Source organism: Pedobacter sp. GW456-11-11-14-TSB4 (assembly GCF_059424425.1).
Genome location: NZ_JBWKZK010000001.1, coordinates 796490 through 854160, shown reverse-complemented (window position 1 = coordinate 854160; position 57671 = coordinate 796490). Strand labels below are relative to the sequence as shown.

Annotated in this window: 46 protein-coding genes and 1 pseudogene (2 of these 47 running past the window's edge); 20 read left to right on the top strand and 27 right to left on the bottom strand. The window is 35.4% G+C overall.

All coding sequences use genetic code 11. The features are described from left to right. On the bottom strand, positions 1-1839 hold the 5' portion of the coding sequence (locus AC07XU_RS03820; RefSeq protein ID WP_494942295.1) for a TonB family protein. The gene continues 147 nt to the left of window position 1, outside the view; the window shows 1839 of its 1986 coding nt (coding positions 1-1839); the start codon lies at positions 1837-1839; its stop codon lies beyond the left edge, outside the window. Further along, positions 1836-2213, bottom strand: a complete 378-nt coding sequence (locus AC07XU_RS03815) for a BlaI/MecI/CopY family transcriptional regulator (protein ID WP_136873837.1) — start codon at positions 2211-2213, stop codon at positions 1836-1838. Before AC07XU_RS03815 ends, AC07XU_RS03820 begins: the two co-directional genes overlap by 4 nt. Positions 2214-2371: 158 nt before the next feature. Between AC07XU_RS03815 and AC07XU_RS03810 the strand changes: the two genes are divergently transcribed. Both AC07XU_RS03810 and AC07XU_RS03805 read left to right on the top strand, forming a co-directional pair. After that, entirely contained in the window at positions 2372-3547 is a 1176-nt protein-coding gene (locus AC07XU_RS03810) for an MBL fold metallo-hydrolase (protein ID WP_494942294.1), read from the top strand. Between the two features lie 15 nt (positions 3548-3562). After that, positions 3563-3772, top strand: a pseudogene (locus AC07XU_RS03805) (MBL fold metallo-hydrolase RNA specificity domain-containing protein); the annotation flags it as partial. 115 nt (positions 3773-3887) lie between these two features. On the opposite strand, the gene AC07XU_RS03800 reads toward AC07XU_RS03805, so the two are convergent. Then, on the bottom strand, positions 3888-5462 hold the full coding sequence (locus AC07XU_RS03800; protein WP_494942293.1) for a M28 family metallopeptidase: 1575 nt from the start codon (positions 5460-5462) through the stop codon (positions 3888-3890). Between the two features lie 196 nt (positions 5463-5658). On the opposite strand from AC07XU_RS03800, the gene AC07XU_RS03795 reads away from it, so the two are divergent. Next, on the top strand, positions 5659-7011 hold the full coding sequence (locus tag AC07XU_RS03795; protein WP_494942292.1) for a M20/M25/M40 family metallo-hydrolase: 1353 nt from the start codon (positions 5659-5661) through the stop codon (positions 7009-7011). Between the two features lie 220 nt (positions 7012-7231). On the opposite strand, the gene AC07XU_RS03790 is transcribed toward AC07XU_RS03795, so the two are convergent. Genes AC07XU_RS03790 through AC07XU_RS03780 form a run of 3 tightly spaced genes read right to left on the bottom strand, consistent with a single transcriptional unit; the run spans position 7232 to position 9119 of the window. After that, positions 7232-8029 carry an ABC transporter permease gene (locus AC07XU_RS03790; RefSeq protein ID WP_494942291.1) on the bottom strand — a complete coding sequence of 266 codons (798 nt, stop codon included), beginning with the start codon at positions 8027-8029 and terminating at the stop codon, positions 7232-7234. Positions 8030-8034: 5 nt separating this feature from the next. Further along, the gene (locus AC07XU_RS03785) at positions 8035-8943 is read right to left on the bottom strand and encodes an ABC transporter ATP-binding protein (protein WP_494942290.1); all 909 of its coding nucleotides are present in this window, start codon (positions 8941-8943) and stop codon (positions 8035-8037) included. Between the two features lie 2 nt (positions 8944-8945). Beyond that, a complete protein-coding gene (locus AC07XU_RS03780; RefSeq protein WP_494942289.1) occupies positions 8946-9119 on the bottom strand; it encodes a hypothetical protein in 174 nt (57 codons plus the stop codon). Between the two features lie 257 nt (positions 9120-9376). Between AC07XU_RS03780 and AC07XU_RS03775 the strand changes: the two genes are divergently transcribed. Together AC07XU_RS03775 and AC07XU_RS03770 are read left to right on the top strand one after the other, a co-directional pair. Beyond that, positions 9377-10405, top strand: coding sequence for a sensor histidine kinase (locus tag AC07XU_RS03775; protein WP_494942288.1), 1029 nt, complete (start codon positions 9377-9379; stop codon positions 10403-10405). Beyond that, complete coding sequence (locus AC07XU_RS03770; RefSeq protein ID WP_494942287.1) at positions 10402-11151, top strand: LytR/AlgR family response regulator transcription factor; 750 nt, start codon at positions 10402-10404, stop codon at positions 11149-11151. Before AC07XU_RS03775 ends, AC07XU_RS03770 begins: the two co-directional genes overlap by 4 nt. 89 nt (positions 11152-11240) lie before the next feature. On the opposite strand, the gene AC07XU_RS03765 is transcribed toward AC07XU_RS03770, so the two are convergent. From AC07XU_RS03765 to AC07XU_RS03745, 5 genes are all read right to left on the bottom strand, one after another. Next, entirely contained in the window at positions 11241-12119 is an 879-nt protein-coding gene (locus AC07XU_RS03765) for a TraB/GumN family protein (RefSeq protein WP_494942286.1), read from the bottom strand. A 220-nt stretch (positions 12120-12339) separates the two neighbouring features. Next, the gene (locus AC07XU_RS03760; protein ID WP_494942285.1) at positions 12340-13089 is read right to left on the bottom strand and encodes a lysophospholipid acyltransferase family protein; all 750 of its coding nucleotides are present in this window, start codon (positions 13087-13089) and stop codon (positions 12340-12342) included. Between the two features lie 5 nt (positions 13090-13094). Beyond that, complete coding sequence (locus AC07XU_RS03755; RefSeq protein WP_494942284.1) at positions 13095-13649, bottom strand: NUDIX domain-containing protein; 555 nt, start codon at positions 13647-13649, stop codon at positions 13095-13097. A gap of 369 nt (positions 13650-14018) precedes the next feature. Beyond that, positions 14019-16397: a TonB-dependent receptor gene (locus tag AC07XU_RS03750; protein ID WP_494942283.1), complete on the bottom strand. Its 2379-nt coding sequence runs from the start codon at positions 16395-16397 to the stop codon at positions 14019-14021. Positions 16398-16447: 50 nt separating this feature from the next. Continuing rightward, positions 16448-18937 (bottom strand): TonB-dependent receptor, encoded by a 2490-nt coding sequence (locus AC07XU_RS03745; protein ID WP_494942282.1) that lies wholly within the window; start codon positions 18935-18937, stop codon positions 16448-16450. A gap of 97 nt (positions 18938-19034) precedes the next feature. Here AC07XU_RS03745 and AC07XU_RS03740 point away from each other — a divergent pair, with 97 nt between their 5' ends. Continuing rightward, positions 19035-19634 carry a thioredoxin family protein gene (locus AC07XU_RS03740; RefSeq protein ID WP_494942281.1) on the top strand — a complete coding sequence of 200 codons (600 nt, stop codon included), beginning with the start codon at positions 19035-19037 and terminating at the stop codon, positions 19632-19634. On the opposite strand, the gene AC07XU_RS03735 is transcribed toward AC07XU_RS03740, so the two are convergent. Then, positions 19631-20668, bottom strand: coding sequence for a serine hydrolase domain-containing protein (locus AC07XU_RS03735; RefSeq protein ID WP_494942280.1), 1038 nt, complete (start codon positions 20666-20668; stop codon positions 19631-19633). The two genes, AC07XU_RS03740 and AC07XU_RS03735, sit on opposite strands and share 4 nt — an antisense overlap. Position 20669: 1 nt before the next feature. After that, complete coding sequence (locus AC07XU_RS03730; RefSeq protein ID WP_136874403.1) at positions 20670-20954, bottom strand: ATP-dependent Clp protease adaptor ClpS; 285 nt, start codon at positions 20952-20954, stop codon at positions 20670-20672. 122 nt (positions 20955-21076) lie between these two features. On the opposite strand from AC07XU_RS03730, the gene AC07XU_RS03725 reads away from it, so the two are divergent. Further along, positions 21077-22123: a 3-oxoacyl-ACP synthase III family protein gene (locus tag AC07XU_RS03725; protein WP_494942279.1), complete on the top strand. Its 1047-nt coding sequence runs from the start codon at positions 21077-21079 to the stop codon at positions 22121-22123. A gap of 153 nt (positions 22124-22276) precedes the next feature. Next, a complete protein-coding gene (locus AC07XU_RS03720) occupies positions 22277-23221 on the top strand; it encodes a Smr/MutS family protein (protein ID WP_494942278.1) in 945 nt (314 codons plus the stop codon). A gap of 443 nt (positions 23222-23664) precedes the next feature. Here AC07XU_RS03720 and AC07XU_RS03715 read toward each other — a convergent pair whose 3' ends face one another. From AC07XU_RS03715 to dcd, 8 genes are all read right to left on the bottom strand, one after another. Continuing rightward, complete coding sequence (locus AC07XU_RS03715; RefSeq protein ID WP_494942277.1) at positions 23665-23916, bottom strand: hypothetical protein; 252 nt, start codon at positions 23914-23916, stop codon at positions 23665-23667. Between the two features lie 96 nt (positions 23917-24012). Further along, on the bottom strand, positions 24013-24552 hold the full coding sequence (locus tag AC07XU_RS03710) for a hypothetical protein (RefSeq protein WP_494942276.1): 540 nt from the start codon (positions 24550-24552) through the stop codon (positions 24013-24015). Between the two features lie 16 nt (positions 24553-24568). Beyond that, positions 24569-25966 (bottom strand): hypothetical protein, encoded by a 1398-nt coding sequence (locus tag AC07XU_RS03705; protein ID WP_494942275.1) that lies wholly within the window; start codon positions 25964-25966, stop codon positions 24569-24571. 306 nt (positions 25967-26272) lie between these two features. After that, positions 26273-27148, bottom strand: a complete 876-nt coding sequence (locus AC07XU_RS03700) for an SDR family oxidoreductase (protein ID WP_494942274.1) — start codon at positions 27146-27148, stop codon at positions 26273-26275. A gap of 64 nt (positions 27149-27212) precedes the next feature. Beyond that, on the bottom strand, positions 27213-27986 hold the full coding sequence (locus AC07XU_RS03695) for an enoyl-CoA hydratase/isomerase family protein (RefSeq protein ID WP_494942273.1): 774 nt from the start codon (positions 27984-27986) through the stop codon (positions 27213-27215). Between the two features lie 5 nt (positions 27987-27991). After that, on the bottom strand, positions 27992-30712 hold the full coding sequence (locus tag AC07XU_RS03690) for a TonB-dependent receptor (protein WP_494942272.1): 2721 nt from the start codon (positions 30710-30712) through the stop codon (positions 27992-27994). Position 30713: 1 nt separating this feature from the next. Continuing rightward, complete coding sequence (locus tag AC07XU_RS03685; RefSeq protein ID WP_494942271.1) at positions 30714-33419, bottom strand: TonB-dependent receptor plug domain-containing protein; 2706 nt, start codon at positions 33417-33419, stop codon at positions 30714-30716. 79 nt (positions 33420-33498) lie between these two features. After that, positions 33499-34035: a dCTP deaminase gene (gene dcd / locus AC07XU_RS03680; protein WP_494942270.1), complete on the bottom strand. Its 537-nt coding sequence runs from the start codon at positions 34033-34035 to the stop codon at positions 33499-33501. 67 nt (positions 34036-34102) lie between these two features. Between dcd and AC07XU_RS03675 the strand changes: the two genes are divergently transcribed. The 3 genes from AC07XU_RS03675 (at position 34103) to AC07XU_RS03665 (ending at position 36245) form a co-directional block, all read left to right on the top strand. Beyond that, entirely contained in the window at positions 34103-34744 is a 642-nt protein-coding gene (locus tag AC07XU_RS03675) for a 4'-phosphopantetheinyl transferase family protein (protein ID WP_494942269.1), read from the top strand. 73 nt (positions 34745-34817) lie between these two features. Then, positions 34818-35513 carry a lipoyl(octanoyl) transferase LipB gene (lipB, locus tag AC07XU_RS03670; RefSeq protein WP_494942268.1) on the top strand — a complete coding sequence of 232 codons (696 nt, stop codon included), beginning with the start codon at positions 34818-34820 and terminating at the stop codon, positions 35511-35513. Between the two features lie 33 nt (positions 35514-35546). Then, positions 35547-36245 carry an SGNH/GDSL hydrolase family protein gene (locus tag AC07XU_RS03665; protein ID WP_494942267.1) on the top strand — a complete coding sequence of 233 codons (699 nt, stop codon included), beginning with the start codon at positions 35547-35549 and terminating at the stop codon, positions 36243-36245. Here AC07XU_RS03665 and AC07XU_RS03660 read toward each other — a convergent pair. Beyond that, positions 36242-36976 carry an RDD family protein gene (locus AC07XU_RS03660; protein WP_494942266.1) on the bottom strand — a complete coding sequence of 245 codons (735 nt, stop codon included), beginning with the start codon at positions 36974-36976 and terminating at the stop codon, positions 36242-36244. The genes AC07XU_RS03665 and AC07XU_RS03660 overlap by 4 nt on opposite strands. An 85-nt stretch (positions 36977-37061) precedes the next feature. Between AC07XU_RS03660 and AC07XU_RS03655 the strand changes: the two genes are divergently transcribed. From AC07XU_RS03655 to AC07XU_RS03625, 7 genes are all read left to right on the top strand, one after another. After that, positions 37062-38012 (top strand): stage II sporulation protein M, encoded by a 951-nt coding sequence (locus AC07XU_RS03655; protein ID WP_494942265.1) that lies wholly within the window; start codon positions 37062-37064, stop codon positions 38010-38012. Position 38013: 1 nt separating this feature from the next. Next, a complete protein-coding gene (locus AC07XU_RS03650) occupies positions 38014-38898 on the top strand; it encodes a hypothetical protein (RefSeq protein WP_494942264.1) in 885 nt (294 codons plus the stop codon). A 1-nt stretch (position 38899) separates the two neighbouring features. Then, on the top strand, positions 38900-39646 hold the full coding sequence (locus tag AC07XU_RS03645; RefSeq protein ID WP_494942263.1) for a hypothetical protein: 747 nt from the start codon (positions 38900-38902) through the stop codon (positions 39644-39646). Next, entirely contained in the window at positions 39643-40824 is a 1182-nt protein-coding gene (locus tag AC07XU_RS03640) for a DUF4350 domain-containing protein (RefSeq protein WP_494942262.1), read from the top strand. The genes AC07XU_RS03645 and AC07XU_RS03640 overlap by 4 nt, the downstream gene beginning before the upstream one ends. Positions 40825-40852: 28 nt before the next feature. After that, positions 40853-41830 carry an AAA family ATPase gene (locus AC07XU_RS03635; RefSeq protein WP_494942261.1) on the top strand — a complete coding sequence of 326 codons (978 nt, stop codon included), beginning with the start codon at positions 40853-40855 and terminating at the stop codon, positions 41828-41830. Positions 41831-41970: 140 nt separating this feature from the next. Beyond that, positions 41971-43317, top strand: a complete 1347-nt coding sequence (locus AC07XU_RS03630) for a DUF58 domain-containing protein (protein ID WP_494942260.1) — start codon at positions 41971-41973, stop codon at positions 43315-43317. A gap of 137 nt (positions 43318-43454) precedes the next feature. After that, positions 43455-44369 (top strand): AEC family transporter, encoded by a 915-nt coding sequence (locus AC07XU_RS03625; protein ID WP_494942259.1) that lies wholly within the window; start codon positions 43455-43457, stop codon positions 44367-44369. A 1298-nt stretch (positions 44370-45667) separates the two neighbouring features. On the opposite strand, the gene AC07XU_RS03620 is transcribed toward AC07XU_RS03625, so the two are convergent. Beyond that, positions 45668-47095 carry an L-serine ammonia-lyase gene (locus tag AC07XU_RS03620; RefSeq protein WP_494942258.1) on the bottom strand — a complete coding sequence of 476 codons (1428 nt, stop codon included), beginning with the start codon at positions 47093-47095 and terminating at the stop codon, positions 45668-45670. A 68-nt stretch (positions 47096-47163) separates the two neighbouring features. Between AC07XU_RS03620 and AC07XU_RS03615 the strand changes: the two genes are divergently transcribed. Together AC07XU_RS03615 and AC07XU_RS03610 are read left to right on the top strand one after the other, a co-directional pair. After that, complete coding sequence (locus AC07XU_RS03615; RefSeq protein ID WP_494942257.1) at positions 47164-48147, top strand: TonB family protein; 984 nt, start codon at positions 47164-47166, stop codon at positions 48145-48147. Between the two features lie 26 nt (positions 48148-48173). Next, positions 48174-48668: an RDD family protein gene (locus AC07XU_RS03610; RefSeq protein ID WP_494942256.1), complete on the top strand. Its 495-nt coding sequence runs from the start codon at positions 48174-48176 to the stop codon at positions 48666-48668. On the opposite strand, the gene AC07XU_RS03605 is transcribed toward AC07XU_RS03610, so the two are convergent. The 4 genes from AC07XU_RS03605 to groL all read right to left on the bottom strand — a co-directional run. After that, positions 48649-49305, bottom strand: a complete 657-nt coding sequence (locus AC07XU_RS03605) for an MgtC/SapB family protein (protein WP_494942255.1) — start codon at positions 49303-49305, stop codon at positions 48649-48651. The two genes, AC07XU_RS03610 and AC07XU_RS03605, sit on opposite strands and share 20 nt — an antisense overlap. A 391-nt stretch (positions 49306-49696) precedes the next feature. Next, positions 49697-50722, bottom strand: a complete 1026-nt coding sequence (locus AC07XU_RS03600) for a PorP/SprF family type IX secretion system membrane protein (protein ID WP_494942254.1) — start codon at positions 50720-50722, stop codon at positions 49697-49699. Next, positions 50719-56574 (bottom strand): PKD domain-containing protein, encoded by a 5856-nt coding sequence (locus AC07XU_RS03595; protein ID WP_494942253.1) that lies wholly within the window; start codon positions 56572-56574, stop codon positions 50719-50721. Before AC07XU_RS03595 ends, AC07XU_RS03600 begins: the two co-directional genes overlap by 4 nt. A 217-nt stretch (positions 56575-56791) precedes the next feature. After that, positions 56792-57671, bottom strand: the 3' portion of a protein-coding gene (gene groL, locus AC07XU_RS03590; RefSeq protein ID WP_494942252.1) for a chaperonin GroEL. 761 nt of this gene lie beyond the right edge of the window; only the last 880 of its 1641 coding nucleotides appear in the window; the start codon falls outside the window, past its right edge; the stop codon is at positions 56792-56794.

Genomic DNA, 57671 nt, shown 5'->3' with positions numbered 1-57671 from the left:
ATCTTTCATGATGCTATAATCTTTAACTTCTCCATCTAAAATAACTAATGGAGCATCTTTAGAATCGTTGAAACCTTTAATTTTAATGTTTGAAACAACACTAGTTTTACTTTCTGTTTTTTCTCCATTTAAAGAAAATTTGATAGGAATGTTGTATTTAACTCTAACAGGTCGGCCATTTTGCATGCCTGGGTTCCAGCGTTTGCTTAGTTTAAGTACGCGTAAGGCTTCTTCATCTGTGCCATAGCCTAATTTTCTATCAACTTTAATGTCTGTTAATGAGCCATCTTTTTCAACTACAAATGATACAAAAACATTTCCCTCAACTTCATTATCAGCAGCCATTGTAGGGTATTTAATGTTTTTGCCTAAATATTCATAAAATTTATATACGCCACCGGGGTAGTTTGGTGGTGATGACATAGAAACAAAGTTGTAAATGGTTTGGTCTGAAACCTCTTCTTTTTTAGGTACAAAACTCGTGATTACTATATTGCTTAAATCTGTGTAATTATCGGTCGTATTTACCTGTTGGTTTTTAACACTGGTTTCTGCTCCCTCTAGTTTAAATGTTACTTTAATACTGTAATTTCCGTCCATGCCAAAAAAATCATCATAGTTTGATATGGCATTAATCACTTCATCATCGCAACCTTCGCCTAATTCATTTTGTGCATAAGCATTCATGATTTTGCCAGATTTTAAAGTGAAATTAATTACAGTGTTACCTTGCAAACTGCTTTTAACCGCATTTGATGGGTATTTAATATTTTGACCTAAGTGTTTGTAGAAATTGTTCCATAAAGCAGCTTTATCTGCATATTCCGTATCTGAAGTTTGATTAGTGGCAGCAGAACTTTCTGTTGTAGCGTTAGTGATTACCTCTACTTTTTGCATCGGAGCCGGAGGTGGTGCAAGATTTACAACACTTAGTGGCGATTCAATAGCTTCGTTAACAAATTCATTTGCATTGTTAAGTGGAATGCTTTCTGCAACTTCTAAAATTCGCTGGTTTTTGCGAATTGTAGCAGATGATAAAATTAGCGTTAATGCAAATAATGGTACAAACAACCCATATTTTAATACAGCCACTTTGGTAGAACGTTGTTTATGCAGCATATAAATACGCTTTTTAATCATTGATTTGGTTAAAAAGCCGTTTGTTAAGTTGTTAGGTTTAACACCAAAAGCATGGCTTAACAATAGAAGTGAATATTGCTCTTTATCGCCCTGAAAATTTGCTGCAGCCTCATCAGCTAAATACTCATGAATATTTTTAACAGCTTTTTTATAAAAATAAATGATAGGGTTAAACCAGGTTATGATTGCTAAAACCTCAAAAAAGATTACATCTAATGTGTGTAGCTGCTTAATATGTATATCCTCATGTAAATCTACCGTGGCTCTTTCGGGTAAATGGCTTGCTACGGTTTTTCTGTTTAAAAATGAAAAGGCATCATTCTCATCAGCCTTGCTAAATAATTGGTTAATTTTAAATAATTGAAATAAGAAATGTAATAAAAATACAAATGCACCAACTAAATAAATAATCACAATAAGGCGTCCCCAGTCGTACTGCTCTTGGGTTTGCGGCATAATTGCATAATTACTTACCACATTGTTTAACTCACTTACACTGATATATAATTCATCGCTTACTACTTTTTTACTAAATAACTCGAAGCGCATAAATGGAATGGCTAAAGAGAAAAATCCAGAAGCAACAAGATAAATCCTATTTAAAACAAAATAAGTTTCCTTGTCTAAAAGTAGCTTGTAAAAGCAATAAAATATAACCAAGTAAATATTTACTTGTAAGAGGTAGTGCGCCCAACTCATTTCGGTTTATTTTTAAATTTGTTGATCATTTTTAAAATTTCATCTACATCGCTTACGTCTAATTTCTCTTCCTTAACAAAGAATGAAAACATGCTTTCTACCGAATTTTCGAAATAATTGCCTAATAATTTTTCGGTTGCATGGCGTTTGTATTCTTCTTTGCTAATTAATGGGTAGTATTTGTGTGCCTTTCCAAACGCTTTATGGCCAATAAAGCCCTTCACTTCTAAAATTCTAATAATAGTAGATACGGTATTGTACGCTGGTTTTGGCTCAGGTAAATAATCCATAACTTCTTTTACGAAAGAATTTTCAAGTTGCCACACAATTTGCATGATTTGTTCCTCTGCCTTAGTTAAATCTTTAATATCCATGGTTATTGCTGTTTTGTACAAAATGAGCATTTTTTTAAAATTAAGGTATTGCTCCTCACCTTCAGTGATATATCTACCATAAACTTAAAACTAATATTTTAGTTTACAAAATTTTTTCGCATTTATTTTCTATCATTATAAAAAATACTTAGATACTTATGAAAATTGCCTTTCACGGCGCTGCAAGAAATGTAACCGGCAGCAAGCATTTGCTTACCTTAAATAACGGAACCAAAATATTATTAGATTGTGGCATGTTTCAAGGCATGGGTCAAGAAACAGATGACTTGAATGAAGAATTTGGATTTGATGCCTCAGCAGTTGATATTTTAGTGCTTTCTCATGCCCATATAGATCACAGCGGTTTAGTTCCGCTGTTAATTGCAAAAGGTTTTAAGGGTGTAATTTTTGGCACCCAAGCCACAAAAGAACTTTGCAAAATTTTACTGCTAGATTCTGCAAAAATACAAGCAGGAGATTTAAAATACGAGAACAAAAAAAGACAACAACGTGGCCAGCATTTGTTAAAGGCAATATATGATGAAGATGATGTGATACAGGCAATGGAATATTTTATTGCTGTAGATTACCATAATCCGACACGTTTAACTGATGACGTAACTGTAGAATTCATCGATGCTGGTCATATTATTGGCAGTGCATCAGTTCATTTAACTATCAAAGAAGATGGTAAAATAACTCGATTAAGTTTTAGTGGCGATGTTGGTCAGTATGGAGATTTATTGCTTAGATCGCCTCAAGAGTTTCCTCAGGCAGATTATGTTTTGTTAGAATCTACCTATGGAGATAAATTGCATAATGATGCTCAACCCACAGAGGAAGCTTTTTTACAGGTTATTTTAAAAACTTGTGTAGAAAAGAAAGGGAAAGTAATTATACCGGCATTTAGTGTGGGCAGAACTCAAGAGTTATTGTACATTTTAAATAACCTAGATCTTGATGGCAAACTTCCAGATATAAAAGTTTATGTTGATAGTCCTTTATCGGCCAAAGCCACAAAAATTATTGAAGAGCATGCAGAAGGTTATAATGATGAGGTTTTAGATATCATGAAAATTGATGACAATCCATTTAACTTTAAAGGATTACATTACGTAGCAGATGGAGAAGAATCTAAAGCTTTAAATAATAAACCAGAGCCTTGTATCATCATATCAGCATCTGGCATGGCCGAAGCTGGCAGGGTAAAACATCACATTAAAAACAATATAGGCGACAAGAAAAATACCATTTTAATGGTTGGCTATTGTGAACCACGCTCATTGGGTGGCCAGTTAAAAAACGGAGCACAAGTAGTTCATATTTACGGGTAGCAATACCAGGTTGTTGCAGAAGTGCAATGCATACAATCTATGAGTGCACATGGTGATTATGAAGATTTGCTGCGGTTCATGTCATGCCAAGATCCTGCTAAGGTTAAAAAAGTATTTTTAGTACATGGTGAGCATGATGTACAGCAAATTTTTGCAGCAAAGCTGAAGGAAAAAGGATTTAATCAGGTAGAAATTCCTGACAGGCATCAAGAATTTGAGTTATAAAAATAAAGCCCTGACAATCCTTAATATGATTAAAGAATTTCGTCAGGGCTTTATTTGTTTTATTAGTCATCCGATGAATATCGATTTATTCAAATATTCATCGGATGATTTTTTATTATTGCCTTGGAGCAGCCGGTTTAGGCATTTCTTTACGCGGTAGTTTCTCTGCTCTTTCAGAAGTATGATAAACGAAAGAAGCTACAATAGTTGCAGATTTTTTCAAATCATCCATATCTAAACGATCAAAAGTATCTTGGTTAGAGTGGTGGGTACGTGTATTGTAATCCATTGGGTCTTGTATAAATTGGAAACCCGGCAAACCAACACCATCATAAGCTTGATGATCTGTTCCACCTGTATTGCTAATGGTAATTGTTTTTGCACCTAAATCTTCAAAAGGAGTTAACCAGCTTTGGAAAATATCTTTCACAGCGGCATTGCCTTGCAAATAAACACCACGAATGGTTCCTGTTCCATTATCTAAATTATAATAAGCTGATAATTTTTCGTGTTCTGCTTTTGGTTTCATATCAGCTGGATCAGCAAAATGTTCTTTCACATAACCTCTTGAGCCGAACAAACCTTGCTCTTCTGAGCTCCATAATGCAATGCGGATGGTACGTTTTGGTTTAAAATCAATTGCTTTTAAAATACGCATGGCTTCAATCATTACTGCAGAACCGGCAGCGTTATCTGTAGCTCCTGTACCTGCATGCCATGAGTCGTAATGGCCGCCTAACATTACAATCTCGTCTTTTAGTTTAGGGTCTGTTCCTGGTATTTCGGCAATTACATTGTAACCTTTAGGATCTTTGTCATAAAATGAAGTTTTCACCTCAGCTTCTAGTTCTACTTTTTCTCCACCACGTAATAAACGTAAAATGTGTAAGTAATCTTCGCTGCTTACTTCTAGTTCTGGATTAACAGGTTTGGCATCTAATTTATATGAGGCGCCATTACTTGTAAAGAATGTACCATGGTTACCACGAGCGTAAGTTAATTTTAATCTAATTCCCTCAGCCATTAAAACACTGTCAATTGCAGCTCTCATGCCCATCATACGCATCATCATTGCTCTTTGGTTATTTGCAGGTCCACCACCACCTTGACGGTTACCACCAACAGTTGGAGGAGTAGCAGCTGCCATTTTCGCTAAATCTTCATCTGTATAACGAACTGCATCAGCTTTGTAAGAATTCTTTAATGGTTGTACCAAAGGAGATTCAATCATTACAATTTTACCTTTTAACTTTCCTTTGTATTTAGCTAAATCGGTAATGGTATCGGCAACAATTAAAATCACATCAGATTTAATTGCACCTTTTGTGCCTGGAGTCCAAGCTTTTGGTGAGGCAATTATTGGGCGATAAAAAGGAGCAGTTGTAGCTGCATAATATTTATCAACCTGCCAACCTTTACCAAATTCACCCCAAGCTTCTAGGTGAACATTTTTTAAACCCATTTCGTTAAAATACTTAACTGCCCAATCTTGAGCTCGTTTTAAACCAGGCGAGTTAGATAAACGCGGGCCAGCCACATCGGTAATTTGGTAAGCAATGTCATAAGCCTTTGATTTATCTAAACCTTCTGCTCTAATTTTTGCTACAGCAGCAGAGTTTACAGGCTCTTGGGCAAAGCCAGATAAGCATAAGCCTAAAGCGAATGCACTAAAAGTAAATTTTTTCATCATAGTTTTAATCCGTTTTTTGAACTTAAACTGTATTACGCAGCTAATTTTTTGGTTTTGCGAAAACAATTTTTAGTTGAGGGGTGAGTTTGGTTTAATTAATTACACAATTGTATCATTATTGTTGGTGAATTTACAGTTAATGATAAATAATTGTACCTTTCTATTCATATTTTTACAGTTATAAAAATCTCCAATAATGAAATATATTAGTTTTTCTTGCTTGTTTATAGCATTATTTTTTAGTCGGGCAAATGCTCAACAAACCATATTTCGAGATATCAATATATCTAATCAAGTTAGTGAGGTTTCTGAAGTAAATTTAAAAAACATTGTAAATAAATTGGTTTCCTTTCAAACTCGCCATACGTTAAGCGATACATTGAGTAAAACCACGGGTATAGGTGCTGCCAGAAACTGGATTAAAAGTGAGTTTGAAAAATACAGCAAAGAAAGTGGGAGCCGTTTGCAGGTTTCGTTTGATACTTTTACGCAAGCCGCCGATGGTAGAAGAATTACCGCTCCGGTTGTGCTTAAAAATGTGATGGCAATTTTGCCAGGCACAGATCCTAATGATAAAAGGATGTTAATGCTTTCTGGTCATTATGATTCGAGAGTAACCGATGTGATGAATGCAAAAGATTTCGCCCCTGGAGCAAATGATGATGCATCTGGTGTGGCAGCAGTTATGGAAATGGCTCGTATCATGAGTAAGCAAAAATATAATTGCACAATTGTTTTTGTTGCCATGGTTGGCGAAGAACAAGGTTTATATGGTGCAACCAATTTGGCAAAAAGAGCTAAAGAAGAAGGTTGGAATGTTCACTTGTTGATGAATAACGATATTGTTGGTAACTCTTATGGTATGGAAACTGACATTAAGGACAATAAAAGTGTTCGTGTTTTTAGTGAAGGTGTATCTCCTTTAGAAACGCTAGCCCAAGTAGCAGCTAGGCAATCTGCGGGTACAGACAATGATGGTAAAGCTCGTCAAGCAGCAAGGTATATTAAAGAAGTTGCAGAGCGATATGTAGATCAGCTGGATGTGAAACTGATTTACAGGAGAGATCGTTTTCTACGTGGTGGAGATCATACTCCATTCTCTCAACAAGGTTTTGCCGCAGTGCGGATTACCGAAATGAATGAAGATTTTAACAGACAACATCAGGATATCAGAACAGAGAACGGATTTAAGTTTGGCGATTTACCAGAATATGTTGATTATAATTATTTGCAAAAAGTAACACGTATGAATTTAGCGGTGATGGCAAATTTAGCTTGGTCTGCTCAGGAGCCAGAAAATGTAGTGGTTTTAACTTCTGGTTTAACCAATAAAACGGCATTAAAATGGGATGCTCCAAAGGGAAAATCTCCGGCAGGTTATTATGTTTTAATGAGAGAAACAACTAGTCCGTTTTGGGAGAAGAAAATTTTTGTTAAAGAGACCTCAGCTTCAATAGCTTACTCAAAAGATAATTATTATTTCGGTGTACAATCTGTAGATGAAAACGGGCATGAGAGTTTAGTTGTTACACCAAGACCGGGTAGGTAAGATACTTTGACAAACTTGTAAGCTTAGTGCATGTAGTTTGTCAAGGTTTTTAAGACTTACCGCTAAGAAACCGAAGAGCGCAAAGAAATTACTCTAAATTTTTTTATGCATTATTAACTTTGACAAACACGGGCAAAATGTATAAAATTTTGTCAAAGTAAATTTCACAAAAAAGGGCAGCATCCACCACCCTTATTAACTAAAAACTAAACTAAAATCTTTATTTGATATTTCTTTTCAATAAAATGAAGTAACCGATTATAAACATTGCTGCTGCAATTGCTAAGCTTACCCAAATTTCTTGTGTAAAAATTGGGAAGTCTTCTGGGCTTTTGCTTGTGGCAACATTGGTAACTCTAAGCGCCAAAGTTGGGTCGCTATATGGAATAAGGTATGCATACTCCCACCCAACATTTGCTGTTATAATGCCTGCAATGGTTCCAATAAAACCAATTCCCATTGGTTTTAAAAAATCAGACCATATTAAACTCAAAACAAATTGAATGGCCAATATGCCTAAAGAAGCCAAAAATAGTTTTGTGTAAAACTTGGTTAAAATTACCATCGGATTATAGTCTGTAAAAGCGTATTTTGGCACTAACACTTGCAGCAAATATCCGCTAGCATAAGTTAAAACAGCAAATAATACTAAGCAGATTAACAATAGCATTACTGCATATAGAAATTTAGCTGCATATATAGAAAACTTATTTAGTGGTTGGGCAAAAAGTGTTTTCCAAGTATCGTTTTTATGTTCTATGTTGTTAACCGAAAAGGCCATAAACATTACATAAAATGGAAGAATAAGCATACCCATAACATTTAAAGCCGCACCACTAAAACGACCCCACAATATCATGCCTTGATAACCTTGTTTTAATACTTTATCTGAACCAGAGTAAAAACCGAATGCTACCAAACCACATATTATTAATGGTAAAATAATAGCTGCCCAAAAAGCAAGTGTTTTACGAGATTTGTAAAATTCTGAAATATATGAGATGTATAATGAACGCATGAGCCTTAATTTTTAGATGTGATATCTAAGAATAGATTTTCTAAGTCTTTTCTTTCTTTTGAAATGCTATAAACCGAAACACCATTATTTACCAATAAACTATTAATTTTTCCCATGGCTACTTTATCACTATAGGCAACTGACAATGTTGATTCATCATGATGAATGGTTTCAATACCTTCAGCTTTTAATAGGCTAATTGCTTTTTCTTGATTATCTGCTTCTATTTTAATAGCTGGTTTGCTTAAATCTTGTAAAGCACCAATTGTGCCTTGAAACAACAACTCGCCTTTATTAATTATGCCAACGTGTGTGGCGGTTCTTTCTATTTCTGCTAGTAAATGACTAGATACCAATATGGTTTTACCATGCTTAGCAGTTAAGTCAATCATTAGGTTTCTAATTTCTATAATCCCGTTAGGATCTAAACCATTAGTTGGTTCATCTAGCAATAACAATTCTGGATCTGATATTAAGGCTAAAGCAATTCCTAAACGCTGTTTCATCCCTAAAGAATATTTGCCAGCTTTTTTATTGGCTGCATCTGTTAAGCCAACTAAACTTAGCATTTCGGCACATTTGCTTTTTTTTATTCCTAAAAGGATGCAACGGTTTAATAAATTCTCTTTTCCCGTTAAGTGGCCATAAATAGCAGGTTGCTCTACTAATGAGCCCATTCTTTTTAGGCTTGCAATACGATTACTGTTAATCTCTTTGCCAAAAATAAATACCTGATCGGTTGGAGATTGAAGTAGATTTAATAGAATTTTAATGGTAGTGGTTTTACCAGCTCCATTTGGGCCTAAAAAACCATAAATGCTACCTTTTGGTACTTGTAGCGAAAGGTTTTTAACAACAGCTTGTGCACCGAAGTTATAGTTTAAGCCTACCGTTTCTATTGCGTAGTTGCTCATGCTTATTTTAAAATAGCAGTTGTAGCTTTAACAATTGTGTTTGTAGGAGTTGAGGTTTTAGCCATAACTTCTTCATCTTGAATGTTAGCAGTGCTAGTAGCAAAAGCTAATACCATCATAATAAATACAGGAAACAATAAAAGTAAGAAAGGCGATACGTTTGATAACTTTTTCATGATCTTTTTATTTAGGTTTATTATAGTTGTTTTGTTTTGTTGAACAAATAGAATAATTAATTAAAACCTGCTAAAATCTTTTAGACCAAGTGCATTTTATTATAGATAAACAGCCAAAAAAGGTAGTTTTGTAGATGGTTGTATTTATTGGTCGGTTGGTAGAAAAAAAATGCCCGTTCGTCGAAAGTAAGCCCTAAAAATAAATGAAATATTTACTTTGTGTACCAATTAGACGGTTATCGTAAAAATTTAAATTGATGAAAAGTAAAGGTGAAATTATCTTAAACGTGATTTTTTGGCTGTTAATTCTTGCAGTTATCGTAACTGGAGTATCCATGGCACCGAATAAACTCAATTGGTTTGAGCTTTGCGTAGAATTTGGTTTCTATGGCTTAATTAACGTATCGTTATTTTATATCAATTATTTTATTTTGATACCAAATCTTATTAAGATTAAGCAAAAGGCATGGCTATTTCTAGTTGCCATTATCAGCTTACTCTGCGTTAGCGTATTTATAAAGTTAGGCATAGCAGTGCTATATCCAGAAGTCATTTTAGAGTATAAGTCTGGAAATAGTTTGCAAGTAAAAAGCTATAACGTGTATATGTTGCAAGCGCTTTTTATGAGCGGATTTTTTATCGTAATTAGTTCTTTATTAAAGTTTGCAGCAGATTGGTTTTCGAATGAGCGGATACAACGTAAGTTAGAAAGTGAGAAAAAAGACATGGAATTACAGTTTTTAAAATCGCAATTGAACCCACATTTTTTATTCAACTCTTTAAATAATATTTATTCTTTAGCTTACCAAAAATCAGAAAAAACCGCCGATGCCATTTTAAAGCTCTCAGAAATTATGCGATATATGATTTATGAGAGTAATGACAGTTGGGTAGATTTAAGTAAAGAAGTTGAATATGTAACCAGTTTTGTAGAGTTACAAAAATTGAGGTTTAAAGATGGTGCTGCAGTTAATATTACCATAAATGGTGAGATTGATGGACAAAAAATTGTTCCACTGATTTTAATTTCTTTTGTAGAAAATGCATTTAAACACGGTGTGGCAAATGATGCAAATGATCCGATAAAAATTAACATAATAGCCAACCAAAAAATACTACACTTTAGTGTAAGCAATAAAAAAAGCAAAACCAATAAAGATGCCATGGGCGGGGTTGGCCTAAATAACGTAGAACGAAGATTACAATTATTATATCCCGAAAGGTATAAATTAAATATTGTAAATTCGGCTACCCATTACACTACAGAATTGATGCTAGACTTATGATTTTAAAATGTATTGCCGTTGACGATGAGCCTTTAGCGCTTGATATAATTGAAGATTATGTTTCGAAAGTTCCATTTTTAGAACTGGTAAAACGTACCGAAAATGCTATTGAAGCTTTACAGTTAGTGCAAGCTGGTGGCATAGATTTGGTATTTTTAGATATCCAAATGCCAGATTTAACTGGTATCCAGTTCTTAAAAATTGCTAGTGGTAAAGCCAATTACATTTTAACAACGGCTTATTCTCAGTATGCTTTAGAGAGTTATGATTTAAATGTTTCTGATTATTTATTAAAGCCAATTGCATTTGATCGTTTTTACAAAGCGGTAGAAAAAGTACATAACCAAATGCAAAAGGCCGAGCCTGCAGCAGCTCCAGAACCACCACAAATACAAAGTTTTGTATCTGCACCTGCGCCACAACAGGTACAAGATTTTATTTTTGTTAAAACAGAGCATAAAATTCAGAAAATACAGCTTGATGATATTTTATACATCGAAGGGCTTAAAGACTATATTTCTATATTTACCAAAACAGAGCGAGTGATTACCTTACAAAACATGAAAAAAATGGAAGAAACTTTACCAAAAGGTGATTTCATTCGTGTGCATAAATCTTATATCATTGCCTTAGATAAAATTGAAAGCATTGAACGTAGTAGAATTGCAATTGCAGGTAAGATCATCCCGGTAGGGGATACTTATAGAGATGTGTTTTTTAGATTGATAGACGGAAAGAATATATAATCCCCCTCTAAATCTTGCCGAAGGGGCAGACTGTTGCAAACTTTTTCATTCCTTTCTGCCGCTGTAGAGAGGAATGATAAAGAACTTTATTAATTTGTAGCAATGGGTTTAACGATATAACCTTTTGCTCTAAAACCATTAATTAAACCATCTTTACCCACCAAATGTCCGGCACCAACGGCAATAAATAAACTCTTGTTTTGCATAATTGATGGTAGTTTCTCTAGCCATTTTACATTTCGATTTTTTAATAAACGGTCAGCTTCTTCAGGCGTAAAATCATCTAATTTGGTAAAGGTTTTTTCGGTTGCTGTTAAGTTTTGTTTGATGTAATCTTTATACAACTTTTCAGCTACTTTTTTATTCTTCTTCTCCTGCTTTACATATTTAACCAGCATTTCTTTTTGCCTTTGTAAACTACTGCCAAACAAAACTGCTCCTTGCTCTTCTACAGTTTCTAAACCAATTAATTCTTTTTTATTTTCTTTTCCATAATCTTGAAAGTATTGATCTATAGCAGGGTTTGTGGCAGTAAATGTTTTAGGAGATGTAAGTTGCAAGATTAATGTTTGCAAAGCCATCGGACTAAAATTATTGAACATTTTAATATTGTACTTACCAAGTTTTTTCAAATAATTATCAACCAATTGATATTCTTTTTCATTCAGTAATTTATCTAATGTATTGTTATTCATCAACATAAAAGGCATTAATTTCATACCTAATGTTTGGTCTATAATAAGTTCGCCAACAATTGTTTCGGCAGCCGTTAATTTCTGCTTTACCACTTTCATTGTGTCTACAAAGCCTTTATCAGCAAAATGGTAAGTGCCAAAAAGGTATGATGGTTTAGTTAATTCTTTGCCAGAAATTTCCCAAAGTAAAGTGTTGTTTGGGTTTTTCTTTTGGGCATTGGCCGATAAGGAAAAACTTAAAAAGAAGATGAAAATGTGTGGAAATAATTTCATGGTGTTTCGTTTGCTACTGTTGTATGCCAACAAGGGATGCGTTATTGGTGGTTAGGTTCTCACGTTAGCGTCCTCGCCAACGTTTGTCTAAAGATTTAATGTTAATCTTTCAAAATTTAGTCAGTCTGAGCGTAGTTGAAGACCTATAGTTGCGCTTCGACTACGCTCAGCGTGACATATCTATATATTTTCTTCTGAAGCCGTCTCTCCCAACAGTTTGTTAATCAATAATTTTTGGTTGATTTAATTTTTCTCTTATTGCATTCTCTGCTGCTAAAACAATTTCTTCGGCATTTTTATCTGTTTTATCTATTGGGTTTAAAACTGTCCATTTAATAGGGTTGCCAACTGTTAACGGGAACATTCCAAAACGTACAATCTTCCATGAATTTTCAATAGCTATAGGAACCAATAGCGCATCTGGTACAACTTTTAAAAGCGTGGCAATACCACCAACCTGAAATGGTTTTAGTTTACCATCTTTGGCCCTAGTTCCTTCTGCAAAAATAACGGTGCTCCAGTTATTTTCTTTCATCCTTCTGCCGAGTTTAATCAGTTCCGCAACAGCTTGTTTACTGTCTTTTCTATCGATGTTTGCTCCACCGCCTACACGTAAATTATAAGAAATGGATGGAATGTTTTTAGTTAACTCAATTTTTGAAATGAATTTAGGGTGATGCTTGCGTAAAAACCAAATCATGCCAGGTATATCGTACATACTTTGGTGATTGGCCACAAAAATAATTGGCTGGTTAGCAGGTAGATTTTGCTGATTGACAAACGTAACCGAATTAAATAACGACCAATTGGTATACGTTAAAAAAAAGTTCAGCACATCTACTGATGATTTGTGTGCTTTGTAGCCAAAAAATTTAAAACATATCCATTGTATAGGATGGAAGATGCATAAAAAACCAAAAAATAAGAGGTAAAATAAAGGTGTAAATATGTACCCAAAAAATTTGCTCATCGTGTTTAAATTTTTCCTTCTTGTATTAATATTTTTGTTTTTAAAATGGCAGCTACACTTATGCTGTCGGTAATTAAACCATCTATAACCATTTGGTAGGCTTCGGTAAATGGTAGCTTTTTAACTATCAATTGTTCAGTTTCTTCTGGTGTTGCTTCGCCAAACTGCAAATGTTTTGCAATGTAAATAATTGCCAGTTCATCACTTACTGAGTTAGAAAGATGCATGCGTTGTATTTCTATAAAATGGTTAGCAGTTAAGCCAGTTTCTTCAGCAAGTTCTCTTTTTGCACTTTCTAAAGGATTGCTGCCAACCGGCCCACCTCCTTCAACAATTTCCCAGCTGTAATTTTTGGTAGGAAAACGGTATTGCCCGACTAGCCAAGTGTTATAAGCTTCGTCTAATGGTAAAATGCCAATGGCGATGTTTTTAAAGTGAACTTCGCCATAAATGCCTTTGCCACCAGATGGATTTATCACCTGATGCTCGGTGAGTTTAATCCAATTGTTGTCGTAAATTTCTTTACTGTTTAAAACTTGCCAAGGGTTGCTTTCGCTCATGTGTGCAAGATACGGAGGTTTGATGAATTTTTTAATTATTAGAAGTTTTTGTCATTCAGTATGGTTAAGAATTGCTAAAGTTTTGTTCCTATCGCTAGGGCTTGCCTCGGTTCGACGGGCAATTTTTATGCTTTGTTTGCTCAATACATTAACCACAGATGAAATGGATGAACACAGATACTTACCCAGTTTTTATGTGCGTTTGTTAGAAATGATTGTTTCTTCTTCTGTATTTGATTTAATAAACCGGATTGCAGCGGCATACCCCGATTTAAATATGGTTTGCTTTCCTTTTCTTACAGGATTATCGGGGATATAGCGCAGAGCCGGACTGAAATTTCCCAAACGCTACAGGCATTGCTTTTCTAATTATTGTTTGCTAGGCGGGGGCGGTATGGTTGGTTTAGTAGATTTAATTTTGGTAAAACGATAGTTTAAGCTAAGGTTTAAATTGCTAGAGTTGTTGGTAGAAAAGTTTTGAGAAATAAAATTTAACCCTTGGCTTACGGAGTTGTTATTTCTACGGCCAAAAGGATCGCTGGTGCTTACGCGAACCGACCAAGTGTTTTTGAAAAAGCTTTTACGGGCACCAAAACTGCTAATGATTGAGCCTTTGTTGCGACCTTGTGCGTTAATGTTGTTGGCGTAATTGATGTTCGATTCGAAGGCAGTTTTATACGGCAATTGCATTGATAAACCTAAAGTTGCGCCATAACTCAATCCATCTCGGTTTAGCGATGAATTTAAAGTTGATGAATATTTACCTTGTACAATATTAAAGCTTCCGTTGGCCGTTATTTTATTGGTAGGTCTAAAATTTCCGTTTAACCAAAGTGCAATTCTGGTGTTTGAACCCACGTTATCAAAAGTGCTTTCAGAAATTCCGTTTGCATTTACAATTCTATATCTTTCGATAACGCCGCTACTAATAGAATAAGAAATACGTGGTGTAAAAGACCACTTTTGCCCAAATGCGCCAAAACTTACATCCATTTGGTGCGTATAATTAGGATCGAGGTTCGGATTACCGTAAGAGATATTTAGCGAATCGGCATTGTTAATTTGCGGATTTAAGGCGTTTTCTCTCGGTCTATTGATACGAACGCTATAAGTTGCGCCCAAGTTGTAACGCTTTTTAAAGAAACGATTGATGGAAACGTTAGGAAATAAACTTAAATATGGATTTACATTGTATTGTTGGCCAGTAGAAAGGTCGAAGTTTACATTTGTATATTCTGCCCTTAAACCGCCTTTTAAACTCCAACCTTCTTTGCGGTAATTATATGATGCGTAGCTTGCTAAAATATTTTCTTTGAAAAAGAATTTATTACTTAGTTTTTGATTGGTTACAAATTGTTGGGTTGCAAAATTGAAATTTTCTACAAATAAATCGTTTTCGTTTTTGCGGTAATTGTAAGCTACACCAAACTCAATGCGATCGCGTTTTTTAAAAACAGGTTTATCGTAATCTAAATTAAATGTTAATCCATCATTCGCAATTTCATTTTGGTTTTGTTGTAAAGTAGGATTTAAATTAGCCGGAAAAGCAAAAGCTCGATTAAATGAGGAAAAATCGTTATTTGAGTTGGTGTTTAAAGTAATCCCAATTTGCAATTTGCCACCGCTAGTATCGGTTTGTAAACTATAATCTGAATTAAAAACGAAATTTTTGTTGTTGCCATTGCCCAAATTAGATTGGTTACGTAAGCGGGTTTCTATATAATCTTCATTAAGGTAGTAAAATTGATTACCCGATTGACGATCGCTGCTGTTGGCATTATAGTTTGTAGATATCCGTAAATTTTGTTTTGGATTGATGTCCCAGTCGAAGCCTAGCCTAAAATTACCTCCATTATTGGTGTTGTCGAAATTGTTGAATTGGTTGTAATAAAAAGTGGTATCGGGGAAAAAGTTAGTTCTAAAACTTTCGCTATTGCCATTGCCAATATTATGGCGATAAGCCGCACTGCCACTTAAATTATAGTTTTTGCCTTTGTAAGATGCATTTCCGTTTGCGTTGGTATTGCCCTGGGTGCCAACGTTAACACCAACATTGCCATTAAAACCCACTTTAAAGCCTTTTTTCATTACAATGTTTAAAATGCCTTCTCCATCGCCAGAGTATTTTGCCGGTGGATTTGTCATCACCTCTATTTTATCAATCGCATCAGAAGGTAACACATTGAGCAAGTCAGCAATGTTAGCTGTCATGTACTCAGACGGTTTTCCATCTATAAAAACACGAGTACTTCTTTTGCCAGCAATGCTTGCTTTTCCATCAATATCAACCGTAACCATAGGCACGTTTTTAAGTACATCGGTTGCGGTGCTACCTTCGGCTAAAACAGAAGCGCCAACATTGTAGGTAATCATATCTGCACCAAACTCTACCACGGGTTTTTGGGCGGTTATCACCACTTCGTTAAGGTTACTTTGTTCGCTGGCTAGTTTTAAATTGCCTAAATTTTTGTCCAAATCTTTTGGCGTTATGGTAACATCATCAACAAATAAAGAAGTAAAACCGATGTAACTCACCTTTACTTTGTAAATGCCAGGTTTTAGGTTGATGAATTTAAAAATGCCAGACTCATCTGTTTGGATGGTTTGCAAAGGTTGCTCTGCAGTTGCCTCAAAAACCGAAACCACTGCAAAAGGAATTGCTAATCCGCCAACCTCTTCAACAATTTTACCTCTAATAATACCTTTTTCGGCAGCATAGCCATTTATTGCTGTAAACAAAACCAGCATTAATGAAAAAAAATAGTGGAGTAGCGTTTTCAATTGGTAATTAAAAAATATTAAAAAGTTTCTTCATCTGGTCTATTGTTCTGCTCATCTGGTTTTTTGGTTTTTTTTGGCATAAAATCAGTTTTTCCAAAACGATATGAAAAAGTTAAGTTAGCCTGTGTACCACCCCATAATCTGCTAAAATCTACTACAGATGTTGTACCTGTTGTTTCCATTTGCCATCTTCTGCTGGCAAAAATATCTCTAATGTTCAAGCTCAAACTTGCTTTTTTATTGATATCGTATTTTGCACCACCATCAAGTCCGTACATCGCTCTGCGAATACCTTGCGCCATCACTTCTCTTGCTCGGTAATCGCCTCTAATTTGTAAAGTTATTCCGTAAGGTAAGGTAAAGTTATTGGTTAAATTGGCATTATAACTAAAGCCAGAGTTTTCTAAAATACCGAAAGCAGGTACACCTTGTATTTTGCTTTGGTAAAGGTTAATGTTTGCAGTAAAGTTCCATTTTTTAAATAAATCGAACTTACCAATTAACTCTAAACCGCTTGCAATATTGCGAGTTAAGTTTTGTGGCGTAGTAATGGTTATACCGTTTTGATCTGGTTCTGTTCTAATTCTTTGGATCACATCATTAGTTTGGCGCAAGTATGCAGAAGAAATTACTGAGAACTTATCCCAAAATTTGCTGTAGCTTAACTCAAATGCATGCACATCTTCTGGTTGTAAGTTTGGGTTACCCTGACGATAGTTAAACGGGTCAGAAACATCTAAAAATGGATTGGTATCCCATCCACGCGGTCTGTTCACTCTACGGCTATAACTTGCTTGTATTTGCTGTTCGCCTTTAAATTTCTGGGTTAAGAAAATACTCGGATAAATTCTGGTATAAGCTACTTTACCGGGGGTGAAATTGATGTTAGAATTAATATCATAAGCGCCTAATTGCGTCTCTAACAATGCGTCTTCTGCTCTTAAACCAAGCTGATAACCAAAGTTTTTAATCTGGTTTTGATAGTTTGCATATACGGCATGAACTTGATCTTTATTATTAAAATCATTGCTTAATGCATAGTTAAAGTTAAAATTGCCATCTACCGGGCTCAATTGATCTGCAAATGTGTAACTTTCAGATATCCTAACCTGACTTCTATAGCCCGCTTCTAATCTTCCAAATTCACCAAGTGGTTTGATATAGTCAACTTGGGCAGTGTAGTTTTTGTTATAGCTATCGCGATCGGTACGTTGTATATCTAAATCGTTAATGGCATTGCCGTTGCTGTTAAAAAAATTGGTGTTGTAAATTTGGTAATTATCGTTATTTCCTTCAGAAAAACTAAAGTTAGCCGTAATTTCTTCTTTCGGATTTTTAAATTTTTGAGAAAAATCTAAGTTTAAATCGTAGCTGTTGTTTTTTTGTGTTTCATCATTAGTTCGGTTACTTAATGAGATTGGATTTAAATTTATCCCTAACTGATTAATGTTTAACAATTCACTTTCATCGCCGGTTCTGTTGTTATAGCCAGCGGCAAAGCTAATTGTCGTTTTTTCTGCCAAGTAATAATCTAAGCCAGCTTTTATATTGTGGCCCATGTTTAAATCTCTCGAATCATTATTTTGGTTGGTAAAAGCTAAGCCCGTTGTAGTTGGAGATAAATAGGTAATATTGTTAAAACCATTCCCAATTCTGTATCCATGACGATAACTATAATTACCAAAAAGGTTCACTTTACTGTTTTGAAAGCTTAAACTAGTATTTGCATTATAATTTTCTCTATTTCCGCCAGTTAAGGCTAAAGAGCCATTAAACCCTAGTTTTTTATTTTTCTTTAAAACAATGTTGATGATACCTGATTGCCCTTCAGCATCGTACTTTGCAGACGGATTTGTAATTAGCTCTACACTTTCAATTGAGCTTGCCGGTATAGATTGTAGTATTTGGGCAACGTTACCACCACCAATTAATGATGGTTTACCATCAATCAAAACCCTAACACCAGATGAACCACGTAGGCTTACGTTACCCTCAATATCAGTTTGTACTGACGGTACATTTTGTAGTAAATCTGTTGCAGATCCGCCTTCACTCACAATACTTTGATCAACAGAAAATACTTTTTTATCTATACCCAGTTGCATGGTAGCTTTAGGCGCATTAATGGTTACTTCATTTAGTAAATTTCCTTTGGATAGTTTCATTTTAATATCGCCAAAATTTACAGTTTTAACTGTGTTTGAAATTGATACCGAATCTCTAACCATGGTTTGAAAACCTACATAACTAGCTTTAAAAGTGTAAACCCCATTGGGGATATTTGTTATGGTAAAAGCACCATTAACATCACTTTGAATAATTTTAACGTTGGCTTTGGTTTTTCTATCTAATAATAAAGCAGAAGCAAAAGGAATAGTTTCGTTGGTTTGTGCATCAAGAATTCTGCCGCTAATTTTACCTTCTCCGGTAGTTTGTGCAGAAATTTTTACGGTTATAATACAGAATGTTAGTGTAAATAGTAGAACTTTGTTAATAATGTGTCTCATCTAAAATCTTTAGGTTTCGTGTTTGTATGTTAAAAGGACAAAGGTCGCCGTTAAAGGTTTAAAAAAAGAGGCGTAACTATTTTATTACAGCCATTTTATGCTTAATTACAGTAATATTTTTGATAGCGGAATGAATTATTCTTCCTATCGTGAATTGGTTCATTCGCTACTTTTAGCAGGTAAAACAACAGGCGAAGATTCATCAGAGGCAATGTTGCATTATACCAAAACGAACAAACAGCGAATGAATAGGGTAGAGAAAACCACCGTTTTAAATGCTGATGTTTTATCTGCCATTGCAAACATTAAAAAAACCTATAAATTTTTGGTAATTACCGAAGGTTGGTGCGGAGATGCCGCTCAAATTGTGCCGGTTATCAATCAAATAGTTTCGGCTACGCCAGATAAATTTAGTCTTAAATTGGTGTTAAGGGATCAGAATTTACCTTTAATTGATGCACATTTAACCAACGGGGGAAGAGCAATTCCTGTACTTTTAATTTTAGATGAAAATAATGAGCTTGTTTTGCCAAAATGGGGTCCGCGACCAGCAGTTTTGCAAAATTTGTTGGCCGAGTGGAAACGTGAAACAAGTGAAATGATGGTTTTAGCAGAGCGATTACATGGTTGGTATGCAAAAGACAAAACGCTAGCCACACAAGCAGAGTTAACCGAGGTTTTGAGGAAACTAAGTTAAAGTTCTAGCCAATTTTTAACATGCCATGTTGCTTTTCCGAAGTATTGATTAAATAGGGGTTGCATTAAAGTTAAACCATTATTACTGTTAGTAAAGCACACTAAAATTTTTTGCTGTTCAGGATAAATCATAAAGAATGATTTAAAGTCACCATTGTCTCCCCAATGCCAAAATGCTGTGCCTAACTCATTTTTTTGCACCCCTATTCCTAAAGACCAAAATATGTTTTCGGCATTGGTTTTTGGTTTAGCTGGGTTATTAACACTTATAGAATTTGAGGATAATAATTGAATATGCTTTTTAAGCATAGCTGATAAAAATTTGGCATAATCAGCAGAAGTAGTATACAAAGAGAATGCTGCATTTGGCAAAAAAAACTCACTCCTATCTGTCATTTCTCCTTTATTGTTGTATCCAAAGGCTGCAACATCGGTAAATCTGTTTTGCCAAATAAACGAAGAGTTTTTCATTGCTAATGGCTTAAAAACCCATTCATCTGCAATTTGTTGTAAGTCTTTTTTAAGAATTTGTTGTATCGCGAGTTGTAAAAAAACAAATCCCTCACCGGCATATTGCCATTTAGTGCCTGGCTCAAAATGGGTTTTTAACACTGAAGTTCCCCAAGCTTTTGACAATGGGTTCTCGGCCCAATTTGGTAAACCAGAAGTATGCATTAATACCTTTCTAGCTGTTATTTTTGAAGCAGAAGTATCGTTTTTTAAACGATTATAATCGAAATAATTTAATAGTGGTTTATCTAAATCGATTAGGTTTTTACTTCTCATTTCTAAACAGATGTAAGCCAAAACGACTTTGCTTAATGAAGCTGCTTGAAAAATAGTATGCTCATTTACTTTTAATTTTTCATCTAGATCTGCAAACCCGATAAAAGAATGAGCTGTTTTTTCTTTGTTTACAAAAGTAATTTGGGCTCCTGCAACTTTATTTATTTTGAGTAAACTATCAATTGGCTGCTGTGAAAAACTAGCATTAAAATAGCTTAAAAATAATAAAGAAAGCAGTAAAGGTTTCATTTTAATCAACCGAAACAGTTAAACCCTCTTGCTGTAAAATTTTACGGTAAACTTCCATTTCGGTAAAAGAACCTTCTAAAACCGCACACTTACCTTTGTTGTGCACTTCCCAGGCAATTTTTTCTGCTTGTGTTTCGCTATAATCAAGGTATTTCATCATGCACCAAATTACATGCTCAAAAGTATTTACATCATCATTCCATAATATTAAACGATGTACCGTTTTTAATGATGTTAAAATTTCTTCGAGTGTAAAGGTTTCCTCCTTGGTTTCAGTAGCCGCCATAGTGCAAAAATAAGCAAAAGTAGCAAGTAGTTAGTATCTAGTATCAAGATTAATTCAATTACCATATCTCATCTCTCATGTCTAAGCAAAATCATTACCTTTGCAAACCAAATTAAAACCAAATGCAAAGTTCAAAAATCGCCGGTATCGGTTATTACGTTCCAAAAAATGTATACACCAATGATGATTTATCTCGTTTTATGGAAACCAATGATGAATGGATCCAAGAACGTACAGGGATAAAAGAACGTCGCTTTGCTGATAGATTAGGTGAAACTACTACTACAATGGGCGTTGAGGCTGCTAAAATTGCCATTGAACGAGCAGGGATAACTGCCCAAGATGTTGATTTTATCATCTTCGCTACACTAAGTCCCGATTATTATTTTCCAGGATGCGGCGTTTTGTTGCAACGCGAAATGAAAATGAAAGAAATTGGTGCATTAGATGTTCGTAACCAATGCTCAGGGTTTTTGTATGCATTATCCATAGCCGATCAGTTCATTAAAACTGGAATGTATAAAAACATATTAGTTGTAGGCAGCGAAAAGCATTCATTTGCGATGGATTTTGAAACAAGAAGCAGAAATGTTTCGGTAATTTTTGGCGACGGGGCAGGAGCAGTTGTGCTGCAACCAACACAAAAAGAAGGACAAGGAATTTTAAGTACACATTTACATAGTGATGGTGCTGATGCAGAAATCTTAGCGATGTTTTATCCTGGTGCTGCAGCAAATAAATGGTTGCCAGAAAAGCCAGGTTACCCAGAGCAAGAGTTAGGTGGCTTGTTTATGACTACAGAGCAATTGGAAAGTGGTGCTGCATTACCTTACATGGATGGACCCGCAGTATTTAAAAAAGCGGTGGTTAAATTTCCGGAGGTAATTAAAGAAGCTTTGGCTGCCAATAATTTAACGCCTCAAGATATTGACATGTTGGTGCCACATCAAGCAAATTTGCGTATTAGTCAGTATGTGCAGCAATTGTTGGGCTTACGCGATGATCAAGTTTTTAATAACATACAAAAATACGGTAATACTACTGCAGCTTCGGTACCAATTGCTCTATGCGAAGCTTGGGAAGCTGGTAAAATTAAAGAAGGCGATTTAGTATGTTTGGCAGCGTTTGGCTCAGGTTTTACTTGGGCGAGTGCATTGATCAGGTGGTAGTTCAATTTACGAGTTTAGATTGACGAATTATGATTACTTACCACCATAAAAAAGTAGGATAATGAAGTCTATCAAGCTTTTTATATTTGGTCGTGATAAGAAATTATATCTTCCGGACTTCGGAAATCCGACTTTCGAACTAAAAAATAAAATATGTTTAAACTAGGTGATTTTGTTCGTTTTGTAGACGAAAAGAGAGAAGGATATGTTACGCGGATAATTGATGCGCAAACGTTGGGTGTTACCGATACCGATGGATTTGAAATTCCGGTAGCAATAAGTAATCTTACCCATGTGCATGGTCACCAATCTACACCAAATAAGCAGGGCGATAAACAAGCTCCAGTTATTGTTGATGATGAATTCAAAGAGATTGGTATTTTTCTCGCAGTTGCGGAAGATTCTAAAGCAAGTGCCGTTGCCCATTTTACATTGATTAACAATACTTCTTATCAGCTTTTGCTAAGTTTAAAAACTGATAAAAAAGGAGTGTACAAAGGAGAATTTGCAAGTGCTATACAACCTAAAACAAGTACGCAGTTGTATAGTGCTAACCTTGCCGATTTAGAAGTTTGGCCAGAGTTTACTTTTCAGATTTTGTATTTTTCTACCGCAAATATTAAACCTGTTGCACCACTAAATATTACTAGAAAATTTAAAGCAAAAGATTTTAGTGGGGCAAAAAAACAAGTGCCAGAAATTAATAAATACGCATGGCTGATACAGTTAGACGAGCCTGTTAAATTAATTGATGCCCAAAAACTAAAGGAAAGCTTTTTTAAAGCCCCAACTGAAAAACCAAAAGTTGCGCAACCAAAAACTGAGATCGATTTACATATCGAAAAAATAAGAGACGACCATCAGTTTCTCAATCAATCTGAAATTGTTGATATCCAATTAAATTATTTTCAGCAAATGCTGGATGCGGCAATTGTTCATCAAATGCCATCCATTGTTTTTATACATGGAGTTGGCAATGGTACTTTAAGGCATCACATTCATAAAACGATAAGTAAACATCCGCAGGTGCGTACTTTTTTAGATGCAAGGAAAGAGAAATTTGGCTTTGGCGCTACAGAGGTAGTTTTTAAAGTTTAATTTTTGCCAAATAAAATTATAGGTTTATACTATCGGCTGGTGTCTCACCAGCCGAATTTTTTTAATGGAAAATATTAACTTCCTTTTGCAGATCTTGTCATTTGCTCCAACATATCCCACATTTCTGAAGGGATTGCTTCTAAGCAATTCGCTACAATTTTCTGCTTGAAGTTTTTTATTTACTTTAAAAAAGTTATGTTCTTTAAAATGATATCTAAAGCTTTTTTAGCTTTTTGCTTTTCTCCTACGTCATAATTTATTGAACCGCTTACAGCGTATGTATAATTTTTATTAACTACATAAAAACCATAATAATAAAAATCAGTATACTCGTCATTGTAAATAAAAACAAAATTTTTATGAATCGTCCCTAAACTATTTTCATAATTTTTGTTGCTAAGTTTTAATCTATTTCTTCTATTTTCTTGAGAATTTTTGATTTCCTAAAGTAAATTTTTATCTCCATTAATTTTTCCAAAGTGGTAACTCATAAACATTCCTTCGTATTCATATTCCCCGCCTTTAAATATATCTACAGTACCATCTTTTGGGTTATAAATCATTTGAGGTTTGTTGACCTTCTTACTTCCTTTGGGTAAAATAATTACTACAGTATCGTTTCTAATTTCTTGGCTTAGGGCGTTTATACTGATAGTTATTAATAGAAGTATAAAAAATATTGCTTTTGTTTTCATTTGTTTTAGGACATTTCTTCTTATTTAGTTTTGTTATACCACATGAAGTATATTTAAGGTTCAGCTAATTATTTAGCTAAGCTTTAAAGTTTTTTACTAACTAATCCTGACACAATATTTTTTTACTAATTTCCATCCAACTTTTGTTTTAGCATATAGTCCAAGATTGCTATATCCACATCTCGGTCCACAATTATATTCGGCATAAAAAAGTATATATTTTAAATCCTTACTAACTAAAGGTGATGAAAAACTATAATATCCTTCTCCAAATTTTTTTCTAAAATAAACCCACGCTTTCTGGCTATTTATATCTGGCAATGCTGTATTTGAAATAAATATTGCGTTTTGAATTTTTGTTTGATCCCAAATTACACCATCTTTTTTCATGATGGTTGACATATCAGTTTCATCAAATAAATTAAACTCTTTTTCGAAAGTAATTTTAAAAAAGCAATCTTTTGCATTGTGCACTGGTGTAGTTGCTAACAATACAACACTATCATTTTTTAAAACATACTTTATATAATAGGCTAAAAAATCTTTTATAATTAAATCTTTTTTAGTTGTTTCATCTGTTTTGTGTTGGCATGAAAAAAATACTATTCCAAATGCGATTAATATTAAATTTAACATTAGGCGCCTACTCGAATTAAATTTTTTCATAAGTAATTGAACCTGTTGCGTAATTAAACCAAACCCTTCCACCATACATTTCATTTTCAAACTGAAATCCCGCGTCATTTAAAGCATTCTCATATGGCAAGAAAATTTGAGTGTAATTTTCTCCAAAATGTATAAATTCATGCAAAATACTTACTGCGATATAAAACTCTAATGCTGTAGCGTAATCTTTATATAAAAAATTATTTGAAGTTAATAGATGACTTCCAATTTCTATTGTATTAGTAGTAGAGTTATAATGATCAGCTATATTAGATAATTCTTTCACAATTATTTTTGGTCCAAAACCTGATTTTAAATTGCTTAAGATTTTCTCTTTTGAAAGATGAGTGAATTTTATCAAAGCCGCCATAAGCTTTGGGTCATTTTTAACTTTCATATATAATCCATCAATTATTTTAGCTAATGTTGGATACCTAATTCTATCAAGAAGTGAAATATCTATTTTCGTTAGATTTGCATTATCCGTTTCAACACTAAACGGCAATGTAGCAAGAGGAGTGTAACCACCATCACCCCCACCACTGCACACCGTAACCCACTCTACGCGGCTGTGCCAAGTGCAGGTTGTAGAGCCGGTTGTGGCTATTGCAAAACTTAGTTTATTACTCCCAGTGCCAGTTGGTAAGTTAGACTGGAGTATCGGGCCAGCAGTGATACATTCTTGATAGTAAACAAAGTTTGGGTTTGTTGTACAGTTTGAACCAATACTCATTGTTTTTCCATTATTACGGCTTCCTTTGGCTTCATCTAGTGGGTTAAGCTGTAAAAAATTACCTGCATTATTAGTCTCATTTTTTGTAATGCTTATTATTTGCACCACCTTGCCATTGTTATATAACCATCCATTGGTAAATTTACTGCCAAGTGAATAGTACATTACACTACCACTAAAATCTTGCAACTTCCTGTAATGTAATTGGTTGGCGTTGGTGGTATTGCCATTAGTAAGCATAAAGCCCGCACACTTATTATCATTGGCATCTATAAACAATAATAGCTTTATAGTGGTTCTGGCAAGTTCAGCTTCTTTTTTGCCATCATCTAAATCTAAATTACCAAAAACGTTCATTAACTTATTGGGGTTTTGGCATGGTACCTCAAAAATGATAATGCCATCCTGCTCTGTTTGTGAGTAACTATCCCAGCGTGGTATTAAAGAGTTTACAAAGCCAGAGTCTTTAACTTCACTTTTTTGACTGAGATACCAGTTCTTAACTTTTTCAATATTAATTGAGCTGGGCGCCAGTGAATTTTTATATTCCTTTTTACAAGAGCCTATAATAAAAAAAATGCCCACAAGTAAGATTAAATAGTTTTGGCTAATTTTTGTAAGGGGGGTGGTAAATGTGTATTGTTTTTCCATAAAAAGCGTTTAATTTTTTTAATTTAGAAACAATAATTTTAAACTGAAAATTTTTTACACAAATTATTAGTTTTTTAGTAACTAATTAATTATTAGTTATTTATGTTTCCTATTACGAAATTTTATAAGAATGATTGACTTGAAAGTCCAAATTGCCTCAAGTGATAATAGGTATATTTCCCTTACAAAAACATCTCACTGTTGTGTGTTGAAATTTGCCAAAAATTGGAGATTTTGAGGCAATATGATTCATTGCAATATCGGCTGGTGTCTCACCAGCTGATAGTATAAATTTTAAGAAAAAAATTAACTTCCCTTAGCAGATCTAGTCATTTGCTCTAACATATCCCACATTTCTGAAGGAATTGCTTCTAAGCCGTTCATTTGTCCGGCACCTTGCAGCCATTCGCCACCATCAATCGTAATTACTTCGCCATTAATATAGCCCGAAAAATCACTCATTAAAAACGCTGCTAAATTGGCAAGTTCTTGATTATCACCCACTCTTTTAAGCGGAACACGATTTTTAAAGTCGAATTTTTCTGCTAAATCTCCAGGTAAAAGTCTATCCCATGCACCCTTTGTAGGGAATGGACCGGGTGCAATTGCATTTGTACGGATACCATATTTGCCCCATTCTACTGCTAAAGACCTTGTCATGGCTAAAACACCGCCTTTAGCGCAAGCCGATGGAACTACATAAGCAGAACCTGTAAAGGCATAAGTAGTCACAATATTTAAAACTGTAGCAGGTTGTTTTGCTGCAATCCAATGTTTGCCAAAAGCCAGGGTACAATTCACTGTTCCTTTTAAAACGATATCAATTATGCTAGAGAAAGCATTGGCTGATAATCGTTCTGTTGGAGAAATAAAATTACCAGCAGCGTTGTTAAGTAAGCCATCAACTTTACCAAATTTTTCGATAGTTTTTGCCAATACATTTTCTACCTGTTCATAATCTCTTACATCGCATTGTACGGCTAAAACTTGCCCACCCGTTTCTGCTGCCATTTCATCGGCAGTTTTTTGTAACACTTCTAACTTGCGACTGGTAATTACCAAATTTGCCCCAAGTTTTAAAAAGTAAGTCCCCATGGCTTTGCCTAATCCGGTACCACCACCGGTAACTACTATTGTTTTGCCTTTTAAAGCATCGTCTCTTAACATTGGTTGATTGTACATTTTTTATAGATATGAGAAGTGAGATATTAGATTTGAGAATATTTTGTCTTAAACTAAAGCCCCTTTAGGGGTTTGGGGTTTTCTTCTGTAAGCTGTCAATAATTGATTTTAATATTGCTCTTGTACTCGGCGACCACCATTGTTTAAGCATAATTTCCAAATCAGCCGATTGATCTGAGCTGGTTATTGCGATTAAATCCTTACGGATATTCAATTTACTCTGCGACCAAGTGTTTCTTTCGTAAGCCATGTATTTTCGTGCTTTTCTCTCAGCTGCAGTTAAAATACTTTCTGGTTTTACCACTTCATCAACTAACCCAATGGCTAAAGCTTCCTCAGGTTGAAACAATTTTCCTTCTAATAAACTGCGGGTTGCATCGGCCTTGCCAAGCCAAAAAGAATAGAGCTCGAAAATACTATTTGGTACAATGATACCAACTGGAACTTCATTTAAACCGATAATATATTTTCCTTCGGCCATTACGCGAGCATCACAAGCAAGAGCAATAACGCAGCCACCTGCAGGACTATGACCGTTAATTGCAGCAATTAATGGGTTTTTAAAAGCTGTAATTTTAGCTGTAAAGTTTAGAAACAAGTGCCAAAAATCTTTGGCTTCTTGTTCGTTGTAATTGTAAAGCTCCATCAGGTCTAATCCGGCAGAGAAGAAGTGATCTTTGCCAGTGATAATTGCTCCACCAATATTTTCATCAGTAGAAATATTGGCTAACATATCTGTTAACTCTACAACCATTTCTCGGTTTATAGAATTAGATTTAGGCCTATTGAGTGAAATTATTGCTAATTTATCTTTTATGGTTACTGCTATTGTGTTCATGTTTTTTATTTGACTGTGTATGTGAGTACTTTTCTAGCTAAGTTTCCATCAGCATCTATACCTTCAATTACCATTCGATAATCTCCAGTTTGATCAGTGTTGTAGAAACTGATGGTGCCTTTGCCTGAATTGTCTGTTATTAAATTTGGCTCCCAAAAAACTGTTGGACGAAAATCTGGATTTGCATCTTGTTTAGTGTCATATTTGGGCGAATAAAACTGTTTTACTAAATAAAAACCCAATGGTTGGTATGCCAACATTCCCGGAGCTCTTGTGTTAAAAGTAGTGCGGCCTTGCCCACTTTTTGTAGTAATAACAATAACACCATTTTGGCCTGCATGTCCATAAATAGTTGTGGTTGCTACATTTTTTAACACTTCTATACTTTCAATATCTAAAATGTTAAGCTCTTCGAGCGAAACAGGAGTTGCTCCTAGCGCATCTCCTCCTTGTCCATCAATAAATGTTACCCCATCAACAATTACGGTTGTTATCCCATCAGTTCTTGTAGATTTAACATAGCCGTTTTCTACCCTCATGCCAACTAATCTGCCAGAAAGAAAGTGAGAAAGCGAAGTAGAATTTTTCATTTCATCAGCACTAAAAACATAATCCGCGTTTCCTGCGCCATTTAAATTTGCCGACGAAGGCGCTGCCTTATTGGCCCTTGCAACTATCTCTACTGTTTTTAACTGATTAACTCTTGTTAAAAAACCTTTTGACTCTTGGTCGTTAAAATATTCAGAACTTAGCTTTAAGTATGATTTTAGACTTTCATTTACATCGCTTTCTACATCACCTAAATTGTTATTTGCCAGTGCAAGTTGTGCTGGTAAATCATCCATGGTAATTTTAACACCTTTGTGATCGGTATTAGTAACAGCTTTAATAGCAAATTTATTGCCTTCATTAAAAGCAATCTGGTCAAAAACAAACCTGCCATTTTGATCTGTTTCTGTTTCGGTAGCAAAAATACCAGCAGATGATGACATAAGAGAAACCTTTCCTTTTACAACAGGCTTGCCGTTATTGGTTACTATGCCACTAATTTTCATTGCTTTTTCTGCCGGATAACTAATAGTAGGAAATTGGTTATTTGCTATATTAGACCAACTTATTTTCCGCCAACCTTGCGTAAGTAATAAATGATCAAGGTCTATTTTTGTCTCCACATCATTTTTTATAAAATAGCGATTTGGCTTTTCTACATAACCCACTAAATCTGAAGTTAGTAATAAGCTGGTCAAAATGTTACTTTCATTTTCAGGATCTGGTTTTACAACGGTTGTGTTGGTAACCGAAACAGAAAAACTACCTTGGATTGGTTTATTATTGTTTGTAGCAATAATTGTAGCATTAACGGCTCCTTTTTTCTCATATGTTGACTTTAAATCTTGCGGAGTTAATTCAATTTTATCACTGATATTATTGATAAAAGTAAGTCGCTCGGCTACTGGCATATTTTGTTGATTAAACAACGTTAATGTAGCAATACCAGAGGGAAAAGATGTTTTAGGCACAACAATATTTGCAATTTGTTTTGCAGTTGGTACTTTCGCAGTAAAAAGAACTTGTCCGTTATGTTGCAGTAATAAATTGAGCTCTCCTTTATTTACAAGATCAGAGCTAAGCATAACTTTAACCGTCATTTTTGCACTATCAATGTTGTTTGCTGCTAATACATAACCACTGTTTGCAGCCTTTGGGAGAGCGATTGTTTGTTCTGAGCCATCCTTAAATTTAATTTTTGCAGTGTATGTTTTACCAGCCATTGGATTAATAGCAAAAGAGCTCATGCCCAATAACGCTGTTTCGAATGTAAGAATTTCAACTCCTTCATTATCTATAACAATACCATTTATAGCTTCACCTAATCCATTTCCATTTACTGCTTTTACGGCAACCTTACAGGGCAAACCCTCAACTAAACTTCCTCCTTCCGGAAAAAATTGAACATCAACTTTGTTGGTTGTAGTTTTGATAGGAATTTGTTTTGTAGTTTTTACACCATCTGGCAAGGTAAGCGTTGCTACGATATAGCCACCTTTAAATTTGTCGACAGCAGTATTCGTAACGTTTACATTGAGCTCGCCATTGGTATTTGTAACAGCTTTACTAATTGGTGATTTTTTTGAACCAAGTACAATATGATAGTTTACTTGGGCATTTGCGTAAGGTATTGATGATCCATTTAAAAACTTAATAGTAGTAGCCACATGCTCTTTTCCGTTTTCTACACGATACTGAAAATTGGTTTTTGTGTAGACTTTATTTGTCCAGCCGTTTCCAATTTTAATCGTTTTGTCGAAGAAAAAATCAGGGCCAGCATTTCGCATCCATTGAGTGTAAGCTCTAATTCGATAATTACCTTCCGTTAGTGAATCGGATAATTTAAAATCTCCCCATGTTATGCCACTTTGCATTGGTATTTTGATCTTTCTAGCAATTGAGTCTCTTTCTGTTATAAGCTCAACATATAAAATGTTGCTTTTGCTAGATGGAAGAGACGTTTTGCTATCAGTTACATAGGCTTTAAACCAAATATTGTCGCCAATAGCATAGTAAGGTTTATCAAGGTGTAGATAAACCTTTTCTTGAGAATTTTGCTTCGTAAATTCTTCTAGTTTTTTAAGCAATGCCGTAAATGGATCATTGTCAATTGTAAATGCACAAAGGCTGAATAAACTAAGTACGGAGATGTAGAAAGCGAATAATTTTAATTTCATATTAATTAACTTGATAGGTAAATACATTTCTGCCGATATTACCGAAAGCATCAATTCCCTCTACAACAACTCTATAGTTGCCAGTTTGATCGGTATTAAAATAGTTTATTTGCGCTTTACCAGTTGGGTCTGTTACTAAGTGTGGGTTCCAGTAAACCGTTGTTCTTAAATCTGGTTTATTGTCTGGAGTTGCGGTATATTTTGGTGAATAAAACTGTCTAACTGCATGATATCCCTTTGGCGTATAGGTAACAATACCTGGTGAATATCTTGCATAATTATTTTCTGTTCCTGCACCTCTTTTGGTAGTAATAACAATAACTCCATTTGCACCTTGACTACCATAAATTGCAGTGTTTCCTATGTTTTTTAAAATCTCAACACTTTCAATGTCATTTAAATTAATATCATCAAGACCAAAATCCTCCCCCATATTCATTCCATCTAAAACTATTGCCATTGGTCTTGCTCCACCTAATCCCATACTTCTCATCATCACTGCTCTGCCGTTTACAACATTTATTCCGGCAACTCTGCCCTGCAAAAATTGAGAAAGCGAAAATGCAGTCTCTAAATCTTTGGCAGTAATTACTTTATCGGCGCTGCCGGCTCCATTTAAATTTGCAGAATTAGGCGCCGGATTTTTCTTTTCTACAATCTTCACTTCTCTTAGCATGATGGTTCTACTTAGAAAACCTCTTCTCATTTGCTCATCAAAGTATTTATCGCTTTGATTTAAGTAAGGCATTAATGATGTGTTGACATTAATTTCAATATCGCCGCTGTTTTTATTGGCCGTAACGATTTGATTTGATGTCATGTCTAAATCAATCTGTACATTTTTATTTTCTTTATCTGTTCTAGCCTGTACGATAAACCTTGTGCTATCGCCAAAAGCAATATCATTGAAATTAAATCGGCCTTCTGAATCGCTCAAAGTATCGGTTGCGAAAAATCCGCCAGATGAAGAAAATAAAGAAACTTTGCCTTTAACAACTGGTTTGCCACCTTTAGTTATACGACCACTTATTTTCATGCTTTTTTCTGGCTGAAATAAGATAGGAGGATTTTGGTTGTTAATGAAGTTTTTCCAATTAATTTTTCTCCAGCCTTGAGTAAGTAACAAGTTATCTAATTCTGCTCTGGTTTTTGCATCATCATTTAAAAAGTAATGATTTGGTTTTTCTACATAGCCAACTAAATCTGAAGTAAGAAGTAAACTAGTTAAGATGTTGCTCTCATTTTCTAAATCTGGCGTAACAATATCTGCATTGGTTATGGCTACAGAAAAACTGCCTTGAGTTGGTTTGTTGGCAGCAGTGGCACTTAGATTAAAGATTACATTTTCTTTTTTACCGTAAGTTGTCTTTAAATTTTCACTATCTATTTTAATTTTATCAACTGTGTTATTTACAAAAGTTAAGCGTTCGCATACAGGCTGATTACTTGGTGAAAATAAAGTAATTTGGGTAATGCCCGATGGAAAATCACTTTTAGGTAATGATAGTGAAGCTAATTGTTTTGAGGTTGGTATTTTGGCTGTAAAATATACGATGCCGTTATTGGTAGCTACTAGATTTAAATCGCCTTTGTTCATCAAATCTTCCGTTAACATAACCTTGATGGCCATCTTTTCACTATCAACATTATTTATACCAATTACATAGCCGCTTGCTTCTGCTTTGGGTAACGAAATGGTTTTTTCTGAACCATCTTTCATTTTTACAATAGCTTTGTATGTCTTTCCTGCAATCGGATTTAAAATCATGTTGCCCATACCAAGGTATTTGGTTTCGAAACTTAAGATCTCAGTATTTTCATTGTCTAATACTTTGCCGCTTACATTTTCGCCTAATCCGTTGCTGTTTATGGCTTTTATGGCAACTTTGCTTGGCAATCCGTTTACTAAACTACCTCCTTCTGGAAAAAACTGAACATCAACAGTATTAGAAGTGCTTTTAATTGGCACTACCTTAACCACTTTTTGCTGATCTGGCATAGTAAGCGTTGTGGTAATGTTACCAGATTTATAAATAGTTGGTTGATTATTGGTATAGTTTATCACCACTTCGCCATTGCTATTGGTAACCGCTTTTCCTCTACTTATATTTCTATTACTTAATTGAACTTCATAGCTTACCTCTCTATCGGCGTAAGGTTTCCCTGCTTTATCTAAAAATTTAATTGTGCTAGCTACTTTCTCTCCCTTGTCATCTGTAATCAATTGATTGGTTGTAGTAATAAATACTTTGTTGGCCCAAGAGTTACCGATTTTTATAGTTTTATCAAAGAAGAATTCAGGACCAGCATTCCGCATCCATTGCGTGTAAGCTCTTATCCGGTAATTTCCTTCGGTTAAAGAATCTGCTAATTTAAAATCGCCCCAAGTAATACCACTTTGCATTTGTAGCTTAATTTGCTTTTTTATAGAGTCTCGCTCATTTATCAACTCAACATACAGAATATTGCTAATGGTAGATGGAGCCGAGTTTGCACTATTGATTACATAAGCTTTAAACCAAATGTCATCGCCTATGGCATAATAAGGTTTATCTAAATGCAAATAGATTTTTTCTTGAGGATATTTCTTTGTAAATTCTTCTAACTTTTTTAATAATGCAGCAAAGGGATCATCATCATTAATAAATGCTGAGAAACTGAATATGCTAATTATGGCGATTGATAAAACAAGAAGGAATCTTTTCATGGATCATAAAATAATAAAGCCTTAAGTTACAAAAACCTAAGGCTTAAATATAATAAATCAATTAAAAGATTAGTTGATTTTAGAATTTATTCTTCCACATCATGCTCTCAACAGGCTTTGTGGTTTTGTTATTATACTTTGCATCGTTTTTTGTATTATACATGTTACCTATGTTTCCATCTACAACAAAGTAGATGAGTTGTCCGATTGGCATGCCAGCATAAATGCGAACTGGTTGGGCACATGAGATTTCTAATGTCCAAGTGTTACAAAAACCCACATCACCTTTACCTGCAGTTGCATGTATATCTATTCCCAATCTGCCAGTACTACTTTTGCCTTCTAAAAATGGCACATGTGCATGCGTTTCGGTGTATTCTAGTGTAACTCCTAAATATAAAGTGCCTGGTTGTAATACAAAACCATCTTTAGGAATTTCAAAATGATCAATTTTGTTGTGTGCTTTTGCGTCTAAAACACGATCTTTATAGGTAGCTAAGTACTTTCCCAAGTGCACATCGTAAGAGTTTGTGCCTAAGCATTCAGGCTTAAATGGTTCAATAATTATAGTGCCTTTATCTATTTCTTCGAGGATGTGTTTGTCAGAGAGTATCATTTTTAAGTATTTAGGGCTAAATTATGATTAATTTAAGATACTTTTGTACTGATTTTCGAAATAAGAGATGCCAGTAGTTTTTAATAAAGATATTGATGATCAATCCGTACTAGCGGTATGGAAAATAGAAGAAACAGAAGAAGCGCTTTTATCGAGCCTTCAACTTAAGCAACACGAACTTGATTTAATTAACTCATTAAGTGCCGGTAAAAGAGCTTTGCATTGGTTAGCAACACGAGTTTTACTCAGAACGATGCTCAATACAGCAGATTATATCGATTGCCAAATGGATGAACATGGCAAACCATATTTGGTAAATTCTGATACCCATATTTCATTAAGCCACTCTTACGATTATGCTGCGGTAATTATTAGCAAGGGTAAACAAGTTGGAGTAGATATAGAATTGATAAAGATGAAAATTAAAAGCATTAAGCATAAATTTTTATCGGATGTTGAGCTAGCACAAAAGCAAATTGGCGACAATACCAATGGTTTATACGTGGCATGGTGCGCAAAAGAGGCGATTTACAAGTGGAACGGCAAAAAAGGATTGGAGTTTAAACAACACATTCATATTAAGCCTTTTAAGTTAAAAGATGAAGGTTCACTACAAGCTTTAGTAGAGTTGCCTGGCGGTTTGAAAGAATTAACGGTTAACTATTTTAAAACTAAAGATGGTTACATGTTGGGTTATGTTGTTGCATAATTTTCAATAGATAAAAAGTTTAATTCCTCATTGGAATCCTTGCCAATGTAATAGTTAATTTTAATAAGACAAGATGAACAAAGTTGTTAAATTTATCGATTGGGGTTTAACCGATTATCAAGATGCTTGGGATAGGCAGGAGGAGATTTTTAATCAAACCGTTGCCCTAAAAACTAAAAATCGAACTGAAAATACGCAACTTGAAACGCCAAATTTCCTCATTTTTAACGAACACCAACACGTTTACACTTTAGGCAAAAGCGGTAAGCCCGAAAACTTATTGCTTGATGAGCAAGGTTTAGCAGAAAAACAAGCTACCTATTACAAAATTAACCGAGGCGGAGATATTACATACCATGGTCCAGGTCAAATTGTAGGTTATCCGATACTAGATTTAGATAATTTTTTTACTGATATCCATTTATACCTACGCACTTTAGAAGAAGCGGTAATTTTAACTTTGGCCGATTATCGTATTGAGGCTGGAAGATATCCGGGTTTTACCGGAGTTTGGTTAGATGCCGACAATGAAAAAGCACGTAAAATTTGCGCCATGGGCGTTCGTTGTTCTCGTTGGGTAACCATGCATGGGTTTGCCTTTAATGTAAATGCCAATTTAGATTATTTTAAAAATATTGTGCCTTGTGGTATAGACGATAAAGATGTAACCTCAATGCAAAGAGAGTTAGGTCATCAGTTAGATATGGAAGAAGTGAAAGGTAAACTCAAAAATCATATTGCTGATCTTTTTAAAATGGAATTGGTTTAAATCTTTTCCTATAATTTCTCCGTAACTTAAGGCATGAGGTTTTACATCGTAATATTTTCTTTTTGCTTATTATTGGCCTGTAATAAAAAAACCGAACAAGCCATTATCGATATGCCACAAAACGGAACAGCTTTAACTTATTTAGCTTTAGGAGATTCTTACACCATTGGCGAGGCAGTTCCTCAGCAAGAATCATTTCCTTATCAATTGGTAACACAATTAAAAACAAACAATATTGCTGTTGCTAAACCTAAAGTTATTGCCAAAACCGGGTGGACAACCGATGAGCTCCAAACCGCAATTAAAGCAGAAAATATTACGCAAAACTATGATTTTGTAACGCTGTTAATTGGCGTAAATAATCAATACAGAGGATATTCGCAAGACACGTATCGTAAAGAATTTAGGGAACTGTTAAATACAGCCCTCAGCTTTGCTGGCAAAAATAAAAAACGTGTTTTCGTAGTTTCTATACCAGATTGGGGCGTAACTCCTTTTGGTAAAAGTAGTGGCAAAGATATACAAACAATTGGCTCAGAAATTGATGCTTTTAATGCCATTAAAAAAGAAGAAACCTTAGCAGCAGGTGTAAGTTATACCGAAATTACTCTAGCTTCTAGAAATGCGGCTACAGACTTGTCATTGGTTGCCAAAGATGGTTTACATCCCTCTGGTAAAATGTATGCCGAATGGGCGGCAAAAGTAGCTGCTGCGGTTAAAGCGTCATATTAAACCGCTTTAGATGTGGTTTGGTTATAATCCATAATTACAGTTTTCAAGAAATCTAACTCGTTCATACCTTCTGGTATTTGCACGCTTAAATGGTTGGATACTCTTGCCGCCATCTTATAAATTAAATCGTGGTTAAATGTCTTCTGATAGGTGGTTAAAACTTCATGTATCAATTCTATATCTCTATCAGTCATCACGCTAACATTGCTAAAAACCGGTTCATAATCTTCTACCACAGGGTGAAAAGCAATGTGTTGAAATTGGGTTCTTGGTATAGTCTTAATTAGCGTTGTACCTGCAACAATATCTCCAATACGTTGTTTGTTTTCGGTTACGGCTACAGAAATTAAGGCACCTAGCCATTGTGTTAAGGTAAAATCTACTATCCTAAAAACCCAGCGTATAAAATATTGCCCCAAAGTTGCTTGTGAGCCATCAAGGCTGATGACTTTAATTTTCATTAATCGCTTACCAATGCTCTGTCCGTTCATAAAAATCTCGCAAATCAAATCGTAAAAAACAAAGCCGGCGGCATAAATACCAACCATTAGGGTTATTACCAGTCCTCCGCTGTTTAAAATCCCCATTAAGGAAAATAGAATTAGAAAAATAAAAAAGACGACTAAAAACAAGCCAAAATCTATTAAACGAGCAGCCACACGCTCGCCTAAGCCTGCAACAGGGTAATCTATATCTACATGCTGACTGGTATTTACTTTAACGGTTTCCATTGGTTCAATAATATGATTTTTATTTTTTATTGACTAATTAAAATTTTGTTTTATTTTAACGGAAAATTAATCCTCACACATCTTTATGAGAGAAGCCTTGTTTGTAAAGCAGAATTCTGATAAGTGGAAAAGCTACGAGACTTTGCAAACGGATAATCCAGATGAATTGGCTAAAAGGTTTATAGATATTACCAACGATTTGGCTTACGCCAAAACATTCTACCCCAAATCAAAAACTACTGCATATTTAAATGGAATAGCATCACTTTTACATCAAGCTATCTATAAAAACAAAAAAGAAGAAAGAGGTCGTTTTATTCGGTTTTGGAAATACGAGTTGCCTTTATTGTTCTTCAAATACCGCAAGCAGCTTTTATATTCATTTATTTTTTTCTTTGTTTTTTGCAGCATAGGTGCACTATCTGCCAAGTATGATGATCGTTTTGTTCGCTTAATTTTAGGTGATGCTTATGTAAACATGACAAATGAAAACATTGCCAAAGGCGATCCATTTGGTGTTTACAAACAAAGTGGAGAGTTTGCAATGTTTTTTCAAATTGCAACCAACAATATTTGGGTATCATTTGTAATGATAATTAGCGGTGCATTATTTTCTATTGGTCCAGTTTTTTTCCTGTTAAGAAACGGCATTATGATAGGCGCTTTCGAATACTATTTTTTTAGTAAAGGTTTAGGCGCTCAATCTATTTTGGTGATTTGGATACACGGAACTTTAGAAATTTTAACCATCGTTGTTGCTGGCGGAGCAGGTTTGGTATTAGGACATGGTTTGTTGTTTCCTAAAACGTATACCCGTTTAGTTGCCTTTAAAAATAGCGCAAAGGATGCCACCAAAATTGCTTTAGGCATTGTGCCTATTTTATTATTGGCAGCATTTTCTGAAGGATATATTACACGCCACACCGGGATGCCAGTTTGGTTAAGTATTAGCATATTGGCAAGTTCGTTTATTTTTATGGTTTGGTATGTGATACTTTACCCTATGCAATTACACAAACGCACTCAAAATCTTTAACATGAAAGAAAAAGTAGAATTTAGAAAACTACGCGAATTCGGAGAATTAATTGGTGATACATTTTTGTTTCTTAAACAAAATTTTAAACCATTAATGAAATCATTTTTTGCCTTAACAGGAATATTTATTGTAGGAGGAATTGTTAGTTCGATGATTGCTCAATTGCAATTGGTAGGTATTTCACAAGCTGCTGGAACAACTTACGATGATAGTCCGCGAAACATGATTTATAACGTAGGCTTTACTTATTTTCTATCAATGGTTTTTATGCTGTTAACTTATACTTCCATGTATGTTTCTGTATTAAGTTTTATTGCTTTATATATAGAAAAGGGAAATATTGCGCCCACAGTTGACGAGGTTTGGGCATACTTTAAATACTACTTTTTTAGAATGATGGGTAGTGGAGTATTGCTTGTTATTTTTTTTATGCTGTGTTTGATACTATGTGTTTTACCTGGTATGTATGTTTATCCGGCACTTACCATATTTGCGCCAATAATGATTTTAGAAAATGGAAGTTTTTCCCATTCATTTGATAGGTCATTCAAGTTGTTAAAAAACGAATGGTGGATTACAGCTGCGGTTATTTTAGTAATTAATTTAATATTCTATGCTTTTAGCACCATAGTACAATTGCCAGCAATTATCATTATGATGGTTGGTGCATTTACGCAAGGCGAAAGAACAATTACCAATGTTTATGCTGTAATTTCATCCATATCTCAGCAAATTTCTTATATCTTCATGATCATCCCAATCATTTGCTCATCGCTTATTTACTTTAATTTGGTTGAGCGAAAAGAAAACTTAGGCCTTTTTCAAAGAATGGATAGCTTAGGTCAAAACCCGGGAATAGATCAAACTGTACAAGAAGAATATTAGAATGCGTTTACTGCTTTTCATCATCTTTCTTTTTACTGGCACTTTTAGTGCCAATGCAACTGCTTTGCAAAAAAATAATGCAGATAATAAAGTTGTGATAGTAAAAAAGCCGTTGATAGAAAAGTTAGATAGCAGTAAAATAGCTGCTCGTAAATTTAGCGACGAAGCTATTTCTAATTACAGTAAACAGAAAGACTTTACTTATGATGATGTTGCTCCAAAAACAATGTCAATTTGGGATCGCTTTTGGCGATGGATTTGGAGTATGATTAATGAGTTATTTGATGGCAAGTTGTCTGGCTCAATTATAAAATATGTATTGATAGCTGTTGTTGTTGCACTGGTTGTTTATTTGGTAATTAAGTTAATTGGCATCGATTTTAAATTACTAACTGGTAAATCTAAAAATGTTGATGTACCTTTCGACGAGAGTTTAGAAAACATTCATGAGATTGATTTTGACGAACAATTAGCCATCGCCATGCAAAATAAAAACTACCGATTGGTGGTGCGTTTGTTATATCTAAAAACCTTAAAGCAACTAACCGATAAACGTTTAATAGATTGGCAGCCAGAAAAAACCAACCAAACTTATGTTTCAGAATTGTCCAATCAATCTTATCATCAGCAATTTGTAGATCTTACTTATCAATTCGAATACATTTGGTATGGTGAGTTTTATATCGATCAACCTACTTTCGAATCCATTCATCAATCTTTTAAAGATTTTAACCAGCAAACGGCATGAGTGGATTAAAGAAATACATCATCATTGGAAGTGTTTTAATTGCTGCATACTTACTTGCTCAATATTTTAAACCAAAGCCCACCAATTGGAGCCCAACTTATTTGGCCGAAGATAAAATTCCTTTTGGAACTTACATTTTGCGCCAACGGATTACAGATGTTTTACCCGGTACAGCGGTAAAAACCGTAAAGGCTGCAGTTTATAATAACCTAAAGGAGCGCCCAGCTGGCAAGTCTAATTATTTCATTATCGGTTCAACGGTTACTGTAGACAAGTTAGATTACCAGCAAATGGTAAAATACATGGAAGCAGGAAACCATATTTTAATTGCTGCTTATCAAATTAGAGGTGTTTTGGCAGATACTTTGAAACTCGAAATTACATCAGATTTTAATTTTCAAAGCAAAAGAAAATATCCTATCAACTTTGTTAACCCTAATTTAAAAAGAGAGTTAGATTACTATTTTGATAAAGGGATTAGCGACCAGTATTTTAATGAATTAGACACCTCAAAAGCAATAGTTTTAGGGAAAAAACAAAACGCTAAATCTAACTTTATTCAGTACAAATTTGGTAAGGGTTCGTTAATGATTTTGCCCAACCCTCAATTATTAACCAATTACAGTTTGCTCAGAGAAGATGGCGCAGATTATGCAGCCAAAGTATTTTCTTATTTGCCAAAGGCAGAAACCTTATTGTGGGACGAACATTACACCAGAAAAACTGGCAATGATAGTTCTGTCCTCAGAGTTCTTTTTAAATACGAACAATTGCGCTGGGCTTATTACATCGCTTTGCTTAGTTTAATTGTTTTTGTGTTATATGAAATTAAACGCCGCCAGAGAATAATACCTGTAATAGAAAGGCCAAAAAATTCATCGGTAGAATTTGTAAATGTAGTTGGTAGAGTTTATTACCAACAACGAAACAACAGAGATATTGCAGAGAAAAAAATTACGTATTTGTTAGAATACATTAGAAATAAATATCGCTTAAAAACCATAGATCTCAATCAAGAATTTAGAGAAACATTGATCAATAAATCTGGCGCAACAGCAGATGTAATTGAGGAAATTTTAGATCAGATTAAATTTATAAAAGCAGGTCAGATGGTAAGAGATGATCAACTCATTCGCCTTAATAAAAATATAGAAGAATTTTATAGACAAGACCAATAATTAATTACCACATAGACACATAGATATTATGGAACAGGAAATGTTTAACCAAAGAACAGATTTAACAGCTTTAAGTGAGGCAGTTGCAAAAATTAAACAATCGCTAGGTAAGGTTATTGTTGGGCAAAAAGATACAATTGATTTATTGATTGCTGGTTTACTGGCGGATGGACATATTTTATTAGAAGGTGTACCCGGAGTAGCTAAAACTTTAAGTGCAAAGCTTGTTGCTAGATGTATTTCGGCTACGTTTTCGAGGATACAATTTACACCAGATTTAATGCCATCTGATGTGTTGGGTACAGCAGTTTTTAGTCCGAAAACAGCAGAGTTTCAGTTTAGGCAAGGCCCTATTTTTGGTAATATTATTTTGGTTGATGAAATTAACCGTGCACCAGCCAAAACACAATCAGCTTTGTTTGAGGCAATGGAAGAACGCCAAATTACTGTTGATGGAAACACCTATGTTTTAGAAGAGCCTTTTATGGTTTTGGCTACTCAAAATCCGATTGAGCAAGAGGGAACTTATCGTTTACCAGAAGCACAATTAGATCGTTTTTTATTTAAAGTTGAGGTTAAATATCCAACTTTAGAAGAAGAAATTACCATTTTAGAAAATCAACATCAGCAAAAAACGGTTGATCAATTGGCAGAAATTACAGCAGTTTTATCGGTAGATGAAATCAAATCATTAAGGACAACTATAAAATCTTTATTTGTTGAGCCTAAATTGTTGGCTTACGTAGCGCAAATTACGCATGAAACACGTAACAACAAATCATTGTATTTGGGCGCTTCGCCAAGAGCATCTTTAGCTATGATAAACGGTGCGAAAGCAATTGCAGCAATGGGAGGCAGAGATTTTGTAACTCCTGATGATATTATAAAAGTTGCTACTCCAGTTTTATCGCACAGAATTATGTTAAGCCCAGAAAAGGAAATGGAAGGTTTAACGGCAGCAGATATTGTAGCGCAGATCATTAAAAAAATAGAAGTGCCGAGGTAATTGTTAAACCGTCATTTCGAACGAGCTTTTGTGAGGAGAAATCTCAATCATCATTAGGCTCCGTTAACGGATAACAACAAAATTTAAGAACAGCTATCTCGTCGCTGCGCTATCTAAATATGACGAATTGATTAATAAGAATGAAACAACTATTTCAAAAATTCTATACCGATTTATTTTTAGGCAAGAGGCTCTTCATCGCACTTGGCCTAAGCGTAGCTTTGTTTCTTTTTTCTTTCTTTTTATCTTTTTTAGGTGATATTCCTTACTTCTTTTTTGGCGCTTTAATTGTTCTAATAGTTGTTGATTTAGCGCTGCTTTTTCGCTCAGAAAGAACTGTTTTTTTAAGTAGAGAAGTACCCGATCGTTTAAGTAATGGCGATGAAAACGAAATTAAAATTTATCTAGAAAACTTTTATCCATTTGAAGTTACCATAGGAATTATTGATGAAATTCCTTTTCAGTTTCAAAAACGAGACATCTGGTTTGATACCAAATTATCGCCCCGCGAACAAAAAATAATAAGCTATAATTTACGCCCAACTAAACGTGGCGAGTACGAATTTGGGATATCGAGGTTATATGTACAATCGCCGTTGGGTTTGTTAAGTAGGAGGTTTAATATTGGTGCCGATAAAATGGTGCCAGTTTATCCATCTTTTTTAAAGCTAAGGCAATATGAATTAATGGCTATTTCTAATCGTTTAACCGATATCGGGATAAAAAAAATGAGAAGAATTGGTCATAGCATGGAGTTTGATCAAGTGAAAAATTATGTTGCTGGCGATGATTATAGAACTGTTAACTGGAAAGCAACTGCTCGAAAGGGCGATTTAATGGTAAACTCTTACACCGATGAAAAAGCTCAGCACATTTATTGCATCATCGATAAATCTAGAGCTATGAAAATGCCTTTCGAAGGTTTGAGTTTGCTCGATTACGCCATTAATGCAAGTTTAATTTTAAGTAGTGTAGCATTAGTAAAACAAGATAAAGCAGGGCTGATCACAGTTGCGCAAAAAATAGGAAGTATTGTACCGGCTGATCGCCGCCCAACGCAACTCAATAAAATAATGGAAGTGTTGTACAAAGAAAAAACCCGCTATTTGGAAACAGATATGGAAGCCTTGTACATTAGTGTAAGAGCTACTTTAAAGCAGCGAAGTTTGGTACTGTTTTTTACCAATTTCGAAAGCATGTCTGCCTTAGAAAGGCAATTGCCATTTTTAAAGAGAATTGCCAAATTTCATTTGCTTTTGGTTGTATTTTTCGAAAACACCACTTTAAAAACTTTAAGTGAAGTGCCTGCAAAAGATGTAGAAGGAATTTACATTAAAACTATTGCCGAAAAGTTTGCTTTTGAAAAGAAACTGATGATTAAGGAGTTGACCAAACACGGTATTTTAAGTTTGTTAACTACACCGCAAAATTTAACCGTAAATGTGGTAAATAGATATTTGGCCATTAAGGCCAAGCAGCAGATTTAAATTAAGGACGAAGGCTGAAGGAGGGAAGGTTTGTTTTTGTCATCCAGATCCGCCACGGCGGAGAAGGATTTCAATGAGAAATTTTGACACCATCATTTTATGTAAACACGAAACCAATTATCAATATCTTTGCAACAATGGCAAATTTCATCATCATTGCTTTATGTATTGTAGCTGGTATTCTTTTTAGAAAGACTAAAACCTTACCAAAAGATGCACACAAAGGCATCAATGCGTGGATCATTTACATTGCTTTGCCTGCAGTTTCGTTTAAATATTTGCCACACATTACATTTACAAAAGAGTTACTTTTGCCAGCACTAGCACCAATTTTTGTTTGGCTGTTGGGTTGGCTTTACATTACTTTTTACCAAAAATTAAATCCTAAAATAAGTTTGGCAACTGCCGGAGGTTTAAAATTAGCCAGCTCGTTAAGCAATACCTCTTTTATTGGTTTTCCGTTAATAATGGCTTATTTTTCTGAAAAAGAATTAGCAATTGCCATAATTTGTGATCAGGTTACATTTACAATTTTAGCTACATTAGGTGTAATTACTGCTATCAGATCTTCTCAAAATCAAAAATTGGATGTTAGAATGGTAGTTAAAAAAGTGTTTACTTTTCCGCCGTTTATTGCATGTGTTTTGGCTTTGATTTTACCTAGGTTTTTAAATTTATCTAGCCTAGATTCTTTATTTGATAAATTAGCCAATACCGTTGGGCCATTGGCTTTATTCTCAATCGGATTGCAATTGAAATTTGGTGGCTGGTATTCAGAAATTAAACACATCAGCATTGCCTTAATTTATAAATTGGTTTTAGCGCCTTTAGCAATCTCTTTAATTGTTATTGCATTGGGCATTACAGGTACAGTTGCAAAAATTACCATATTTGAAATGGCCATGCCAACTTTACTTACATCAGGTATCGTAGCCGATCAGTATAATTTAAACCCGAAAGTTGCAAATCTGGTTATTGGAATTGGGATAGTTTTATCATTCATTACCTCGGGTTTTTGGTGGTTGTTTTTAACTTATTCGGGATTGTTTTAAGTTGCTAAATAGTTTTTAGCCCTCGCTAAAGCTTGCCTCGGTTCGCCGCCACCGAGTGGCTCTTTCTTTTTTCTTGATAAAAAAGAAACAAAAAATCAAGGCTGCACCGAAATTAGCTAAAAATCAAATTTTCGGATTGGAAATGAAAGAACTCGCTTCGCTCAAACAGCTTTCATTTCTTGCAATCCTACAAATTGATTTTCTTAACGCTAATTCGCTGAGGCCGTATCTCAAACCGCTTAATCACTAGTTATTGGATTTGTGGCAATTAGGTTGTAATTACATTCTAGCTCATCTGGTTAACCAAAAAGTAGCAAATCTGGTTATTGGAATTGGGATAGTTTTATCATTCATTACTACGGGTTTTTGGTGGTTGTTTTTAACTTATTCGAGATTGTTTTAAGTTGGTAAATAGTTTTTAGCCCTCGCTAAAGCTTGCCTCGGTTCGCCGCCACCGAGTGGCTCTTTCTTTTTTCTTGATAAAAAAGAAACAAAAAATCAAGGCTGCACCGAAATTAGCTAAAAATCAAATTTTCGGATTGGAAATGAAAGAACTCGCTTCGCTCAAACAGCTTTCATTTCTTGCAATCCTACAAATTGATTTTCTTAACGCTAATTCGCTGATGCCGTACCGCAAAGTGCTTAAACCCCTATTTTCTGGCTTTGTGTCAATAAAGGCCGTCATTATATTGCAGGTTGCTGGGCGCTTAAACCTAAATAGTTGTAAAATCCTACGTTTATAGCCCTGATTGCAGTGAATGCCGATTCTTTCCCGATGAAGTCGGGATTAAAAGAATAGGCAGCAACGAAAAGCAGGACTGACTTAAATTTTTGTGATGTCTCTGCGCTTCAAATATTAAATACTCATTTATTGCCTCAAATCTTAATGCTCAAATTTATTTTAGCATTCTGGCAAACTCAAAGGGATGTTGGTAGCTAAACCTTTTGAAAATCAATTACAGTAGCTTTTATTAATGTTAGTCGGGCTATCACTCCAATCTTTTTGTATGCTTCGACTACGCTCAGCATTATACAAAAAGGATTTTCATTCTATCCCGTTTATTGAACTCAGTGCTGTAAAACTAATGCAGTTTGCTGGGTGCTTAAACCTAAATAGTAGTAAAATCTTTTGTTTATAGCCCTGATTGCAGTGAATGCCAATTCTTTCCCGATGAAGTCGGGATTAAAAGAATAGGCAGCAACGAAAAGCAGGACTGACTTAAATTTTTGTAATGTCCCTGCGCTTCAAATATTAAATACTAATCTAATGCCTCAATATCGTAATGCTCAAATTTACTTTAGCATTCTGGCAAACTCAATGGGATGTTGGTAGCCAAACCACCATCAGATGTTTCTTTGTATTTCGAGTTCATGTCTAAAGCGGTTTCCCACATCGTATTTACTACTGCATCTAAACTAACTTTTGCCTTGTCAGGATTACTTTGTAACGCAAGCTGACTAGCAGTAATTGCTTTTATAGCGCCCATGGTGTTACGCTCAATGCATGGAATTTGAACCAGGCCGCCAATTGGGTCGCAGGTTAAACCTAAATGATGTTCCATGGCAATTTCTGCAGCCATTAAAACTTGTCGCTGTGAGCCGCCTAAAACTTCTGTTAAAGCTGCTGCAGCCATTGCAGATGATACACCAATTTCTGCCTGACAGCCGCCCATAGCCGCTGATATTGTAGCACCTTTTTTAAAGATACTTCCAACTTCAGAAGCGCAGGCTATAAATTGGATAATTTTATCTTCGTTATAACCATCGCAAAAAGTGATAAAATATTGCAAAACCGCCGGAATTACACCAGCTGCGCCATTGGTAGGTGCGGTAACTACTCTGCCAAATGCGGCATTCTCTTCATTTACAGCTAAGGCGAAACAACTTACCCAATCTAAAATATAATTGAAGCCATTCCCGCCATTTCTAATAGCTAAAATCCAGCTATCATAATCTGTATAATTTTGGCCGTTAATTAAACGCTGATTTAATTTTTGAGCTCTACGGGCAACATCTAATCCGCCAGGTAAAAAACCACCTGTATGTGAGCCACGATAAATACACTCTTTAATTACTTGAAAATGTTGTAGAATGCCTTTTTTTGTTTCAGCTTCTGATCGCCAAGCAGCTTCGTTTTCCATTACCACCTCGCTCACTTTTAAGCCAGTTGATAAACACCAATGTAATAATTCACTCGCTTTTTCAACCGGAAATGGCAAATCTACTTGTTCTTTTTCGCTACCGTTTTCACCTTCTTTAACCACAAAACCACCACCAATAGAATAGTAGGTTTCTGAAAATGCTTTGCCAGTATTTAAAAATGCCTGAAAAGTAACCGCATTGGGATGGAAAGGTAAACTTTCGGCAAACAAGAAAATTAAATCATCATTATAAGAGAAGTTGATGATGTTACTTGCGCCAAGATTTAATTTTTGGGTCTCTTTAATTTCTGCAACTGTGCTGTCAATTGCATTTACTTCAAACGTAACCGGATCGCCTCCAGCCAAGCCTAATAAAATAGCAATGTCAGTACCGTGGCCTTTGCCCGTTTTTGCCAATGAGCCGTATAACAAAATTTTTACCTGCTCAACTTGGTCTAATAAACCTTCTTTAGCTAAGGCTGTTGTAAATTGTTGGGCAGCTCTCCATGGCCCTAAAGTATGAGAACTTGATGGTCCAATCCCTATTTTAAAGATATCAAAAACTGAAATTTGTTCATTTGGCATAAGTGCAAATTTACAATAGTTTTGTTATTAATTTTATAGCGTTATATTAGTAAGTATTAAAAATTAAAATGAAAAAAATCGTTCTCCTTAGCTTCGTAATGCTGCTGTTTTTTTACGCAAATGCACAAAAAAAACAAAATGTATATCTAGTGAAAAATAATGGCAAAGTGGTTAACATTAGAGATAGTGCCGACTTTGTAAGAATAATCGAAGAGCCAGACTCGGGCGAAATATATTTCAATTTAAAAGAATATTACAAAGATGGAAGCCCAAAATCAATCGGTAAGGTTTCTTCGTTTGATCCTAAGTTAATTAATGAAGGGCTTTTTGTGAGTTATTATCCAAACGGACAAAAGAAAAGTACCATTAATTATAAGAAGAATGTAATTACAGGCACCGCTTATTATTTTTTTGCAGATGGAAAAGTAAAGAAGAGATTAGAATATATTGAAGAAGATCCGATTGAAAAAAGGGCTGGCATTAAGAGTTTGGATGCGAAATTTAAACTCATTTATCAAGTAGATTCATTAGGGAAAATTTTTGTACAAGATGGCAACGGACATTTAATTGAAGAAACAAAAATGGGTAAAGAAGTGCTGGTGGAAGAGGGCGATTATAAAGATGGTTATAAAGATGGCGTATGGACTGGAAAATATCTATCAGGAAAATCTAGTTATACAGAGACTTATAGTTTGAGCAAATTGGTATCTGGTGTAAATACAGTGGGTGATAAAACTTACGAGTATACAGATCTTGGATCGCCACCTCAATTTAAAGGAGGCATTAATGAATTTTATAAATACTTAAGCCGATCAATAAAATACCCTACAGAAGCTTACAAAAGCGGAATAGGAGGCAGTGTTTATATGAGTTTTGTAGTTGAAAAAGATGGGCAAGTTGCTGATGTGAAGATTGATAAGCGAGTTTATCCGTCAATTGACGAAGAAGCGTTAAGGGTAATGAATGACTCGCCGAAATGGATCCCTGGAACGCAGCGTGGTTTACCAGTTAGGGTTAAATACAATATCCCAATTAGGTTTAATGTAAGATAATTGACAACTATTAAATTAAATATTAAATGGAATATCAACCAGAACCTCACGAAAACTTAGCATATTGTAGGGCAAATTCTATGAAACGATTTGCCAACTACTTAATTGATTTTGTAGCATTTTATATCATATTGATGTTTATTGCTTTTGTAGCAGAAATCCTATTTCCAGGAAGTGTATCTGAATTGAACTTAGGCCCAATTGAAGATAGGTTGATAACTATTTTTCTGTACGGAGTAGTGATGTTCTTAATTGAAACTGCTTTTCAGGGTAAAACTTTAGGTAAATTTATTACTGGAACTAGGGCAGTAAGTAAGAACGGCGAAGACATTAGTGTGCAGAATTTATTGATAAGAAATTTTATGAGAGCAGTGCCTTTTAATGCATTAAGCGCATTGGGCAATCCGCCTAACCCATGGCACGATAGCGTTTCGAGTACCTTAGTAGTTGATGAAAAAAAATTAGACTTGATGAATAGAAAAGAAGCTTTTTTTGATGACCTTAGAAATCAAAAGCAATAATTTTTGTATCTCTAAGCATTTTATCTACAAATTTTTTGTGGTTGCGAGGGCTGCCTATTGCTACCCAAGTACCACTTATTATTCCATTGGCTAATTCTTGTTTGCCACGATGTAATTTTAATCGAGAGGTACGGATGGATTCTTCATATCTGTCTAAGCTTTCGTTTTCATACTTTTTAACGATTCGGTATGTTCTTTTTGTAAAACGTCTCTCAACAAAATTTTCTACAAAAGGGAATATTAATAATGCCAGCAAAACTACTACGGTAACACCAAAAGCTTGCTCAAAATAGCCTGCGCCAATAGCCATGCCAATGGCGGCAACAATCCAAATTACACAGGCTGTGGTTAAACCTTTAACCTGATTGTCTTCTTTAAAAATTACACCAGCGCCTAAAAAGCCAATACCTGTTACAATATTCGAAGCAATTCTGTCGGCACTGCCTAAACCTATTTTTACAGATAAAACGGTAAACAAAGTTGCTCCCAAACCAATCATGATCATGGTTTTTAACCCTGCTTGTTTACTTCTAAATTCTCGTTCTAAACCAATTAAGCCGCAAAGTAAGGTGGCAAATAAAAATTTATTTACCTCACTTTGGGTTAAAAAATAATTGCTGTCTAAAATATCGTTCATAGCTGGTAAAATGAATAAGGGCAATTTCGAAAATTTATCTGATAATTAGAAAAATAACTATGGAAGCCGTTGTGCTTATTCATTTTTAAATTTATCTGAAAAGGATTGCAAATCTTACGATAGAGCTTCCAGATTGCAAATCTGGAAGAGCAGAGAAGAACTAAAATAACATTGAAACGATACGCTTTTTTTGTAGCCAGACTTTGTTAATTAAGCCCGACAGCAGTGAAAATCTTTTTTGTTTTGCTAATACTTATCCGGTGAATGCTAGCAAAGTCGAAATATTCATAGGATGGCGATTGTGAACTAGAAAAAGATTGTAACGTATGGCGGGATTGTTACAGCTATGAAAACGGGACCGTAAACTTTCTAAAAATAAGCTGAGCAACTATTAATAAAAACTAGAACATCTTAGTCCATTGTACATTTTTGTTCGGGTACTGTTTGGCCAATATTTTTCGTATCCCACACTTACTTCGCTTGTACCTGCTGTATTGGTGTAGTTTAGTTTAGAAGTTGTAGCATCGTGACTAATGCCTAATCGTATTTTTTCGGTGTCGCGGCGTTTTAAAAATACATCGAAAATTAGGGAAACAACAAAGGCATCTGAGTCTGAATTTTGGTTGGTACGGTACCAAACCCCAGTATTAAAACCTTTGTATTTGAATTGGGCACCTGCGCTTATGGAACTCACATTACCTTGTTTGTAATAAACAATTGACGGGATTACAAAAGCGCCATCTTGATCTAAATAGTCATAGCTGAAGCTCAAAGGTATTTTCATGCTTGCATTAATTGCCAACCGCATAGGCAAACGTGATTGTGTGCCACTAAAAGATTCGTCTGGTCTGTTAATATGATAAATAGATGCGCCAACCATGGCGTTGCGATAAATGAAATTTACACCAGCTGCGGGGTCAAAAAAGTATTTGCTAGATATTTCTGGTAATTGTGCTGATGAAATACTACCTGGAATGTAACCTAGTCTGCGGTCTAACTGATCTCCAAAAACGAGTTTCGACCAATCTATTGTTCGGTTAGTAAAACCAGCTTGCAAGCCGAAATTTGCAGTAAAATCATCATCACCAACGCTGTAAGAATAGCTTGCGGCAATATTATTTTTAACTAAGTAGGCCACACCTTCACTGCTGCGGTTAAATGATAAGCCTAATCCGCCAGAAAGTTTAGGCACGTAAATATCAGCTGATGCGTTTACATAAGATAAATCGCCGCCAAGAGCGCTCCATTGGTTTCGGTAGATCATGCCTAATCTTAAATCTCCTTCAAATTGGCCTGTTAAAGATGGGTTTAGATAAATAGGCGCATTAAAAAATTGAGAAAATAGCTGGTCTTGAGCTTTGCTGGTTACAAAACTTAACATTAAACAGATTACCGCTACAAAAATCCTTTTCATCATCTAATTAAATATATCTCTCCAGTTCGTTTTGGTGCTTTACTATCGTATGTCATCCCTTTCCATTCGGTACCATTAATGAGCTCTACATCTAGTTTCCAGAAGTAAATACCTTGTGGTTGTGGCACACCTTTGTAGGTTCCATCCCAGCCTTCAACAGGTTTTCCATCATCTAGCTGTGTGGTTTCCCAAACAACTTGTCCCCATTTATTAAAAATTTGCATTCGCCACGATTTTATACCTGAGCCAACTGCCATAAATTTTTGTAAAGGAGAACTTGTGCCACCAGGGATAAATGAATTTGGCAAGTAAACATAGCCCGGCACGCCAACAATTTGTACGGTTTTTTGCAAACTATCAACACATCCAAATTCATTGTAAGTGCGCATCGTTACCAAGTATTTGCCTGTATCTGTATATTTGTGCGTAGGGTCTTTTAGCGTAGATTCAACTCCATCGCCAAAAGACCATTTGTAGGTTTGAGCACCATTTGTACTAGCGTCTGTAAATTTGAAAGTATAATCTGGAATGCTAATAATGGAAGCAGGAGCAACACTAAAATCTGCGGTTGGTGGTGGTACAATACGAATGTAATTTGGAATTGCAAATGTTGTTGGGCATCCTAAACTATTTACCGCAGTTAAACTAACCGTGTACAAACCAGGTGGCGAGTTATAAATATGCGTTGGATTAACTTCGTTAGAGGTTTGCCCATCGCCGAAATTCCAGGTGTAACTTACCGCATCGATAGTTGTATTTGTAAATTTAACGCTTAAACCTTGGCAACCTGTAACACTTGCTGCTGTAAAAGCTACAGTTGGTTGTGGATCTACGACAATAGTTACTTGGGCAGATGCAGTTGAGCAACTATTTTCGGCTAATAAATTTACGGAATAAGTGCCTGGTTTAGTGAATGTATATGGTCTGGTTTCTGGTAAAAAAGTGTTTGATGTTACGGTTACTCCTGGTTCAAAAGTATATGTAAATTTACTAGCCCCTTTGGTGTTGTTGATAAAGTTTACTGTAAATGGTGCGCAACCTCTCATTTGGTTGCCATTTACAATTAATGCTGGTGTAATTGTGTTTGGGGAAACTCTAATAATTACTGCTCTTGTATCTGTGCCACATTCATTTGTGGCGGTCATTTTTACCTCATAATCTCTCACTATATCGGTAATAAAAGTATGGGTAACCGTTCCTTTGTTGGTAGTAGCAGGAGATGTCGTTCCGTCGTCGAAATCGTAACTGTAAACATTAGAATTACCAGGCGACGTATTGGTGAACACCACTGTTAGCGGCGAACAACCACTCGTTTTGTTAGGTAAAAATGCAGCAATAGGATTTGCTTTTACCGTAACGGTAGAACTAGCATTTGTTGATCCACATGGTGTAGTAACTTTTAGTCCTACTGTATAGATTTTGTCTTCGCCAGCTGGATCTGCTAAAAATACTAATGTGCCCGGATTTGAGGCAGTAGAGATGACATTATTATCGATACTCCATTCAAAAGAAACGCCTGTTAAAGCGGTAGTAGTATTGTTAAATAAAACAGAAAGCGGTCCGCAACCAGAAGTGGCAGATTGGGTAAATGATGCAACAATATTTTGCCTTGTGCTAAACGTATGGCTCATCTCATCAGGCAAACATCCTAAACTGCTCGTGGTAACTAATTTAATGGTAACATTGGCATTGTCTGTAGCTATGGTATATCCTGGAAAGGTGATGCCACTGCCAATTAAAACATTATCTGCATACCAGGTGTAAGTGGCATTTCTGGCAGGATAGGCAATAGCTTTAATGTTGTTAGCATCTAAATTATAAGGGATACAACCTATATCGCTAACATAGGTAAATTCTGCTTTAGCATTTAAGTTTACATTTATGTTTACTGCATTACTTATACTTTGTGCTGAGCCAGAACATATACCGCTACTCACTAACCTTCGATATGATGTATTTTGTACTATAGCAGGCGGGTTATAATTGGCTGCAAATTCATTTGGAATTATGGCCCAGGTAACACCATTATCAATACTTTGCTCCCAGCTGTAAGTGTAATTAATGCCATTACCACCTGTAGGTGTTGAGCCTGATATTGGAGTTGGCGTGGTGGTTAAACAAATAGTTTGGTTAGCAGTTATGGTATTATTAGCAATAGGTGGTAAAGCTGTAATGATGATGATGTTACTAATGCTATTACAAACACCACTATTAGCAATTCTACGGTAAGATTGGCTGGTATTTACAGTTACATTTAAATTAGCATTGGTTTGTCCGGCAATAGTTATCCATGGCGCCGCCCCAGTTGAACTAGTTTGCCAAATGTAGGTGTAAGTATTGTTTCCGCCAGTTGGCGTAACACCTGTTAAAGTAATAACTTGGCCGGTACAATTAGTAGTGTTTGGGGTGCTAATTGTATTGTTAAGTAGAGCTGATAAATTATTAACGATTACCTCATCGGTACTTGGTGCACATGGAGCTAAACCCGTAATTGTCCATCTAAAACTATAAATCTGCCCACCAACTAAGCCACTCACTGATGTGTTATATTGTGTAGCATCTGTAAATATTATTGCTGGATTTGCCGGTATTACAGTCCACAAACCTGTGTTTACTCCCGGATTATTTCCTGCAAGTGTAGTTGAGGTTTCATTGCATAAAATTTGATCTGCACCAGCATTAGCAGCTACCGTGCCTGCATTTACAGTTATTACAGAAGGGGTTGAGAATGCAGGAGCACACACCCCACTTTGCACTACGGCACGATAATATGTTGTTGTGGTTAGGTTCACATAATTCAATGTATTTGTGGTATTATTTATCACCGTCGGATAGCTGACTCCATCTATAGAACTTTCCCACCTGATCACATTCCCAACATTACCAGTTAAAATAATTTGTCCGTTACTACTGCCTGTACAAACTGGAGCAGAACCACTGGTAGTGCCGCCCTCAGATAAAGGATTAACTGTGATACTAACATCATCGCTATTGGTATTACATCCATTAGTGCCTGTAATCGTCCATCTAAAAATATAAGTATTTCCAGGTTTTAAGCCAAAAGCCGTTGCGTTAGGCTGATCTCCGTCGTTAATTGTAACATCTGTAAAATTACTTACCTGTGTCCATAAACCTGTGCCAACGGTTGCAGTATTACCTTTAAAAGTAAAACTTGTGGCGTTACAAATACTTTCATCTAAACCTGCGTTGGCTAAAGTAGTTTGTGGGCTTACATCTATACTTATTACAACAGGCGTACCTAAACATCCATTAGCAGAAACAGGAGTGATGGTGTAAGTTACGGTTCCTAGGGTAGCAGCACTATTCACCAATACATCATTAATAGAGGTAGTAAGAATGGGTGATGTATTTGCACTATTGCCAGTTATGCCTGCACTTTTTGTACTTGTCCAAGTATATCTTGTACCTGTTAAGTTTGATGTTAAAGCAATGCTTGCATTTTGCCCACTACAAATGGTAGCATTTGTTGCAGTAGCGGTTGCAACCGGATTTGGGGTTATGGTTACGGTAAATGTAAAAGGATCTCCAATACATCCATTTCCTGTAGGTGTAATTAAGTATGTTACAGTTGCATTAACTAATGGATCTGTATTAACTATAACATCGTTTATATTTCCCGAACCATTTACAGAAAATCCATTGGCATTTGCAGAACCAGTGGCTGTCCATGTATAAGTTGTTCCGGCAGTTGCCGAAGTTGGAATATAGTTTACACTTTGCCCAGTGCATATGGTTTTAGAGGCAAGGCTGCTTAAAGTTACCGCTGGTTTAATGTTAATAATAATATCATCAGGAATATCATTGCAAGGGCTAGGTAATGCCGTTGTTACGCGTAAAGTTAAGGTCAAACTACCGCTCAGTTTTTCTGCCAAGGTTGGCTCATAAGTTGCGTTTAAATCATTTCTATTCGGAGTAAAAGTACCATTTCCACCTAGCCAAGTTTGGGTTAATGTGCTTCCAGTGATGCTTCCGTTTAACTTAACAGTTGTTTCATTAAAACAAATCGTTTGGTCTGGTCCGGCTTTTACCTCTGGTGCAGCAGTAAAAGTAATTTTTTGGGTGGCTGTTGCCGTTCCGCAATTGTTTTTGTGCACAACCGTAATGGTATATTCCGTGTAGTTTAAAAATTGAATTTTAGGATATTTTGAATTTAGATTTGTGCCATCGGTAAAGTTATATGTTCCTGTACTAGCTAGTGTCCACGTGTAGGTGTCTGATAAGTCTAAAGAAGTGCCTTGTAAATTTGTTCTGGTTGGGCCAGATGTAGTATTGTTAAAATCATAAGTAGCTAAATTACACAGCGTAATATCTGGTGATAATGTAGCTGTGGGTGTAGCATTTACAACTATCGTTTGTGGTGCCGATGAAATGGTTCCGCAAGATGGTGTGGTTACTGATAAAATAACCCTATAAACACCTGAGGTAAAATTAAAATCTGGTTCAACACTTGTTGCGTTGGTTCCATTAGCAAAAGTAACCGACGGAGTAACCGTCCATACGTAGGAGTTCCCTGCATTACAGGTCTGGTCAATTATCGAAGTGTTGCTAGGTTTTAAAGTGATTGGGCCACAAACTGTGTTTTGGTTAAAACTAAATTGGGGTATCGGTGCGTTTTGCACGCAAATTTCTTGTTCTACATCCTCCGCAGTACAGGTTCCTGCTGATGAGGACGTTAGTTTAACAGTATGTTTGCCATTTGTAGTAAATACATACTCAAAAACGAAATTTCTAGGTCTGCCAACTGCAATTGCTACCCCATCCACAAACCAATTATATAACATATTATTGGGTTCACATCCAGGGGTCGTAGTATTCGGATTTTCTCCTAAAATTGAAGTATTGGTAAAAAATACTTTGGTGTTGGTACAGGCATTTGGAGTAAATGAAAAGGAGTTTACGGGTTTAACAACCACTTTTGCTGTAGATGAAACTGCAGTTCCAATATTTCCACAATATGGATTTGAAGCTCTGATGATTACATCAAACGCATTGTTAGTGCCGCCAGTACCAACTACACCGCAAGACGATTTTGAATAAACATGCCTAACTTTTTCATTATTTTGGATGATATCACAAATGGTATGCGTTGTTACTGACCCATCTCCCCAGTTTACGGTATAAATATTTCCAGGATAATTTTGTTTAATACCAGCGCTGCCATCAACAATAACATTAAATTCTAAAAACCCCAACGGCAAACAAACAACATTGTTCCCAGAAGTGCCAAATGGGGTATTTACTACATTGTTAATTACCTGATAGGCTTTTGTAGCAACTGTTAAATCAGGCATTACTGCTTTGGTAAAAACAGTGTAGTGTGCTAATTGAGCATTAAACGATTGTATTGAAGAGGTAAAATTAAGTGCTGATGAAGTACCGCTTAGCTCATTTTTTATGCTAGCCGTAACAGTACTTGTTGCTGTTGATCCATTAGTAAAAAAGAACTGATTGTTTGGTACGCCGTTACACAAACCAAAAACATCTGGGTTTGGGCCTGTCAATTGATTGGTAGATGTAAGTTTTGCTTCTATTGCAAATCCTCCCTTAATTTCAAATGCCGAAGATGGCGCACTTACATTTGCTGGGCTTGTTGATTTAATTCTAACTCGGTAGCCTGTACCTAACGGTGTGCCTGGCGGAATTATTCCATTTACAAAGGTAGAGTAAAAGCCAGTAAAAGTTCCGATCCTGGTTTCTGGCGCAAAATTTCCATTCGCATCTGATAACCATAGCTCAAAAGTATTGTTTTGATTTAAGCACGCGTTTGCATCTATGGTAAAGGTAGCTGCAATTGTACTTCCTGGGGTGTATGGACCAACGTCTACTGTACCCATATTTAGCTGCGCAAACGAAGGCATAGCTAAAGCACACAATATGCTCAAGAACAACAGGGAGATGAATTTCACAATAATACTATAGGATAAGTAAATATAGTCAATTATCAAGATAATTATTCTCGTGGTTGTTAAATTATATTTAAAATAAAAATCCCCCAAAACAATTAAGTTTTGAGGGATTTTATATCAAGTCCTCTTTAAAGGATTTAAAGGTTTACATCATGCCGCCCATGCCGCCGCCACCCATTGGTGGATGAGCACCTGCTGCACCAGCTTCTTCTGGCTCATCAGCTAAAACAACTTCTGTTGTTAACAACATCGCTGCAATAGATGCTGCATTTTCTAATGCTACACGAGAAACTTTAGTAGGATCAATAACACCTGCACCAATTAAGTTTTCGTAAACATCAGTACGAGCGTTATAACCGAAATCTGCAGTACCTTCTTTTACTTTTTGTACTACGATAGAACCTTCAATACCTGCGTTTTCACAGATCTGACGTAATGGTTCTTCAATTGCACGTTTTACGATAGCGATACCAGTAGTTTCATCTTCGTTAGCACCTTTTAATTCTGAAAGTGATTCTACCGCACGGATGAAAGCAACACCACCACCAGCAACAATACCTTCTTCTACAGCTGCACGAGTTGCATGTAAAGCATCATCAACACGGTCTTTTTTCTCTTTCATTTCTACTTCAGAAGCAGCACCTACGTAAAGTACAGCAACACCACCAGAAAGTTTAGCTAAACGCTCTTGTAATTTTTCTTTATCGTAATCAGAAGTAGTAGTTTCGATTTGAGCTTTAATTTGTCCAACGCGAGCCTTAATATCTTCAGATTGGCCAGCACCGTTAATTACAGTAGTGTTGTCCTTGTCAATTACTACTTTTTCTGCAGTACCTAAATAAGTTAAATCAGCATTTTCTAATTTATAACCTCTTTCTTCAGAAATAACGATACCGCCAGTTAAAATAGCGATGTCTTCTAACATTGCTTTTCTTCTATCGCCAAAACCTGGAGCTTTAACAGCAGCAACTTTCAGTGATCCACGAATTTTGTTTACTACCAAAGTAGCTAAAGCTTCGCCATCT

Coding starts and splice junctions, on each gene's coding strand:
- AC07XU_RS03815 (WP_136873837.1), bottom strand. CDS start 2,213: ATGGATATTAAAGATTTAACTAAGGCAGAGGAACAAATCATGCAAATT.
- AC07XU_RS03810 (WP_494942294.1), top strand. CDS start 2,372: ATGAAAATTGCCTTTCACGGCGCTGCAAGAAATGTAACCGGCAGCAAG.
- AC07XU_RS03800 (WP_494942293.1), bottom strand. CDS start 5,462: ATGATGAAAAAATTTACTTTTAGTGCATTCGCTTTAGGCTTATGCTTA.
- AC07XU_RS03795 (WP_494942292.1), top strand. CDS start 5,659: ATGAAATATATTAGTTTTTCTTGCTTGTTTATAGCATTATTTTTTAGT.
- AC07XU_RS03790 (WP_494942291.1), bottom strand. CDS start 8,029: ATGCGTTCATTATACATCTCATATATTTCAGAATTTTACAAATCTCGT.
- AC07XU_RS03785 (WP_494942290.1), bottom strand. CDS start 8,943: ATGAGCAACTACGCAATAGAAACGGTAGGCTTAAACTATAACTTCGGT.
- AC07XU_RS03780 (WP_494942289.1), bottom strand. CDS start 9,119: ATGAAAAAGTTATCAAACGTATCGCCTTTCTTACTTTTATTGTTTCCT.
- AC07XU_RS03775 (WP_494942288.1), top strand. CDS start 9,377: ATGAAAAGTAAAGGTGAAATTATCTTAAACGTGATTTTTTGGCTGTTA.
- AC07XU_RS03770 (WP_494942287.1), top strand. CDS start 10,402: ATGATTTTAAAATGTATTGCCGTTGACGATGAGCCTTTAGCGCTTGAT.
- AC07XU_RS03765 (WP_494942286.1), bottom strand. CDS start 12,119: ATGAAATTATTTCCACACATTTTCATCTTCTTTTTAAGTTTTTCCTTA.
- AC07XU_RS03760 (WP_494942285.1), bottom strand. CDS start 13,089: ATGAGCAAATTTTTTGGGTACATATTTACACCTTTATTTTACCTCTTA.
- AC07XU_RS03755 (WP_494942284.1), bottom strand. CDS start 13,649: ATGAGCGAAAGCAACCCTTGGCAAGTTTTAAACAGTAAAGAAATTTAC.
- AC07XU_RS03750 (WP_494942283.1), bottom strand. CDS start 16,397: ATGCTGGTTTTGTTTACAGCAATAAATGGCTATGCTGCCGAAAAAGGT.
- AC07XU_RS03745 (WP_494942282.1), bottom strand. CDS start 18,937: ATGAGACACATTATTAACAAAGTTCTACTATTTACACTAACATTCTGT.
- AC07XU_RS03740 (WP_494942281.1), top strand. CDS start 19,035: ATGCTTAATTACAGTAATATTTTTGATAGCGGAATGAATTATTCTTCC.
- AC07XU_RS03735 (WP_494942280.1), bottom strand. CDS start 20,668: ATGAAACCTTTACTGCTTTCTTTATTATTTTTAAGCTATTTTAATGCT.
- AC07XU_RS03730 (WP_136874403.1), bottom strand. CDS start 20,954: ATGGCGGCTACTGAAACCAAGGAGGAAACCTTTACACTCGAAGAAATT.
- AC07XU_RS03725 (WP_494942279.1), top strand. CDS start 21,077: ATGCAAAGTTCAAAAATCGCCGGTATCGGTTATTACGTTCCAAAAAAT.
- AC07XU_RS03720 (WP_494942278.1), top strand. CDS start 22,277: ATGTTTAAACTAGGTGATTTTGTTCGTTTTGTAGACGAAAAGAGAGAA.
- AC07XU_RS03715 (WP_494942277.1), bottom strand. CDS start 23,916: ATGAAAACAAAAGCAATATTTTTTATACTTCTATTAATAACTATCAGT.
- AC07XU_RS03710 (WP_494942276.1), bottom strand. CDS start 24,552: ATGTTAAATTTAATATTAATCGCATTTGGAATAGTATTTTTTTCATGC.
- AC07XU_RS03705 (WP_494942275.1), bottom strand. CDS start 25,966: ATGGAAAAACAATACACATTTACCACCCCCCTTACAAAAATTAGCCAA.
- AC07XU_RS03700 (WP_494942274.1), bottom strand. CDS start 27,148: ATGTACAATCAACCAATGTTAAGAGACGATGCTTTAAAAGGCAAAACA.
- AC07XU_RS03695 (WP_494942273.1), bottom strand. CDS start 27,986: ATGAACACAATAGCAGTAACCATAAAAGATAAATTAGCAATAATTTCA.
- AC07XU_RS03690 (WP_494942272.1), bottom strand. CDS start 30,712: ATGAAATTAAAATTATTCGCTTTCTACATCTCCGTACTTAGTTTATTC.
- AC07XU_RS03685 (WP_494942271.1), bottom strand. CDS start 33,419: ATGAAAAGATTCCTTCTTGTTTTATCAATCGCCATAATTAGCATATTC.
- dcd (WP_494942270.1), bottom strand. CDS start 34,035: ATGATACTCTCTGACAAACACATCCTCGAAGAAATAGATAAAGGCACT.
- AC07XU_RS03675 (WP_494942269.1), top strand. CDS start 34,103: ATGCCAGTAGTTTTTAATAAAGATATTGATGATCAATCCGTACTAGCG.
- lipB (WP_494942268.1), top strand. CDS start 34,818: ATGAACAAAGTTGTTAAATTTATCGATTGGGGTTTAACCGATTATCAA.
- AC07XU_RS03665 (WP_494942267.1), top strand. CDS start 35,547: ATGAGGTTTTACATCGTAATATTTTCTTTTTGCTTATTATTGGCCTGT.
- AC07XU_RS03660 (WP_494942266.1), bottom strand. CDS start 36,976: ATGGAAACCGTTAAAGTAAATACCAGTCAGCATGTAGATATAGATTAC.
- AC07XU_RS03655 (WP_494942265.1), top strand. CDS start 37,062: ATGAGAGAAGCCTTGTTTGTAAAGCAGAATTCTGATAAGTGGAAAAGC.
- AC07XU_RS03650 (WP_494942264.1), top strand. CDS start 38,014: ATGAAAGAAAAAGTAGAATTTAGAAAACTACGCGAATTCGGAGAATTA.
- AC07XU_RS03645 (WP_494942263.1), top strand. CDS start 38,900: ATGCGTTTACTGCTTTTCATCATCTTTCTTTTTACTGGCACTTTTAGT.
- AC07XU_RS03640 (WP_494942262.1), top strand. CDS start 39,643: ATGAGTGGATTAAAGAAATACATCATCATTGGAAGTGTTTTAATTGCT.
- AC07XU_RS03635 (WP_494942261.1), top strand. CDS start 40,853: ATGGAACAGGAAATGTTTAACCAAAGAACAGATTTAACAGCTTTAAGT.
- AC07XU_RS03630 (WP_494942260.1), top strand. CDS start 41,971: ATGAAACAACTATTTCAAAAATTCTATACCGATTTATTTTTAGGCAAG.
- AC07XU_RS03625 (WP_494942259.1), top strand. CDS start 43,455: ATGGCAAATTTCATCATCATTGCTTTATGTATTGTAGCTGGTATTCTT.
- AC07XU_RS03620 (WP_494942258.1), bottom strand. CDS start 47,095: ATGCCAAATGAACAAATTTCAGTTTTTGATATCTTTAAAATAGGGATT.
- AC07XU_RS03615 (WP_494942257.1), top strand. CDS start 47,164: ATGAAAAAAATCGTTCTCCTTAGCTTCGTAATGCTGCTGTTTTTTTAC.
- AC07XU_RS03610 (WP_494942256.1), top strand. CDS start 48,174: ATGGAATATCAACCAGAACCTCACGAAAACTTAGCATATTGTAGGGCA.
- AC07XU_RS03605 (WP_494942255.1), bottom strand. CDS start 49,305: ATGAACGATATTTTAGACAGCAATTATTTTTTAACCCAAAGTGAGGTA.
- AC07XU_RS03600 (WP_494942254.1), bottom strand. CDS start 50,722: ATGATGAAAAGGATTTTTGTAGCGGTAATCTGTTTAATGTTAAGTTTT.
- AC07XU_RS03595 (WP_494942253.1), bottom strand. CDS start 56,574: ATGGGTACAGTAGACGTTGGTCCATACACCCCAGGAAGTACAATTGCA.